Source organism: Paraburkholderia sp. FW306-02-B (assembly GCF_058782725.1).
The window spans coordinates 2584452-2642122 of the sequence record NZ_JBYSXZ010000001.1 but is presented as its reverse complement, the minus strand read 5'-3'; the positions used below and the strand labels follow the sequence as shown (position 1 = coordinate 2642122).

Sequence of the window (57671 nt, the reverse complement as noted above, 5' to 3'; positions counted from 1 at the left end):
GCTGGAACAGGGCGCTGCGGTTCGCGGCGAGCACCGTGCTGTCGTCCGCGACCGCGAGCTTGCCGCCGTGCAGCGTGCCGACGAATTCCGGGCGGCTATGGAAATGGATCATGTTCGCATGCCGGTAACGCGAGTCCAGCAAGCGGTTCTCGATCATCTGCCGCGACATCCCGACAAGCACGAGCGAGTGCTGCTGCAACAGCTTCGAGCGGCTCGTGACATCCAGCACGCCGGCAATCTCGCCGCTATCGTCGAAGATCGGCGCGGCCGAGCAGGTGAGGGACGTATAGCGCGGATAGAAATGCTCATGCTGGCACACGGCAATGCAGTCGCGTTCGGCCAGACACGTGCCCATGCCGTTCGTCCCCGCCTCGCGTTCGCTCCACAAGGCGCCGACGCGAAAGCCGTCCGACGCGACCGCTTCGGCAAAGGGCACCGACGAAACCTGATGGACGATCGCGCCGCCCGCGTCGACGAGGACAACCGCGAGTTCGGGATCGGCCAGCTGCTGGTAAAGCGTGGTCATCTCCAGCCTGGAGCACGCGATCAGATCGCCCATGGCCTCGCGGCGCGCGCTGAGTTCGTAGTCCGTGAGGACGGGTGGCGTGACAAAGCGTGAAGGGTCCAGCTGAAACTCGTTCATGCAGCGCGCCCACGATTGAGCGACGGATTCGCTCGTCGGACGCGTGGCCAATTGATGATTGACGACGTTCAGAACTTCTCGGACGTGCAGATTGCTGTCAGCGAGCAACGACATGAGGTTTGTCTCCGTTGCGTCAATTCGGGGGCGCTGCGTGTGCGCTACCACGCGTGCCGCGAGTGCCGCTTTATCGATACTGTCCTCCCCTGGCGCTGCGGGTTCTGGCGTCCGCATGCGCAACGAGCAACCGACCCCGCTATCGGGCGATGGCTTAGAACTCTACGCCCGATGGCGTTCCTGTTCAATAAGAAGTCGCATTGCAGCTACTTGGCGCGCCCGATTTTTGCTTTTATCCGTGCAGGGCATTGCTGAAACCCTTTTCTGAAGCCGAACGCGAAAAGATTGTTGCAGGTTCGGCGCAGACTGCTTCGCTTCCTGTTCGAACTGTCCTGCCATCCTGTCCCGTTACACCCGCATGACATCTGCGTGACGCCTAAAACCATTTGCCGCGCTGCGGCGGAGCACACCATGGACCGTATCGATACCGTTCGCCTTGCCCGTTTCTCCGCTGCCTGCGCCGATGCCGGCGTATCAGGCGCAACCGCGCGGTTCGACGCGCCCTGCGCCGGCGCATTGTCTGAGCGGATGGACATTGTGTTCATCGAGAACTTCGTCGGCCAGACGATCATCGGCATCGACAGCAGCGAACAACATGTCGTGCAGCCGGTGCGCATGAACCTCGCAATCGGCGTGCCGTCGATTCGTGCCTGCACGACCGATCGCATCGAAGATACGATCAATTATGCGGCGGTGCGCAGCGCGCTGCATGCGCTCCTCGCGTCGCATGGCGTACGCCTGCTCGAAGCGCTTGCCGAGGCGGTCGCGCGATTGCTGATTGCCGACTTCGGCGCTTACTGGGTACGCGTATCGCTCGCCAAGCCCGCGAAGTTCGACGACGTAACAGCCGTCGGCGTGCAGCTCGAGCGGCAGCGCAGCGACATAACCCGGGCGGCCGCCGGGCCTGTCGGTTACGCGGCGCTCGGGGCAGGGCTGATTCCGAACTGAGCCCATTGCTGCACGGCGCGGGCGTAAGCGCGTCGCCGTTGCAGGCGCCGCGCGCTGCGTCACTTCGAGGACGCGGTCTTCTCAGGACCCAACCCGCAACGTCGGTATGCATCGGCCTGCAGCGTACGGAATTTCTTCGTCTGCGCTTTCGCCTGGTCGACACGAAACTCCGAACCGCCTTCGCCGCCCAGTGTCGCGTACTTCGAGAATGTCGACTGATCGACGAACTCGTCGTACGGCAGCGCCGTGGCCATCCTGTCGATCACGCACGAACATTTATAAACGTTCACGAAGTCGTGGCCGTTGTCGTCCATGCAACCCAGCACATATTCGACGCGACCCTGCGTCGGGTAGTTATAGCCTCCAGCCGGGGCCGATGCCTTTGGCGCATCGCCGTCCGCCCAGGCGAGCGGTCCCGCGAGCGCGATGCAGGCACAGGCCGCCAGCGCACGACATCGTATGGTCATCTCATGCCTCTATGAGCGCGTTCGCGGTCTTGCGAAGGCCCGCGCTGCGGGCCCTCGTCGTATGCGCGCGAATCCGCGCATTATCAGTTAGGCGCAAACGGATGCGCGACGCTGCTCTTTTTCGCCACCACCTCCGCTGCGCTCGGTTCGCCATTGACGGCGCGCTTGAGCGCCTCGCGCGTCGCCTGGTAGTTGAACTGCTGGATCTTCTTGTCGTCCTCCGCCTGCCAGTGAATGAAGACGCCGACGCACAGGAACAGATCGTCTGCCTCGTCCTTCGGGATCGTGCCGTCTTCGACGCTGTCCGCGACAGCGAGCGCAACGGCATGCTGAGCGGGGCCGAACATCTGCACGGCCTGCCTGGCGCCCTTAATCGTCACCTTGTTGAACAGGATCGTGTTCGGTTTGGTGAGCAGGTTCGGCGCGACGACGGCGAGCAGCGATGTGAAGCCATCCTTATTGTTGGTCAGCGCGTTGCAGAACGCGGTTTCTGCAGCCGAACCTCGCGGTCCGATCAGCAAGTCGATATGGGCGACCTCGTTGCCGTCGCCGATGAGCGACTCTCCTATCAGGACGCGATTGATCTTGGCCATTCTGTTCCTCCGATGAGTGGGGTAGGGGCTTGCTGACTAGCCGCCGGTGGCGATCCTGGCCCGCGATCGCACAACGGCGTATTGATGCACGGTGGCATTAACTAACAGGTTCCGTGCCAGCGCGGGGTCCTTGCGGCTGGACCACGCCGCAACGGCCGGGTTCGAGGCAGCCGGCGACGAACAGCGTGGCCACCGTCAGGTCCGCGCTGGTGCCGGGGTTGATTCCGCGCGCCTTCAGTTCGGCGTCCCATATATCGAGTGAATCGCGTGGCTGAGCCGCCGGTTCGTATCGTGGTTCGGCGAGCGTTTGCCGCCATTGCGCGTGCCGTTCGCGTGCCGCGAGCGTGACACTCTGCGCCAGTGCCAGGCCTTGCTTGCGCACAATGTGAGAGTCGGGCCCGCCGCCGAGGAAGGTGAGGAATACGTTGAGCGCGGCGATCCGCGGCTGATCGGCCGGCGCCTCCCGGAAAGCGGCAAGGCCGGTCTCGAAGATGTCCGGAAAGCCGTTCGCGTATTGGCGGGCGATACTGTCGCGCTCGCTCGCGAGCCGCATCGCGTCGCGCAAGCCGACGGTGGGCGGTGCGTGGACCGATTGCTCGGGCGTCTCGCCGAGGCCGCCGGGATTGGCGAGCGCGATGGCGCGGTAGGCGAGGCGCGCGTCGTCGACGTCGAGCCGCGCGAGCACGCGCTCGGTCGCCTCGCGCCAGTGTGCCGCCGAAAGCGGGCGCGCGGTTTCCTCCAATGCTGCGGCGAGCGGTGCGACGAGCAGCACGATGCCGAGGTTCGTGTTGCAGCCGACCGCATTGTGCGTGCGGGTGAGCGCATCGAGAACGCGCAGGCCGACCGGCGCGCCGCGCGTGAGGAGCGCGTCGGCAGCAACCTCTGCGCTGGCGATGAACTGCGCCGCGCGCATCCCGTGTCCGGCGCTTTGCACGCTGACGTTGCCTGGCTTGGGTGTTTCGACATCGAGCCGGCACGCAGCGAGGAACGCCGCGCGGACGCGCTCGGACGGGATCGCGTAAAGCGGCTCAGGCATGGCGTGCCGGCAGTGCCGCGACGGCGGGCTCGCCTGCCTGCGCCACTGTGCGCCGCTGCGCGGCCAGCTTGCGGTCGAGCAGGTCGTCGGCGAGCGCCGCCGCGAGGTCGACCGAAGCGACCGACTGCAAGCCGCGCCATGCTGCCACGCCGTTGACTTCGAGCACGAGCGGCCGGGCCCCATCGTGCGGATCGGGGATCAGGTCGACGCCCGCATAGTCGAGTCCGAGCGCGTGCGTTGCCCGCACCGCGGTCTGCGCAAGCGGCAAGTCGAGCTCGGCCGCTTCGCAGACGGCGCCCTGCGCGAAGTTATGAATCCAGCCGTTGCCGCCGACGCGCCGCATCGCCGCAACCGCACGGCCGCCGATTACCAGCACGCGCCAATCGAAGCCCGGCCGGCCGCCATCGACATAGCGCTGTAAGTAAGCCACCTGCTGATACGGCGCGAGCGAAGGCAAGGGCGCGAGGGTGCCGTTGCGTGCACGGCTCGCGCCGAGCCGTCTCAGTCCATGGCCCTGCGAGCCGAACAGCGGCTTGAGCACAACCTGGCGGCCCGCGGCCGCTTCGCGCATCAGCACCCGCTGCGCAAACGCCGGTGATTCGCCGGCCCAGCTCGCGGGTGTCGGCACGCCGTTGCGGTGCAGCAGAAAACTCGTCATCGATTTATCGACGCTGCGCTCGATCGCGCGCGCATCGTTGTAGACCGGCACGCCCGACTCGCGCAGCGCATGCAGGATGCCGAGCCGCAGCGTCACCTGCTCGAAGGTGCCGCCTGCAATGCCGCGCACGAAGACCGCATCCGGCAGCGTATGGCCGTAGCCCGGCAACCTCAGCCCATGCGGTTCCCACGTGGTGTCGATCCGGCAATCCGCGAGATCGATGCAGCGTGCGTCGGCGCCGCGCGCGCGGAAGGCCTTCTTCAGGCGCCCGGTGTGCCAGCCGGTTTCGTCGGTCATGATCGCGATGCGCGGGTTCGCGTGCGCGTCGCCGGGGGCCGTGCCGGGTGACAGGAGAGTCATGGCTTGCCGCCCCACTGGTCGTGCAGCAACTCAGCATCAAGGCGGCCACCGTGATAAGACGCGCCGCTTTCGAGGCTGCTCGCCCAGACTTCGGCAGGCGCGAAAAGCGCGGGATCGATCTGGTAGAAGTCGTAATTGAACGACGTGAAAATATCCGCGAACGGGCGTCCGTAGTCGCGCGAGCCCGACGCCGGCAGTTCGGCGGCGAGCTGCTTCGCCACCGCGTCATGCTTCACGGTGAGATGGACGCGGCCGCCATAGAGAATCGCGTCGTTAGTGCGGCCCATCGCCTGGATTCCGTCCGGCGCGGGCGGCGGCAAGGGCGCGCAACCACCGGCCTCGACGACCTCGTCCAGCGGGATGCCGAGCACATGCGTTTTGTGCAATGCAACTTCGACGACGCGCGCCACCACTTGTACCGTTCCCGCGACAGAGTGTGTCGGGGTGGTGACAAGGGTAAGCCGTTCGGCGGCGAGACCGCAGTCGCGCAGCACCTTGTCGATCACGACCGGCGGCGGCAAGCGCTCGACCTCGAGCACCAGCACACCGCGGTCGTGGCTGTCCCGGTAGCCGAGTTCGGCGAACAACGGCTCCTTGACAGCCAGCGCGCGCGCGGGACCGGAGCCGAGCGAGAAAAACTTCTTGCCGCCGGTCTGTTCTTTAGTCGCCGACAGGCTCCATCCGGCGTACTGGCTGCCGAGGCAGGCAAGCACGGGCGACGATGTGCGCACATCGATCATGCTGGGCCACAGCGGCTGCGCGTCGAAGTTCGCGCGCACCGCCACGCGGCCGAGGCCGCCCATGCAAATGCGTGCGATCAGCACGCCCGCTTCGACGCTGCCCGGCGCAGCAACGCCTGCGTCCGCGAGCACCGTGCCGTTTGCCGTACGGGTGATCGCGACACCGAGGCGCGCGGCGTCGTCGATAAGCCGTGCAACCAGCCGCTCGCTCAGCGCATTGACGCTCGGCACGGCAGCGCTTGCGCGAGGCGGATGAGCGGTCTCAGGAGTGGCATTGGATGAAGGCATAGTCGGGCTCATGGCAGGTTTCGATTCGTTGCAGGACGAGCGCGCGCTGCCGCTCGAGCGCATGCCGCACGGCGTCCACCGACGCAGCGCGCACGAGCAGCGTGCAGACCGGCTGCCCGGCCTCGATCCACGTGCCCGGCATCGGTACGTCGCGGCAATGGGGGTCTTGCAGGCAGGCATCGCTGAAGCCTTGCGAGACGGCGAACGGATGGGGTGCGAACAGCACCTGTTGAGCGGCGCGCCATGACGCATGAGCGGGTGCTTCAGGTGGCGGCAGGCGGCCGTACCGGCACGCGGCGAGGTGGCACGCGAGCAGCCCGCGCGGCCACGCTTCAGGCGACGCGGTTTCGTAGAGCGTCATCGTGGACGAGGGGCGGGTGTTGATTTCGAGCAGTTCGAACGCGTCGCCGTCGAGCAGGAAGTCGCAGCTGTTGATGCCCGCGAGCCCGGTCTGCGCGCAGAGCGCCCCGATCGCCGCGCGCACGCGCGCCGCGACCTGCGGCGGCAGATCGATCGGGCCGATCGAGCCGGCATGCACGAAGGGCAGATTGCCCATCTTGCAAGTGATCTGTTCAGCGAAGCCGAGCACGCGCGCGCTGCCGCGAGCGGCGATAAATAGCGCCGACAGCGAGCGGCCGCTGCTCAGCCGCTGGAAGTAGCATTGCGCGGGCACTTGCTGATCGCTGAACGTCGTGGCCGGCTCGATGTGCGTGCCGCCGCAGCCATCCGCGCGTTTGACCAGCCACCCCTGTGCCATGGCGGGACGCGTGAAGGAAACCGCTGGATGCGGGATATTCAGCGCATCCAGCAGCGCAAAAAAACGCTGTGGCTCGCGTACCGCGGCGCTCGCCCCGGTGCTATTGCCAATGAAGGGCGGCAGGCCACGCGCGCGGCACAGTTGCGCGACGAGCGGTTCGAGCCCGCTGCTGCCGATCCAGCCGAGCATGCGTGGCAGGCGCGCGACGCGTTCGAGCGCCGCTGCGAGCCGCGCGCCGTCGATCGACAGTGCGCCGCCGCCGATGTCGAACCAGAGTTCGGACGCCTCGCGCGTATCGCGGTCGCCGAATACGTCGAGCGCGGCGACGCGCAGGCTCGCACGCGCGGCGGACTGCGCGAGCATTCGCGCGGACAGTCCGGCCACCGCGACGAACGGCGCATGCGAAAGCGATGGACGCGAACTCATGATGGCGGACCGCGGCGGCGCGCAGACCGTGACGAGGGGCCCGCTCAACCGAGGCCGGCCGCGACGGCGCGGGCCTCGTCGAACGCCTGCGGAAAACCCAGGTAGACCGGCTTGCCGCCGGTACGCATTTGCATGAACAGCCGGTGTTCGACCTGGTACTTGACGTTGCCGATCGCGAGCGCACCGATGCCGATGCTGTCCACGTTCGGTACGCCCTCGATGGGTTTGCCGTCGTTCATCACGTTGACACCCGCGATGCCTTCCGGCGGCACGGCATTGACGTCCGCGGCGATCAGCAGATGTTTTGCATACGCAAGATCGGCGCTGCTGACGACCTGAACGCCCGCGATGGCGGTGGCGAGGACGATCTCGGCCTCGCCTAGCGCCTGCCGCAGTTCGTCCGGCTTTGCCGTGCCGACACCCTTGGTCAAGATGCCGAAGCGCTGATTGATTTCGTCGCTGACCCGCACCGCGCGCGCGTGTTCGAGATGGCTCGCAATCGCCACGTCGGCGCCGAGCGAGGCGGCCATCGCCGCCGCCACGCGCCCGACCGCGCCGGTGCCGCCGAGAATCAGCACGCGCTTGCCGCCCAGTTCCATCCCATACGCTTTGCCCAGATGCCGCTCGACCAATGCGACGAGCGCGGCCGCGGTCGTGTACGAACCGCTCGGATCGGCGAACACCGGGACTTCGAACGGCGGGACCATCGCTTTGCGCGCGGTATCGAGCATGTCGGCGGCGAGCATCACGTCGCGTCCGCCGATGAAGATGCCGGTGCGTGACACACCCTTCGGACCGCGGGAAAAGATCGCGTCCTGAGTCAGGTTCGCGACCATCCCGGCGTCGACGCCGCAATACGGGACGATGACCTGGTAGCCGGCGTCGGCGGCCATGTTCACATCGAACGGACTGATTTGCGGCGTGGCCGTGAACATGTGCAGGATATAGGGCCTTTCAGTGGTTTCGGACATGGCAAGAGGCTCGTTTCAGGGGCGATCTCGTGGACGGCGCGAGGGAAGGGCTCGTGGGTCTGCGCGGACATCGATGACTGCGGGCGCCGCGCGCTTTCGCAGGCAGCCGGGTGGGGCCGTGCGGCATCATGCGGCGTCGATGCGCTGCCGCCGTGCGTCGGCCGGGCGGATCGTCGCGCCGCGATTGCGTCCCGCAACGATCGTGGATTCGATGTGCGGCATGCCGCGCGTTGCCTCGCGTGCAGCGGCGAGCGCGCTTTCCGCCTCGCGCGCATTCGCGACGATGGCAAAGCCTGTCGGCCCCCAGGAGGTCTGGCCGATGCCCGCAGTCTGTTGCGCGGCAACGGCGCGCAACGCTCGCTCGACATCGGGGCTCGCGAACACGCCGCCTTGCACCGGGGCGAAGTATTCGCCGATGGTCTGCTGCATTTCCGTCAGGCCGTGGGCGAAAGGCACGATATTGCGTTCCGCCGCGCCGGGCAGAATCCTCATCAGGACGAGATGGCAGAGATGCGCGGCGAGCTTCTGCGGGAACGGTGCGAGCGCGGCGAGGCCGCGGCGTTCTTCGGCGCCGTGCAAGCCCTCGCGGGCGTTGTCGCTCACGAGCAGGACGCGCCAGGCCTCCGGAAACGGCTGGCGCGCGAGCAGCGGCGGCATGCCCGGGTGCAGTTCGCCCGCCGGTCCGCCGTCCACCAGCAGGCCGCCGGAATCGAAGCCGAGGATGCCAATGCCGGAGCGGGCGCCGCGTCCAAGCAGGCTCGCGAGTTCGGTGCTGGTCGCGGTGTGGCCGAGCAGACGAACGAACGCCGTGCCGACCGCCAGCGCCAATTGCGTGCCTGACCCGAGGCCGGTGTGCGCACGCGGGGCATGGACTACCTCGATGGCAACCGGAGTCGGGTCGTAGGCTGCGTGAAGCCGTTCGAGACAGGTCGCGATGCGCTCGCGTTCCGCTTCAGTCACCGCGCCGTCGATCCGGTCGCGGTCCGCAAGCCGCGCTTCGACCCGGGTGCCGGCTCCGTCGATTGCGAGCCCGAGGCTGCCGAACGCGCGTCCAAGCGACGCGTTCGGATCGAGAAAACCCAGATGCAGGCGCGCGGGAGCGTCAACCGTCACGGCGGCCTGAGGCGGAAGGCGGCGAAGGTGAAGCTGCATCGCAAGTGTCCTTGTGTGTGCTCGACAGGGTTTGCCCGAAGGGCTGTCGCGAAAGCGGCCGCGCGATGTGGTGAAGTGGCGCGCCGGGCCACTTCAAGCAGAAGCCGTACCAGGCGCGCGTAGCGGCTGTCGCCTCTGCCTGACGCCGCCGTTGCGGCCGAGGTTTTTCCCGCTCGTCTTGTCCCGCTGTGTATCAGGGATGCGGTCGACGCTTTGTGCCGCCGAAGGGGCACTGTGTCACCTGTGCGCCGCACTGAACGAAGGGGATGCGCCGCCCGGGCTTGAACAGCCTTAAGCGGTTTTCGGCGCGTCGTACTTGATGTAGCGGAAGCGCTGGTCGTCGGTTGGCGTGCCTTCGAGCGGGCCGCCTTCGAGCCCGGGTTGCCATTGAATGAACGATTCGATCTTCGTGGCGAGCGCGAAGTCCTTGTCCGTGACGCCCTTCGCGGAATGGGTCTTCAGCTTTACGGTCACGAATGCGTAGGAGACCGTCAGATCGGGGTGATGCCATGCGGCTTCCGCAAGGTGACCGACGGCGTTTACCACCATCAATGTGCCTTTCCAGCCTTCGGTTCGATATTTGCGCCGCAGCCAGCCGTCTTCCAGATACCAGTGCTGTAGCGGGCCGACGAGACGTTGCTGGATCTCCTCATCGGAATAGACCTGCTCTGCGTTTGCCATGACCGTTGCTCCGCGCGTGCTGGAACTTCATCACGCTGCAAGTGATGGGCCAGTTGTGCGGTGCAGCCTGAGCCCACGCGTTCTCATGGCCTGACTCGTGACGGACACGCTTCGTATCGCGGAATGACACAGTATGTGCCGTGTCCCGCGGCGCAGCCGGACACGGCCGTTACGCAGGCGCGCTCGATCGTGAGTGCTGCGAAGGAGCGCGGTACGCCGCGCGGCGTGTGCGGACAAGCTTGTCGCGGCGCACGGACAGAACGGCAGTTCGATTCCGGCATGGAATATGCGTTGGCCGTTCATGCGCCGCAAAGCCCGGCATCGATCGGGAAAGGGCGCTGATCGTTACCTGCATTCGAGGAGGCGCGCCCGATGCGACGAGGTAGCGTGGGTCATTCGTGAGTTGAACAGCAAGACAATTCTGGAGGAGACATGAACTTACGCACCATGGTTCTTGGGCTCGCGATCCTCGCGTCGGCAGCCTTGAGCTCTATCGTTGCACAGGCCGATTCGCAGCTGGACGGGCTCATCAAAAATCCATCTAACTGGGCGGCTCAGGCGGGCGATTATGCGAATCACCGCTACAGTCCACTCAAGCAGATCAACGAAAACAATGTCGGCAAACTGCAGGTCGCATGGACCATGTCGACCGGCGTGCTGCGCGGCCACGAAGGCGCGCCGCTCGTGATCGGCGACACCATGTATATCCACTCGCCGTTTCCCAACAAGGTCATCGCGATCAACCTGAAGGATCAGACGTTCATCTGGCAGTACCAGCCGAAGCAGGACGACCAGGTGGTATCCGTGATGTGTTGCGATACCGTCAACCGCGGGCTGGCGTACGGCGACGGCAAGATCTTCCTGCAACAGGCCGATACGAAACTCGTCGCGTTGAACGCGAAGACCGGCGACGTCGTCTGGACCGCGCAGAACGGCAATCCGAAGGCGGGTGAAACCAACACCAATGCGCCGCACGTATTCGGCGACAAGGTGCTGACCGGCATCTCGGGCGGCGAATTCGGTGTGCGCGGGCGTCTCATCGCGTACGACATCAAGACCGGCAAACCGGTCTGGACAGCGTACAGCACGGGTCCCGACAAGGACATGCTGCTGAACCCCGACAAGACGATGACCTATGCCGACGGCAAGATGGTGCCGGTCGGCGCGGACTCGTCGCTCAAGTCCTGGAAGGGGGACCAGTGGAAGCTGGGCGGTGGGACCACGTGGGGCTGGTATGCGTGGGATCCGAAACTCAACCTTGTCTATTACGGCACCGGCAATCCGGGTACGTGGAATCCGACGCAACGTCCGGGCGACAACAAATGGTCGCTGTCGATCTTCGCGCGCGATCTGAACACCGGTGAAGCCAAATGGGTCTACCAGATGACGCCGCACGACGAGTGGGACTACGACGGCGTCAATGAAATGATCCTGTCGGACCTGACGATCGACGGCAAGAAGGTCCCCGCCATCGTTCACTTCGACCGTAACGGTTTCGGCTATACGTTGAATCGCGCAACCGGACAACTGCTCGTCGCACAGAAGTTCGATCCGGCGGTGAACTGGGCCGACCGCGTCGACCTGAAGAGCGGCCTGCCGATCCGCAACGCGGCTTATTCGACCCAGGCGGCCGGCTCCGATCACAACGTGAAGGGCATCTGTCCGGCGGCGCTCGGTTCAAAAGACCAGCAACCGGCTGCGTACGACCCGGCGACGAGCCTCTTCCTCGTGCCGACCAATCACGTCTGCATGGACTACGAGCCGTTCGACGTCGACTACGTATCCGGTCAGCCGTATGTCGGCGCCACGCTGTCGATGTATCCGGGGCCCAACGACAACAACTCGATGGGTAACTTCATCGCCTGGGATGCGGCCAGGGGCAAGATCGTCTGGTCGAAGCCGGAGCGGTTCTCGGTGTGGTCCGGCGCGCTGGCCACCGCTGGCGGCGTCGTGTTCTACGGCACGCTCGAAGGCTACATCAAGGCGGTCCGTATCAAGGACGGCAAGGAACTGTGGCGCTTCAAGACGCCGTCGGGGATTATCGGCAACGTCTTTACCTACGAGTATCAGGGCAAGCAGTTCATCGGCATCTACTCAGGCATCGGCGGCTGGGCCGGCATCGGCATGGCGGCTGGCCTGCAGAAGTCGACCGAAGGGCTGGGCGCGGTCGGCGGTTATCGTGAGCTTGCGAAGTACACGGCGTTGGGCGGCACGCTCTTTGTGTTTGCCGTTCCCGGCGGCAACAGCTGAAGGGCCGGGCCACACTGAAACGCGCGGTCGGCACCCCTTGGCATAGGGGCGCCCGGCCGGCAGCGTAGTCAGCCATGCGAATCATCCGGCCCGCGCCCGTTTTGCGGATGCATCGATGACATGCATCGGGGCGCAGCCTCTATGGAAGGAGACATGTGCATGAAAGGCAGATCAATCTTGTTGCGGGCGGCGCTGCCCGTCGCATTCGTCGTGCTACCTGCTGCATACGCCCAAAACAATCCTCAGGTTGCCCAGGTCGCATACAAGGTGGTCGACGGCAGCAAGGTCGACAGTAATACGCTGCAAGGATGGCGGACATGGCGTGCGCTCGATTGCGAACGCTGCCACGGCGCGCAGCAGCAGGGGCTCGTCGGGCCGTCGCTCGTCGACGCATTCAGGTCGCTGGACAAGAACGAGTTCCATCGGACGGTTTTCGGCGGGCGCGTGGACAAGGGTATGCCCGACTTCAGTTCGAGCCAGATGATGCAAAAGAACTGGGAGAACCTCTACGCCTATCTGAAAGGACGCTCCGATGGCCAGATCAAGCCGGGCGATCTGCAGGCCATCGACGCGAAATAACGCCCGCGCCGCTATTCTTTCGGAGATTTTCGATGCGTCATGGCAAACGAATGTCCGCGCACCTCGTGCTCGTGGCCGCCGCGCTGTGCTACGCGGCGCTGGCGAGCGCCGCGGTGCGCGCCGAAGGCGAGGCACTGCCCAATAACGACGGCGCCGACGGCGTACTCAGAGTGTGTGCCGACCCGAACAACATGCCGTTGTCCAACAGCAAAGGCGAGGGCTACGAGAACCGGATCGCGAGCCAGATGGCGAGCGACTTCGGCTACAAGCTCGAGTACACCTTTTTTCCGCAGCGCATGGGCTTCGTGCGCCACACGTTGCGCGAGAAGGAGCCGGATACCGGGCGCTACAAATGCGACCTGATCATCGGCGTGCCGAAGGGCTATGACATGACCTCGACGACGCAGCCGTATTTGCGCTCCACGTATGCGATGGTGTTCGCGAAACGTCCCGAGCTGGCCGGCATCGATACGCCGGACGACCTGCTCAAGCTGCCGCCCGACCAGTTGCACAAGCTGCGCTTCGGCATCTTTTCGCAGACCCCCGCGGTCGACTGGCTGCTCAGTCACGACCTGATCGATCAGGCGGTCTCGTATCAGGTGCAAAGCGGCGACCCGCAGGAATATCCCGGCCAGATGATCGAACAGGACCTGCGCGCGGGCAAGGTCGATGTGGTGTTTCTGTGGGGGCCGATTGCGGGTTACTTCGCCAGGCGTGCCGGCGATACCGTGAAGCTCGTGCCGTTCCCGGCGACGCCTGGCATCCGTTTCGACTATACGATCTCGATGGGTGTGCGCTATGGCGAAAAAGCGTGGAAGGACAAGGTCGATCAATGGATCGGCGCGAACCACGACAAGATCGACAGCATCCTCACGAGCTACGAGGTGCCGCTTCTGAAGCCCGTCGACGCGCCGGCGGCCAGGCCAGCGGATGCATCGCCATGAGGGGAGCGCCCTGGCGGTTTTGCCGCGGCTGGCTTCGGGTGTTCGCGACACGCGTCGCGTGCTTCATGTGCTTCACGTGCATCGCCTGTGTGATACCGGCCGCCGCGCGCGCTGCGGGAACCGACGACATCACGCCTGCCGAACGGCTAATCTTCACCACGGATCATCTGCACGGCATCGAGCCGCAAACGGAACTCGACTACACGGTGCTCAGATCGGACCAGCCGGCGCACAGCGCGGACCTGGTCAGGGTGCTGGTGGTCAGCCGGGACAACGCCAAAGGGGACGCTCAGGTGTCGGATCACAGCGGCGGGGTACCGCTGCCGAATGCCGGATTGCAATGCAATCCCGTGATCATCTATTTCCTGGAGCGCGACATCACGGAGATGGAGCGCCTGACCGGCGGCCAGCGCCGCTATTTCCAGCAGCGCTTGCGGCTCGCGCTCGCCGCGGGGCCGCGCATCGAGACGGTGACGAGCCAGATCGGCGGCAAGCCCGTGACGGCGCGGCAGATCGTCGTGCAGCCGTACCTGGGCGATCCGAATGCGGAACGCTTCGCTCAATATACCGGCAAGCGCTACACGTTTTTGATTGCCGATACGTTGCCGGGCCAGGTTGCATTGATCCGCACCGACGTGCCCGGTGCGAACAACGATTTCACCCACCCGTTGCGGACCGAGACGCTGAGCTTTCAGGCGGTGGTGCACAAGCTGTCACCACCGCCCGATGCACCCGTGAAGCCGTCCAACGCGCCTCGGGCGAGCCGTTAGTTAGCGCCCGGCCCGGTCTGGCGGGCGCTGTTCGCTGTCTGTTTTCCTTTAACCGCTTCCATTCGATCTGGAGCCCAGGCATGTTGATCGACACACAAGACTACGCACCGAAACTCATGGATGCCATCGGCAAACTCGGTGCCGCCTCGCCGGCCACGCTTGCGGGTTTCGAGGCGCTCGACGGCGCCGCAGCCCGCAGCGGCAAGCTCGACGCCAAAACCCGCGAACTGATTGCGCTTGCTGTCGCCGTCACTACGCGCTGCGACGGCTGCATTGCGCTGCACAGCGCCGCTGCCGCCAAGGCGGGGGCGAGCCGGGAGGAGGTGGCGGAGGCGTTGTCGGTGGCTATCGCGCTGAACGCCGGCGCGGCGCTCGTCTATTCCGCGCGCGCACTCGATGCCTTCGGCCAGCAGACCGGCTAGTTCACGCGCCGGTGGCTGGTGCCGGCGCATTCAATAGCGAGGTCGCGCCAACGTGAATTTCATCCGCTCGCTGACCTTGCGTCAGTTGCAGATCTTCGTCGTCGCCAGCCGGTATACGAGCTTCGCGCGCGCCGCGGAGGAGCTGCATCTGACCCAGCCGGCGGTGTCGATGCAGATTCGTCAGCTCGAGGAGGCGGTCGGCCTGCGGCTGTTCGAGCGCATCGCGCGCAGACTCACGTTGACCGAGGCGGGCGAAAAGCTGACGCATCACGCGAGCCGGATTCTCGGCGAGATCAAGGATGCCGAAGACGCGATGACGTCTCTGAAGCAGGCTGACAGCGGCTCGATCGCGGTCGGCATCGTCAGTTCCGCGACGTACTTCGCCCCGAAGCTGCTGGCGCTCTATTCGCACCTGTACCCGAAGGTCGACGTGCACTTTTCGGTGGGCAACCGTGATGCGCTATTGCGCATGTTGCAGGACAACGCGATCGATCTCGCCATTATGGGACGCCCGCCGCCGGAATTGGACACGACAACCGAGCCGCTCGCCTGGCATCCGCAAGTCGTGATCGCACCGCTGACCCATCCGCTGTGCGGCGCGCGGCGCTTCGATCTGCAGGAACTGCGCGGCGACACGTTCCTGTTGCGCGAGCCCGGCTCCGGCACGCGCATGGCCGCCGAGGAGATGTTCAGGCAGCACCTCTTCACGCCGGCGAAGGTGGTGACCCTCGGCAGCAACGAAACGATCAAGCAGGCGGTGATGGCCGGTATGGGGGTGAGCCTGATTTCGCTGCACACGCTGCTGCTGGAACTGCGGACCGGGGAAATCGCCTTGCTCGACGTGAGCGGCACGCCGATCGAGCGCACGTGGCAGATCGTGCATCTGCGGTCAAAGCAGTTATCCCCGACCTGTGCCGTGTTCCGGCATTTCCTGCTTGAACATGCGGCGGCTTATCTGGAGCGCGAGTACGCGGCGTTTGCCGAGTTGCCGGCGAGGGCGGCGGCCGTGAAATCCGTCGTGGGAGACTCGGCATGACGATGGGGTTGCCGCGGCGCCGGGACAGACGCCACCGCGCCACCGCGTACGCGGACCTTGCATTCTGGCGACGATTCCGGCTAAAATTACGGATTGCTGTTGTTATTGTTGTATTAGGAGTGGTAGTTCAGTCGGTTAGAATACCGGCCTGTCACGCCGGGGGTCGCGGGTTCGAGTCCCGTCCACTCCGCCAGTATCCTCGAAAGGCGAACTCCGGTTCGCCTTTTTTATTGCCCGCTGTTGTAATATCGGGCGTTCTGTTTTTGGCACTCCTCACGCATGCTCGATTTTTTCCGCAATCACAAACGCCTGATGATGTTCATGCTCATCCTCGTCATTGTGCCGGGGTTGGGTTTTGTGGGTATCCAGGGCTTCCGCGGCTTCTTTGACGAAAGTGCAAACGTCGCCAGCGTCAACGGTCATAAGATCACCCGCGCTGAGTACGACAACACAATGCGTCAGCAGCTCGATCGCGCCCGCCAGATGCTGGGTGCGCAATTCGACATGAAGTCGTTCGACACGCCCGAGCGCCGCAGCGAAATGCTCGACGGTCTGATCGAGCAGCGCGTGCTGGCCGACGAAACGCAGCGCCTGCATCTGACCGCTTCCGACGACGCCGTGCGGCGCGTCTTGCTGAACGATCCGCTGATCTCGTCGCTGAAGAATCCCGACGGTTCGATCGACGTCGATCGTTACAAGCAATTACTCGCGATGCAGGGCATGACGCCCGACCAGTACGACGAACGTGTGCGTTACAGCATCGCCACGCAGCAATTGCCGGCCAGCATTCAAGGCAGCGCCTTCACGTCGAAGACCCTCGCACAGCATCTGACCGAGCTCGCCGAACAGCGGCGCGAAGTGCAGGGGATCGCGTTCCATCCGCGTGACTATGCCGCGAAGGCGCAGCCGACCGACGCGCAACTGCAAGCCTATTACGACGCGCATCGCGACGACTTCGCTACGCCGGCCACGGCAACGATCCAGTACCTCGTGTTGTCGCCGGCAGCGCTCGCCGCCGCCGTGCAGCTGAGCGACGCCGATCTGAAAAAGTATTACGACGACAACATCGCGAAGTACCGCACCGATGGCCAGGTGCGCGCGAGCCACATCCTGATCGCCGCGCCGAAAGACGCGAGCGCGGCTGACAAGGCCAAGGCGAAGCAGAAGGCCGCCGAGCTGCTCGCGCAGATCAATGCGCATCCGGATCAGTTTGCGCAGATCGCGCAGCAGAATTCGCAGGATCCGGGTTCCGCATCGAAAGGCGGCGATCTGGGTTACTTCGGTCGCGGCATGATCGCGGGCGGTCAGGCATTCGACGACGCCGTGTTCGCTCTCAAGAAAGACGAAGTCAGCGGCATCGTGCAGACCGACTTCGGCTATCACATCGTCAAGGTCACGGACGTGAAGCCGTCGGTCACGAAGCCGTTCGACGAAGTGAAGGATGCGATCGCGAAAGAGGTTAGGACACAGCAGGCGAGCAAAACTTTCAGCGACGAATCGGAAGGCTTCACGTCGATCGTCTACGAAAAGGCAAAGAGCCTCCAGCCGGCCGCCGACAAGTACAAACTGCCGTTGCAAACGGCCACGGTCACGCCGCAGCCGGACGCGAAGCTGCCGCCGGATAGTGCACTGAACAACGCGAAATTCCTCGCCGCCGTGTTCGCAGGCGACGCGGTGACGGCGCGCAACAACACGCAAGCGATCGACGTCGGCGGCAATACGCTGATCGCCGCACACGTGACCGACTACAAGGCCGCCGCCGTACCGGCGCTCGACACCATCAAGGACGCAGTGCGTCAGAAGGTGATCGCGGCTCAGTCGAACGAGGCGGCGCACAAGGATGGCATCGCGAAGCTGGCTGAATTCCAGAAGTCGAATGCCACTGCGGGCTTCTCGTCGCCGGTGAAGGTCTCGCGTAACGACGCGCAAGGCATGCCGCCCGCTGCGTTGAGCGCAATTTACAAAGCGGATGCGCAAAAACTGCCGGCCTACGTCGGTGTCGATCTCGGCAATAACGGCTATGCGATCTATCGCGTGAACTCGGTGGTGGCAAGTGCGCCGACCGATCCGCAGCGTCTCGCCGCGGCCCAGCAGCAGATCGCGCAAGTCGACGCGCAGTCCGAAGCACAGGCTTATGTTGAAGCGCTGCGTGCCCGCGCCAAGGTCAAGTTCTACGGATCGCTCGATAGCAGCAGTGCCCAGGCGAGCGGCGAATAAGCTTCGGCTCTAGCGCGTCAGTAAAACGCGCCAATGCAAAAAAGCCCCGCAATTGAATTGCGGGGCTTTTTCATTTGACGAAGGAAAGCGCGTCAAACAGTTTGTTTCGGAGCGCCGCATGCACATGCATGCAGATGCATGCAGTCAGTCAGTTAAAGGCAAGCGCTGATCGCACTGGTGGCGTCGCTGCCCGCAGCGCCATTCGCGCGGAAGCCGACCCACGTACCCTTGCCGGTGTACGACGGGCGTACCACTGCGGCTGCGCCATTAGGCGGCTGTTGGCCCGGGACGTAGACGTCGAGCGCCTGATCGTTGGCCAGCGTGTCCTGCGACACGACTTGCTGTTGCGAGCCATCCGCCCACTTCTGCGCAATGCAGGTAGCGACAGCCTTGGGGGGGTGCTGGCTTTGCCCAACGGACTGAACGCCCGCAGGCGGTTGAGCGGCGCTGGCAGAAAATGCTACGGTCAAAGCGATTAACGGTAAGTATTTCACGTTATCTCCTCAAAAGTCGCTCAGAATCGAGCCGGGTTACGCGGATGACGAAATAGTCCGATCGACCTTGCGGATCCATGTTCCCCAATTTTCGGAAACAAGTTGTTAGCGAACTTTTCAGTGCGGCGAACTTGTGCGTAGCAGCGGCTTCACAGCCGGCCACACATTGTTGAGCAGCACGGGCTGTGCCTGCTGCGTCGGATGAATCTGATCGGCCTGAAACATTTCCGGTTTGTCGGCGATGCCGGCGAGCAGGAAGGGCACCAGCGGCACGCGCAGTTGCTTCGACAGTTCGCCGTACAAGCCGTGGAACTTTTGCGTGTAGTCCGGGCCGTAATTAGGCGGTACGTACATGCCGACCAGCACGACCTTCGCGTGGCCCTGCTGAGCCTGCTCGATGATCGTGCGCAGGTTGTCTTCGGTGGTGGCGAGCGGTACGCCGCGTAACGCGTCGTTGGCGCCGAGTTCGACGATCACGATGCTCGGCTTGAGTCTTTGCAGGAGCGCCGGCAAGCGGGCCCGGCCGCCGCTCGTGGTGTCGCCGCTGATGCTGGCATTGGCGACGCTATAATCGATTCGCTCGTCGGTGAGGCGCTGGCGCATCAAGGCAACCCAGCCGGTGTCGCGGGGCAGGCCGTATTCGGCGGAGATGCTGTCGCCGAGCACTACGATCACCGGCTTGGCCGCTCCAGGCGCATTGGCGGCCTGAGCCGCGAAGGGCATCGAAAACATGGCTGCGGCCAGCACGGCCGAGCCGAAGGCCGTAGCCAGCGCCGCAGCGCGAGGCGCTATAGCGCGCACTTTCAACCTACGCTTCACCATGCTAAACAAAACTGATCCGGTCATTGAAGTGCGGGGTTTGAGCAAGAGGGTTAAGGATGCGACCGGCGAGTTGACGATTCTCGACGATATCGATCTTGCCATCGATGCCGGCAGCAGTGTGGCGATCGTCGGTGCATCCGGGTCGGGCAAGTCTACGCTGCTTGGCTTGCTTGCAGGATTGGACAGCGCGAGTTCGGGCTCGGTTCGGCTGCTGGGGCGCGAACTCACCGAACTGAACGAAGACGAGCGCGCTGCGTTGCGCAGCGGCTCGGTCGGTTTCGTGTTTCAGTCGTTTCAACTGATGCCGCATTTGACGGCGCTCGAAAACGTCACCTTGCCACTCGAACTGCAAGGCGGCATCGGCACGCGCGAGGCCGCGGCGCGTGCGCGCGGCTTGCTGCAGCAGGTGGGTCTCGGGCAGCGTACCGGTCATTATCCGAAGCTGCTCTCGGGCGGCGAACAGCAACGCGTCGCGTTGGCACGCGCGTTCGTCACGCATCCGGCGATCCTGTTCGCCGACGAGCCGACCGGCAGTCTCGATGCGGCGACGGGCCATGCGGTGATCGACCTGATGTTCGAGATGAATCGCGCGAACGGCGCCACGTTGATTCTTGTCACGCACGACGTCGAACTTGCGCGCCGCTGCGATACGACGGTGACGATCGAAGCGGGGCGATTGGCCTGAGCGTGCCGGCCACACGTTACTCGTTCGTATAAAGCCAGGCGGGCCGCAAGGGCCCGCTTGGCATTCCATCTCATGCAACTCGATAACGTTAATCAACGCAACGCCGCTAACCAGGCGCGCGTGAACAATCGGCGCATGCGGCACGAGCAAGCGTGCCGCTCACGCTCAGCGCTTCAATGCGGCGCGTGCCCGGGCGATCAGCGCCGACGTCGACGAGTCATGCTTCTTTTCATCGACGCTTGCCGCCGTCAGATCCGCCTCGACTACCTTGCCGAGAATCTTGCCCAACTCGACGCCCCACTGATCGAACGGATTGATGTTCCAGACCGACGCCTGCACCAGCACCTTGTGCTCGTAAAGCGCGATCAACGCGCCGAGCGAACGCGCGCTCAGTGCGTCGACCAGCAGCGTGCTGGTCGGACGGTTGCCCGGAAACACCAGATGCGGCGCGAGTTCCGGCTTGTCCGCGCCGGCGACCTTCTTCGCTTCTTCCAGCGTGCGGCCGAGCATCAGCGCTTCGCTTTGTGCGAAGCAGTTCGCCAGCAGCTTCGGATGATGGCTGACGAGCGGATGCTCCGGCGTGAGCACGGCGACGAAGTCGATCGGCACAATGGTCGGACCCTGGTGCAGCATCTGGAAAAACGCGTGCTGACCGTTGGTGCCCGGTTCGCCCCACGTCACGGCCGAGGTCGGATAGTCGACCGTCGCGCCGTCCAGACGCGCGGACTTGCCGTTGCTCTCCATCTCCAACTGTTGCAGATACGACGGCAGGAAATGCAGCGCTTCGGAATACGGCGCGACCAGGTAGCTTTGCGAGCCGAAGAAGTTGCGATACCAGATCCCGATCATGCCGAGCAGCACCGGCAGATTCTTTTCGAGCGGCGCGTCGCGGAAATGCTGGTCCATGTCGTTGGCGCCGGCCAGCAGTTCGCCGAACTGCAGCGGGCCGATCGCGATCATGATCGACAGACCGACCGCCGACCACAGCGAATAGCGGCCGCCGACCCAGTCCCACATCTCGAACACGTTCTCTTTCGCGATGCCGAACCTGACCACTTCCGAGGGATTGGCCGACACGCCGACGAAGTGTTTCGCCAGCGCGCTTTCCGGGCAACCTTTCTCGACGAACCAGTCGCGCAGCGAGCGCGCGTTGGTCATCGTTTCGAGCGTGGTGAAGGTCTTGGAGACGATGATCGCGAGCGTTTCTTCCGGATCGATCTTCTGCATCACGTTGTACAGATCGGCGCCGTCGACGTTCGAGACGAAATGCGTCGTGATCTCCGGGCTCGCCAGATGATGCAGCGCGTGCACGACCATCTTCGGCCCGAGGTCCGAGCCGCCGATGCCGATGTTCACCACATAGCGGATCCGCTTGCCGGTGTAGCCGGTCCAGGCGCCGCTGCGCACCTGATCGGCGAACGCGGCCATCTTCGCGCGCTCGGCCTGCACTTGCGCGTAGAACGGCGCTTTCGGGTCGCTTGCGCGCAGCGCGGTGTGCAGCGCGGCGCGGCCTTCGGTCGGATTGGCGACTTCGCCCGCGAACATCGCGTCGCGGCGCTTTTCGACACCGGCTTCGCGGGCCAGTTGCACCAGCAGTTGCAACGTTTCGTCGGTGATGCGGTTCTTCGAGAAATCGGCCGCGAGACCGCCGCCCGCGAACGCAAAGCGCTCAGCACGGGTAGGGGCGGGATCGTTCTCGGGGGCGAACCAGTCGCGCATGTGCGCATCGCGGATCTTCTCGTAATGCGTTTGCAGCGAGGACCAGGAGGGGAGCGAGTTCTGCGTCATAGCGTCCGTCTAACGAAGGGGCACGAAGAAAGGCGCGCGCATCAAGCGCTGCCGAGGATGATGCAACGATGCTGTTAGAGCGATGCCGCGCGGCCGGGTTCGCGGCGGGTTGCGGTGCAACTTCAGGATCAGGCTTCGTGATGAAATTTATCGCTGAAGTTTCGCCGCAACCCGCGGTGGCCGGTCGCGCGGCTTGGTCGATCAGTATAACGGTGTTGCGTGACAGGTGGCAGCGGTTTGGCCATCCGGTGCGAACGGCGAGACATGCGGCGTCATCGATCCAGTGTCGGATAGAACATCCGGTTCATCAAGGTCCGCACCATCGGCGCCAGTTCGCCCGCCGTCAAGCCGGCCGGGCCGTGGCCTTGCGCGCTCAGGGTGTCGGCGGCGAGGCCGTGCAGGTAGACGCCTGCCAACGCCGCTTCATAGCGCGGCAAGTGCTGCGCGAGCAGGGCGCCGATGATGCCGCCGAGCACGTCGCCGGTGCCGCCTGTCGCGAGCGCGGCATTGCCGGTCGGATTGATCGCGAGACGGCCGTCCGGCGCCGCGATCACTGTACCGGTGCCTTTCAGCACGACGATGCTGGCAAAGCGCGCCGCCAGTGCACGCGCCGCGGCCAGCCGGTCGCGCTGCACGGTGGACGCGTCGGTGCCGAGCAGGCGCGCGGCTTCGAGCGGATGCGGCGTCAGCACGCACGGATCGCCTTGCACGCCGCGCGCGGTGAGCTCTGCCGCGAGCGACGGGTCTTTCGCAATCAGATTCAGCGCGTCGGCGTCGAGCAGCTTGGGCATGTCAAGCGGCAAGACGTCGTGCAGGACCTGCGTCGCACGCTCGCGATGGCCCATCCCGCAGCCGACGGCGAGCGCGTCCATCGTGTCGAGCGGCAGATCGTCGATCGCGTGCAGCATCAGTTCGGGATGCGGCGGATCGTAGGGCGGTGCGCCGACGCCCAGCAGGGCGACGTGCACTTTGCCCGCACCGGTGTAGAGCGCCGCGCGCGCCGCGAGGATCGGTGCGCCGCACATACCGGTGTCGCCGCCGACCACCGCGAGGCTGCCGAAAGTGCCCTTGTTGGTCGCGAAGTCGCGTGGCGGCAGGAAGGCGGCGAATAGTTCAGGCGCGTTGAGTTGCACGGCCGTGCGGGTGGTGCTGTCGACGCCGATCGGCGCCACTGTTACCGCGCCGGCGAGGTCGCGGCCTTGCGCGGTGAAGAGGCCGGGTTTGGCGCCGATGAAAGTGACGGTGTGGGTGGCGTGGACGGCATTGCCCTCGCCAATTACCGTGCCGGTGTCGCTGTCCAGGCCACTTGGGGTGTCCAGTGCCAGTACGCCGCCTTTTGCTTTTGTTTTTGCTTTGGTGCGTTGCGAGAGTTGGCGGGCGGTGGTTGCGAAGATACCTTCCAATGGACGCGTCAGGCCTATGCCGAACATGCCGTCCACCAGCCAGGTATAGTTTTCCAGCGAGTCTGGGGGTGTCGAGGTGATTGCAATGCCTGCGGCACGGGCGTTGTTCAGGGCCCAGCGGGCGTCTTCCGGTTTTACTTCGATCGGCATGCAGAGTTCTACCGCGATGCCTGCTTTGTGGAGTTCTGTCGCCATGACCAGGGCGTCGCCGCCGTTGTTGCCCGGGCCTGCTATTAGCCACACTTTGTGCGTCGTTTTGTCGACTGACGTGTCGCGGGTTATTTGCCCGCTCAGGAAGCTGGCGGCGGCTTTGCCCGCGCGGGCCATTAGCGTATGTGCTGGCAACGCTGCCGATGCCTGGTTTTCCAGTATCCGAAGGTCCGTCAGGGTGAGGAGGGGCAGTGCACGGTTGTGCGGGTTGATCAGATCCGGGAGCGCGGTTTCGGGTTCTGTCATGGCAGTGGTTTGGGGTTCACCTTTTTGCAAGGTGAGGAAGCTATTGAAAGCACTATGGTAGTGCGGATAGGGATGAGGTGGTTTTTTTGCCTGCTCGGCGCTATGGGTTGTTTGCCTGCGGCGGTGGCCTTTCCTTGCTTTCTTATTGGTTTATTAGCGTTCCCCCTGTGCGGGGGAGCACCTACTTTTCTTTGCCTGCCGCAAAGAAAAGTAGGCAAAAGAAAGCGGCTTTACACCGCTAGCGCTTAAGCGGGTCCCCTGGCTTGGAGGAGGTAGTGGAGCATCTGGAATCGGTGCCCTCGCACATTCAGCGCTTGTGACAAGGCCGTCATGCTTCCGGCGGCGCTGCGCGCGCCGTAGCGGTACTTCTCAAAACCGATGGGGCGTACGCGCCCCCGGCATCATCCTTCCCGCCTCGCACTGCGTGCTCGCCGCAAGGGTCTGCCAGGGAAACCAGTGGCTTCGCTCTGGTTCGGTGGGGGCCATCGGCTGCGCCTCGGCGAAGCGCTGAATTATGGAGGTGCGGACCACTTCGCTGAACAAAGCGCAAGCGCGAATTACAAACCACTTCGCCGAACCAAATGCAGCCGCGAGCTACGCTAGCGCAGCAAGGGCAAGCCGTTGCGCTTGAACGACCGCAGACACTGGAAGCGCCCGAACGGCCCGACGGTTTTGTGAAGTACCGCTTCGGCGCGCGCAGCGCCGCCGGAAGCATGACGGCCTTGTCACAAGCGCTGAATGTGCGAGGGCACCGATTCCAGATGCTCCACTACCTCCTCCAAGCCAGGGGACCCGCTTAAGAGCTGGCGGTGTAAAGCCGCTTTCTTTTGCCTACTTTTCTTTGCGGCAGGCAAAGAAAAGTAGGTGCCCCCCGCACAGGGGGAACGCTAATAAACCAATAAGAAAGCAAGGAAAGGCCACCGCCGCAGGCGTACAGACCACAAGCGCCGCGTAGGCAAAAAAACCAAAAAGGACCAACCCCGTAGACACACAACCAATGCCGCCGCAAAAGGCAAAAAAACCTCTAAAACCGATCCGCCCGAAGCGCCGCCAACGTCTCCGCCGGAAGGTCAGACACCGTGCCAGTAACCATATCGGCCACAAGCTTCCCAGCACCGCATGCCAGCCCCCATCCCGCCGGACCATGCCCAACATTCACAAACAGCCGGGGATGCACTGCATTACCAATCACCGGCAAACCATCTTGCGACAGCAGTTTCACCCCCTCCCATGGCAATGCCGCGGAAATCCGCGCGGCCCCTGGGATCCAGTCGTGCGTCGCCTGCCCCAGCAGCGCAAGCGCTTCCTCGGTCAACGCCTCGCCGAGCGGTTTGTCGATCTGGCCGGCACTCTGCAATACCGCGCCACCCGCTATCCGCAACCGGTGGTTCATCCGCGTAATCGCAATCCGCTTCACCGCGTCGACAATCGCGACGTGCGGCGCGCATTCCTCATGCGCAATCGGTGCGACCAGCGTGTGCAGGCGCAGCGGATGCAGCGGCAGTCGCAGCCCGAGGCGTTCGAGCAGCGGCAAGCTGCCGTAACCCGCGGCGACAACAATCGCGTCAGCGCCGATCACATCGACTTCGCGTGAACGGGATGTCTCGCCCGGGCGCGCCGCCAGTTCCACCGCGGGGCGCTGGCCGTCGAGGCGGATCGCCGACACTTCGCAGCCAGGCATGAATTGCACGCCGCCCTGCGTATCGAGGGTCTGTTTGATCAGCTTCGCAAATAGCGGGCAGTTCGCTGTGCGCTCCTGGTCGAACAGCACGCCGCCGGCGAATTCCGGATCGGTCGGCACGGAATGCTCGAACGCGGCGCACTCGGCAGGCGTCAGCACGTGATGCGGCACTTCGTATTGACGCAGCATGTCGAGCGCGGTCTGGGTCTGCTGCCATTCCTGCGCGGAACGCACCAGATAAAGGACGCCGCTGGCCTGTTCGTATTCCAGGCCGAAGCGCGCTTCCATGTCGGCCATCGCGTCACGCGACAATTCGATCAGCGGGCGCAGCCGCCCGTATTGCCGGCTGAACGCCTCAGGCTCCTGCAAAGCGGCAAGCTGCTTGACGAACTGGCGCGCCGGCCCGTTGAAGCCGGTCTTGCTGATAACGCCGTTTTTCGCGCCCTGACGGTTCGCCATGAAAGTCGGGCCGAACCAGACGTCGAGCGGGGTCGGGAGGACGGTGCCGCCGTGTCCATAGGTCGCGCCCTGCGCGACGGTCGCGTGGCGCTCGACGACGCAGACCCTGTGGCCGGCCGCGCGCAGTTGATAAGCGGTGGCGACGCCAACTATCCCGCCGCCAATGACGATGACATCCATGTTCTGATTCGATTTGCCGGCGGGATGCTAAAACCCTGCGTTCCGCTTAAGCGTGGCATGCGGCGCGAAACCCGGCATGGCTCAGGCCGTTCGCGCCGATCTGGTGAAAGGCCGAATGATAGCAGCCAAACGGACGGCCCTGCCACGCGAGCGCCACCGCGGACGCCGCAGGCCGGCGCCCGGCGTGGCGGCTACGGGCGGACGATTATCCTTCGGCTAGAGGAAGTCCCACCACGGAATGACGATCGGCTTCCCCAGCGCGGCCGTACCCGACCTGCGGGGCGACCGCCTCACTAGCCCGGAGACACTGCCGGCACCCCACCAAAGCGGCGCCGCCGAGCCCGCTGGAAGCCCGTTCCCGGGGTATAATCCCGGACTTCCTTTCCGCCTCACGTCGCCTGCATGCGCGACTCATCGGCATCATTGAGCGACGCAACGTCAAGTCCATGGCCCACTTCTCGTGTTTCCCCGGCGCTTCGGCCCTTTCCGATTTCCGTCAAACCCGCCTGCTCGAAACGCTCACGCGCATCGACGCCAACATCACCGGCGTGCGCGGACAGTATCTGCATTTCGTCAATGCCCAGACGCCGCTCTCCGCGGAAGACAACGCGAAGATCGAAGCGCTGATGCACTACGGCGATCCACTCGAAGAAACCAGAGAGCGCGCCACGGCCGAAACCTTCCTCGTGGTGCCGCGCTTCGGCACGGTGTCGCCGTGGGCCAGCAAGGCAACGGATATCGCCCATCTGTGCGGCCTCACGCAGGTGCGCCGCATCGAGCGTGGCGTCGAGTACACGGTCACGCTGAAAAGCGGGCTGCTCGGCGGCAAGAAGGCGCTCTCCGACGAAGCCCGCGCGGCCGTCGCCGCGGCGCTGCACGACCGCATGACCGAAAGCGTCGCGCCGTCGCGTGACCACGCAATGCATCTGTTCGACGAACTGCCGGCCAAGCCGCTGCAAACCGTCGACGTTTTGAGCCACGGCCGCGGCGCGCTGGAAGCGGCGAATACGGAACTGGGCCTCGCGCTTGCCGACGACGAAATCGAATACCTCGTCGACGCATTCACGAAACTCGGCCGCAACCCGACCGACGTCGAACTGATGATGTTCGCGCAGGCCAACAGCGAGCACTGCCGCCATAAGATTTTCAACGCGCAATGGACCATCGACGGCGAGCCGCAAGAGATCTCGCTGTTCAACATGATCCGCAACACCGAGAAGCTGAACCCGCAAGGCACGATCGTCGCGTATTCGGACAACTCGGCGATCATGGCTGGCGGCATCGCCGAGCGCTGGTTCCCGCGCACGCCGGCTGAACTCGGCGAAAACGAGTTGCCCGAGCACTATCGCCGCAATGTCGAACTGACGCACACCTTGATGAAGGTGGAAACGCACAATCACCCGACCGCGATCTCGCCGTTCCCGGGCGCCTCGACCGGCGCGGGCGGCGAAATCCGCGACGAAGGCGCGACCGGCCGCGGCGCGCGTCCGAAGGCGGGTCTGGCGGGCTTCACGGTGTCGAATCTGGAACTGCCGGACGGCGTCGAAGCATGGGAAAACGCCCGCGACGCCGCGCAGCCGCTCGCGCACCGCAACCCGAACGACAAGCACGAAGCATATGGCCGTCCTGATCGCATCGCTTCGCCGCTGCAGATCATGATCGATGGCCCGCTGGGCGGCGCCGCGTTCAACAACGAATTCGGCCGGCCGAATCTGGGCGGCTATTTCCGTACTTATGAGCAGAACGTCGCCGGTCTGGTGCGCGGCTATCACAAGCCGATCATGATCGCCGGCGGCATCGGCAATATTTCGGACCAACACACCCACAAGCACGATCTGCCGGAAGGCTCGCTGCTGATCCAGATCGGCGGCCCGGGCATGCGCATCGGCATGGGCGGCGGCGCGGCCAGCTCGATGGCGACCGGCACCAACACCGCCGAGCTCGACTTCGACTCGGTGCAGCGCGGCAACCCGGAAATCGAGCGGCGCGCACAGGAAGTCATCAACGCGTGCTGGCAACTCGGCGAGAAGAATCCGATCCTGAGCATCCACGACGTCGGCGCGGGCGGTCTGTCGAACGCGTTCCCGGAAGTGGTGGACGGCGCGAGCAAGGGCGCGATTTTCGAACTGCGCAAGATCCAGCTGGAAGAAAGCGGTCTGTCGCCGCGTGAAATCTGGTCGAACGAAGCGCAAGAGCGCTACGTGCTGGCGATTGCGCCAGCCGATCTGCCGGCCTTCGAAGCGATGTGCCAGCGCGAGCGCTGCCCGTTCGCGGTGATCGGCACGGCCACCGCCGAGCGTCAGTTGAAACTGATCGACACCGAACTGAAAGACGACGCCGCGCACCAGCCGGTCGATATGCCGATGGAAGTGCTGCTCGGCAAGGCGCCGCGCATGCATCGCGACGTCAAGCGCGTCGAAACGAAGCTCGAGCCGGTGGATGTCACCGGCATCGCGCTGTCGGAAGTGGCGCTCAGCGTGCTGCGTCATCCCACGGTGGCCAGCAAGTCGTTCCTGATCACGATCGGCGACCGCTCGGTGGGCGGCACGACCGCGCGCGACCAGATGGTCGGCCCCTGGCAAGTGCCGGTCGCCGACGTCGCGATCACCACAATGGACTACGCGGGCTTCCGCGGCGAAGCGATGACGATGGCCGAGCGCACGCCGCTCGCCGTGATCAACGCGCCGGCTTCGGGCCGCATGGCCGTCGGCGAGGCGGTCACCAACATCGCGGCGGCGCCGATCGCGTCGCTCGATAAGCTCAAGCTGTCGGCGAACTGGATGGCCGCCTGCGGCGCACCGGGCGAAGACGCCGCGCTGTTCGACACGGTCAAGGCGATCGGCATGGAATTGTGCCCGGCGCTCGGCATCAGCATTCCGGTCGGCAAGGATTCGCTGTCGATGCGCACCAAATGGGAAGACCGTGGTGTCGCGAAGGAAGTGGTCGCACCGGTCTCGCTGATCATTTCGGCGTTCGCGCCGGTCGAAGACGTGCGCAAGCACCTCACACCGCAACTGCGCCGCGTAAGCGACGCGGGCGACTCCGTGCTGATCGCGATCGACCTCGGCCGCGGCAAGCATCGTCTGGGTGGCAGCATCCTCGCGCAGGTCACGCAGCAGGTCGGCGACACGGTGCCGGACGTCGACGATGCGGAAGATCTGAAACGCTTCTTCACCTCGATCCAGGCGCTCAACAGCGACGGCAAACTGCTCGCTTACCACGACCGCTCTGACGGCGGCCTGTGGGCGACGGTCTGTGAAATGGCGTTTGCGGGTCACGTCGGCGTGTCGCTGAACGTCGACATGCTGGTGCTCGATCTGCATCACGAATCCGATTACGGCGACGCGAAAGACTGGGCCAAGCAGACCAGCGGCCGCCGCGAAGACCGCACGATCCGCGCGCTTTTCACCGAGGAGCTCGGCGCTGTGATCCAGGTGCGCGCGCAGGAGCGCGACGCGGTGCTGGCTGCATTGCGTGAGCATGGTCTGTCGGCATGCTCGCACGTGATCGGCAAGATCAACGAGCGCGACACGATCGAAATCTATCGCGACGCGAAGAAGATCTACGAAGCGCCGCGCACCGAATTGCATCGCGCGTGGAGCGAAGTGAGCTGGCGCATTTCGCGTCTGCGCGACAACCCGGCATGCGCCGACGCCGAATACGACGCGCTGCTCGACGCCGCCGATCCGGGCATCACGCCGGTTCTCAGCTTCGATCCGGCTGAAGACGTCGCCGCACCGTTCGTTCACAATGGCGCGCGTCCGCGTGTCGCGATTCTGCGCGAGCAGGGCGTGAACTCGCACCTCGAAACGGCCTATGCATTCGACCGCGCCGGCTTCGACGCGCACGACGTGCACATGAGCGACCTGTTGTCGGGCCGCGCAACGTTGGCCGATTTCGCCGGTGCGGTGGCGTGCGGCGGCTTCTCATACGGCGATACGCTGGGTGCCGGCGAAGGCTGGGCCAAGGCGATCCGCTTCAACTCGCAACTGGCCGACATGTTCGCCGCCTTCTTCGGCCGCGAAGACACGTTCGCGCTGGGCATCTGCAACGGCTGCCAGATGATGAGCAGCCTCGCGTCGATGATTCCGGGCGCCGAAGCCTGGCCGAAGTTCACGCGCAACAAGTCGGAGAAATTCGAAGCGCGCTTCTCGCAGGTCGAAGTGCAAGCGTCGCCGTCGATCTTCTTCGCCGGCATGGAAGGCTCGCGCATTCCGGTGGCGATCGCGCACGGTGAAGGCTTTGCGGACTTCTCGCAGCAAGGCGATGCGTCGAAGGTCGCGGTGGCGATGCGTTATGTCGATCACCGTGGTCAGGCGACCGAGCAATATCCGTTCAACCCGAACGGCTCGCCGAACGGCATCACGTCGGTGACCACGCCCGATGGCCGCTTCACCGTGCTGATGCCGCACACCGAGCGGGTGCACCGCGCGGTGCAGATGAGCTGGCATCCGGAGGGCTGGGGCGAGGGTAGCAGCGACGGCAGCCCGTGGATGCGCGTGTTCCAGAACGCACGCCGCTGGCTGGGTTGATGCAGGGAAGGCCGCTGCGCTGCATTGCGTGGGGCGGCCTTCGAAGCGAAAGCCGAACCGCAGAAACGAAAAAGCCGCCCTCGGGCGGCTTTTTCGTGCTCAAGCGGCAGGTAAAAGCACCGCTTACTGAATCTTCGCGTTCTTACGCAAACCTTCTTCGAACGCTTGCAGTTTTTCCTGCTGGATCTGCTGCACGATCTGCGGGCGCACTTGCTCGAGTGGCGGCGGTGTGACGTTGCGCACGTCGTCGACGCGGATGATGTGCCAGCCGAATTGCGTATGCACCGGCGTGTCGGTCAGCTGGCCTTTCTGCAGATGCGTGGCCGCGTCCGCGAATTCAGGCACGTAAGCCTTCGGGTCCGACCAGTCCAGGTCGCCGCCGTTCTTGCCCGATCCCGGGTCCTTCGAGAACTGCTTGGCGAGATCCTCGAAGCTTGCGCCGCCCTTGATCTTGGCAATCAGATCCTTGGCTCGCTGTTCGTTGTCGACGAGGATGTGGTGCAGGTGATATTCCTTGCCGCCCGCATCCTTGACCAGTGCGTTGTAACGCGCGGTCACTTCGGCGTCGGTCGGCTGGTTGTTCTTGACGAAGTCTTCGATCAGCGCGCGCAGCACGACGGTTTGTTGTGCGACGGCGATTTGCGCCTTGATGTCCGGACGATTCGGCAGACCGCGGCGCAGTGCTTCCTGCATCAGGATTTCGCGGTTCACCAGTTCTTCGCGCACGGCCATCTGCAGTTGCGGCGTGTTTTGCTGGCCTTGATGAACCAGTTGATCGATTAGCGCATCGGCGCGCGCTTTCGGAATCGGCGTACCGTTCACGACAGCGATGTTCTGTGCGAATGCAGGTGCGGCCGCAAACGCAGCCAGCAATACCCAAAGGCGGGTTTTCTTCAGGGTCATCGAAAATTTTCCTAGCGGGGCAACAAAGCGAATTCTTCGGGCGTATACGCCGTGATTGCAAGGGCGTGAATGCCGCGCTGCATGGCATCGGCCAGCGCATCATACACCATGCGATGCCGCGCCACGCGGGCCTTGCCGGCGAATGCGGCGGCCACGATCGTGACACTGAAATGACCGCCGGCGGACGCGCCGGCGTGGCCCGCATGCTGCGCGCTGTCGTCGGTGATCTGGATCGACGTGACCGGCGCAAGCGCAGCGGTCAGACGCGCTTCGATCAGCGCGGCGCGCTCGGCGGTGGTGGCGTGCATAAACACATCGCTCGTCATGTCATTCTTCCTTCATATACCTGGACAGCCACAAACTCTGTCCGACGATGAACACCACGAGGCACCCCGTCGCGCCGAACAGCTTGAAATTGACCCATTGGTCGGTCGTGTAGTTGTACGCGACGAACAGATTGACGAGCCCGAGCAGCATGAAGAATATCGCCCAGACGATATTCAGCTTGCCCCAGATCGCGTGCGGCAGCGTGATCTGCTTGCCCATCATCGCTTCGATCAGGTTCTTGTTGAACGCCAGCTGAGAGACGATCAGCGCGACCGAGAACGCCCAGTACAACACGGTCGGCTTCCATTTGATGAAGGTGTCGTTGTGCAGCACGAGCGTCGCGCCGCCGAACACGGTGACGACGCCGAGGCTGACCCACAGCATCGGATCGACTTTGCGGTGGCGGAACGCCACCCAGGCGATCTGCACCAGCGTGGCGACGATCGCCACTGCCGTCGCCGTGAAAATGCCCCATACCTTGAAGGTGACGAAGAACAGGATGATCGGGAACAGATCGAACAGGAATTTCATTATCTGGTCGGGGATTCGGAGAGTGAGTCGGACAATGAGAGGCGCTTTGCGAGGCGCCCGTGGTGTGTGTGCCGTATGAACCCGCCGCGGCGGCCCGTGAGCGGCGCTTGCCGTTCGTAGCATGATTGCCGCGCCGGGTCGACCGGTTCGCAAGCCGGATGAAGGGTGTCGCGGCCGGCGGGCGCTTGATGACATACGGGCATACGCCGGCCGGCAACGCACCGAACTCCGCGCTGCGTTACTTGGGCTCGAATTGTAACGCAGCCGAATTGATGCAGTAGCGCAGGCCGGTCGGCGCCGGTCCGTCTTCGAACACGTGGCCCAGATGCGCGCCGCAATTCTTGCACTGCACCTCGATGCGCAGCATGCCGTGCGAGCGGTCGGTTTTCTCGGCGATCACTTCGCCGTTGATCGGCTTGAAGTAGCTCGGCCAGCCGCAACCAGCGTCGAATTTGGTGTCCGATTCGAACAGCGGCGTGCCGCAACACACGCAGTCGTAAATACCGCGGTCCCAGTGGTCGTGGTAGCGGCCGGTGAACGGCCGCTCGGTGGCCGCGTGGCGCGTCACCTGATATTCGATGTCCGACAGTTGCTTGCGCCATTCGGCGTCGTCCTTTTGTACGGCAGGGGCGTCGGTCTTGAGGTCGTCGGGGTTGTTCATGGTCGGGGTTCCTGTCTCGGGCTTGTTTTTGGGGCGTGCTGACGGCTTACGACGGCGCTTCACGAAGAGCAACTGACTTCCAGCGAACTGGCCCAGTCCGGCGGCAGTCCCGCATACGCTTCGTGTTCCGGCTGCTCGTCGAATGGACGGCGCAGCACCGCCGCTAAACGCTCCACTTCGGAGAAATCTTTCTCTTTCGCGCGGCGGATCGCCGTTTCCGCCAGGTGATTGCGAAGTACGAATTTGGGGTTCACACGGTTCATTGCAATGGCGCGCGCGGCGTCGTCGCGTGTTTCTTCGGACAGGCGCGCGCGGTAGTCGTTCACCCACGTGTCAAACGCGGCGCGGTCGAGGAACAGGTCGCGCACCGGCGCGTCGCCGCTCGCGTCGTGCTTCGAAATACGCGCCAGATTGCGGAACGTCAGCGTGAAATCGGCACGGTTTGCGTGCATTACTTCGAACAGGCGATTAACCAGCGCATCGTCGCCTTCGCGCTCGACCTCGAGGCCGAGCTTCGCGCGCATGCGACGCTCCAGCGCCGGTGCGAAGCGCTCCTTGAAGCCGCCGAGCACACGTTGCGCGTCTTCGATCGCCTTCTCGCCGCGTACGCTTTCCTCGTGCTTTTCGCCGAGCAGCGGCAGCAGGCCTTGCGCCAGGCAAAAGAGATTCCAGTACGCGATCTGCGGTTGCATCCGGTACGCGTAACGGCCTTGCGAGTCCGAGTGGTTGCAGATGTAGCCGGCGTCGAAACCGTCCATGAAACCGAACGGGCCGTAGTCGATCGTGAGGCCAAGGATCGACATGTTGTCGGTATTCATCACGCCATGGCAGAAGCCGACTGCCTGCCACTCGACCATCAGATCGGCGCTCGACAACACCGCTTCGTTCAGCAGCGCGAGATACGGATCGTCGGCTTCGCGGCAATGCGGATAGAAACGCTCGATCACGTGATCGGCAAGTGCACGGAGTGCATCGACGCGATCGTTCGAATAGAAGTGTTCGAAGTGCCCGAAGCGCACGAAGCTCGGCGCCACGCGCGTGACGACCGCGGCGGTTTCGATTTCCTCGCGCCGCACCGGCTGGTCGGAGCCGATCACGCACAAAGCGCGGGTGGTCGGAATGCCGAGGTGATGCATCGCTTCGGAGCACAGATATTCGCGAATCGACGAGCGCAGCACCGCGCGGCCGTCGCCCATGCGCGAATAGGGCGTGCGGCCGGCGCCTTTGAGTTGCAGCTCGAAGCGTTGGCCGTCGTGCTCGACTTCGCCGAGACTGAGCGCGCGGCCGTCGCCGAGCTGGCCGGCCCACACGCCGAACTGATGACCCGAATACACCGATGCGTACGGCAGCGCGTGCGCCGGCCACTCGCGCGTGGCGTTGCCGGAGAAGAGTTCGGCGAAACCGGGATCATGCTGGAGCCCGGGCGCTAAACCAAGCAACGCGGCCGCTTCTTCAGAGAAGCCGACCAGGTACGGCGCATTGAGCGGCGCCGCGGGCAGGCGTGTCAGAAACGCGCTGCCGAGCCGCGCAAACGCGCCTTCGGCAGAGGTGGTAAGAGCGTCGGAAAGCGCTGATAAAGGCACGGATAACCCTGCAATGCTTGGGGAAAACGACATATTGAGCGCCTCTGGATTAACCGATATTGTAAGTCCGCGCCCGCGGAGCTGCTGGCAGGTCTTTTGCCCGACGCCTCCCGCGTTCCGGGCGCCTCCCGCCAAAGCCCGCGTGGCTCGTAGTAAAACGCAACCCCGCAACCCCATCGCAACTCCCATTGACGGAAACAAGGCGAGGAGACCTCTCTTTATGACGACGCCGCTGCTTGGCCAGATGATGGACGTGCCGCTCACCGTGTCCTCATTGCTCGCGCATGCCGCGCGGCATTTCGGCGACACTGAGATCGTGTCGCGGCGTATCGAAGGCGACGTGCATCGCTACACCTACCGCGACTGCGAAAAGCGCGCGAAGCAGCTGGCGCAGGCGCTGATCGCACTGGGCGTCGAGCCCGGCGAGCGGGTCGCCACGCTGGCCTGGAACGGCTACCGGCACCTTGAAGCGTATTACGGTGTCACCGGCTTCGGCGCCGTGTGCCATACGATCAATCCGCGCCTCTTTCCCGATCAGATCGCCTACATCGTCAATCATGCGGACGACGCCTACGTACTGTTCGACACCACGTTCGCGCCGCTCGTCGATGCACTGGCTCCGCAATGCCCGAAGGTGCGCGGCTGGATCGCGCTGGCCGACGAAGCGCATCTGCCGAAGATGCAAACGCCGGTGCTCAGCTACGAGACGCTCGTCACCGCGCAGGACGGCAACTACGCATGGCCGCCGCTCGACGAACGCCAGGCGTCGTACCTTTGCTATACGTCCGGCACCACCGGCAATCCAAAGGGCGCGCTGTATTCGCATCGCTCGACCGTGCTGCATGCGCTCGGCGCGTCACTGCCCGACGCGATGAGTCTGTCCGCGCGCGATTCGGTGTTGCCCGTCGTGCCGATGTTCCATGTGAACGCATGGGGCGTTCCGCATGCCGCGCCGCTGACCGGCGCGAAGCTGGTGTTTCCCGGCAAGGATCTCGACGGCAAATCGCTGTACGAACTGATGGAAAACGAACGCGTCACGTATTCGGCCGGCGTGCCGACGGTGTGGCTCGGCTTGCTCAACTACCTGCGCGAAGCAGGTGTGCGTTTCTCGTCGCTGAACCGCACGGTGATCGGCGGCTCCGCGTGTCCGCCGGCGATGCTGCGCGCGTTCCAGGACGAATACGGCGTCGAAGTCATTCATGCATGGGGCATGACCGAAATGTCGCCGCTCGGTACCTTGTCGAAACTGACGTGGGAGCAGAGCCAGCGCTCGCCGGACGAGCAGCGCAAATTGCGCGAAAAGCAGGGCCATGCGATCTACGGCGTCGATATGAAAATCGTCGGCGACGATGGCCGCGACTTGCCGTGGGACGGCGTTGCGTTCGGCGATCTGCACGTGCGCGGCCCGTGGGTGATTGACCGGTATTTCCGCAAGGACGATTCGCCGCTGGTGGACGGCTGGTTCCCGACAGGCGACGTCGCCACCATCGACCGCGACAGTTTCCTGCACATCACGGATCGCTCGAAAGACGTGATCAAGTCGGGCGGCGAGTGGATCAGCTCGATCGATATCGAGAACGTCGCGATCGCGCATCCGGCGGTGGCCGAAGCGGCGTGCATCGCCTGCGCGCATCCGAAATGGACCGAGCGGCCGCTGCTGGTGGTCGTCAAGCGGCCGGGCTTCGACGTGACGCGCGAAGAACTGCTCGCGTTCTACGACGGCAAGGTCGCCAAATGGTGGATTCCCGATGACGTCGCGTTCGTCGACGAACTGCCGCACACGGCCACCGGCAAGCTGCAAAAACTCAAGCTGCGCGACACCTTCCGCGATCACGTGCTGCCGTCCGCACTCGAAGACGAAAAAAACTGTCCCGTTGCCAGGGGAAACCCCGTCTAACGATAAATTGAACGAGCGTGCTTTTTTGTGTATTCTGCCTGCTGACCCCGGGAAAGTCGGAGAATGAGTCGGCGTACGAGTCGGCTCGCGAATCGATTCACTCTCCGGCTCGGTGAATTGGGACGGGCGGCGCGTCATGTGCCGCCTCATCGCATGGAGACAGGCAGATGGCAGTGGACTACACAACCCATGACGGCGTGGCCGTCATCACGCTGAACAATCCCCCCGTGAACGGGCTCGGTCTGTCGACGCGAGCCGGTATCGTCGAAGGCATCGAGCGCGCGCAGAACGATCCGGCCATCAGGGCGATCGTGCTGACGGGTGCGGGCAAGGCCTTCTCGGGCGGCGCCGACATCACCGAATTCAATACGCCTAAAGCCACTCAGGAGCCGACGCTCGCCACGGTCATCAAGGCCGTCGAAGGCAGCGCGAAGCCGGTGGTCGCGGCGATTCACAGCGTCGCGATGGGCGGCGGCCTGGAACTGGCGCTCGGCGCGCATTACCGGATCGCCGCACCCGGCGCGCAGATCGCGCTGCCGGAAGTGAAGCTCGGCATCCTGCCGGGTGCGGGCGGCACGCAGCGTCTGCCGCGCGCAATCGGCCTCGAAGCCGCGCTCAACATGATCGTCTCCGGTGCGCCGGCGATGTCGGAGAAGCTGGCCGACTTGGGCCTGTTCGACGAAGTCGTCGAAGGCGATCTGGCCGAAGCCGCGCTCGCGTTTGCCCGCAAGGTCGGCGCGAAGGAGGGCCCGCATCCCAAGGTGCGCGACCGCAAGATCGAGCACCCGAATGCCGCAGGTTTTATCCAGTTCGCGCGCAATAGTGTCGCGGCGATTGCGAAGAATTTCCCGGCGCCGCACAAGTGCATCGACGCGGTCGAAGCGGGCGTCCAGAACGGTTTCGACAAGGGCCTCGCGTTCGAACGCGAATGCTTTATCGCGCTCGTGCAGACCCCGGAAAGTCACGCGTTGCGTCACGCGTTTTTCGGCGAACGCGCGGCGAGCAAGATTCCCGATGTGCCATCCGATACGCCGGTGCGCGACATCAAACAGGTGGCTGTGATCGGCGCCGGCACGATGGGTGGCGGCATCGCGATGAACTTCATCAACGCGGGCATTCCGGTCACGCTGCTCGAAACGAAACAGGAAGCGCTCGATCGCGGCCTCGCGACGATCCGCAAGAACTACGAAGCCACCGTCAAGAAGGGCAAGCTCAAGCCCGAAGCGCTCGAACAGCGCATGGTATTGATCACGCCGACGCTTTCTTACGACGACCTCAAGAACGCCGATCTGATCGTCGAAGCCGTGTTCGAAGAACTCGGCGTGAAAGAGCAGGTGTTCAAGCGCCTCGACGAAGCGGCGAAGTCCGGCGCGATCCTCGCATCGAACACGTCGACTTTGGACGTCGACAAGATCGCCGCGTATACGTTGCGTCCGCAAGACGTGGTCGGCATGCATTTCTTCAGCCCGGCCAACGTGATGAAGCTGCTCGAAGTCGTGCGCGGCAAGGAAACGGCGAAGGACGTGCTCGCCACCGTCATGCAACTGGCGAAGAAGATCAGGAAGACCGCGGTGGTGTCGGGCGTGTGCGACGGCTTTATCGGCAACCGGATGATCGAGCAGTACATCCGTCAGGCGCTCTTCATGCTCGAAGAAGGCGCGCTGCCCGCGCAAGTGGATAAAGCGATCGAGAAGTTCGGCTTCGCGATGGGTCCGTTCCGCATGAGCGATCTGGCCGGTAACGACATCGGCTGGGCGATCCGCAAGCGCCGCTATCAGGAACATCCGGACATGCATTACTCGAAGATCGCCGACCGTCTGTGCGAGACGGGGCGCTTCGGGCAGAAGACCGGCGGCGGCTGGTACGACTACAACGCGGGCGACCGCACAGCGTATCCGTCGAAAGTGGTCGACGAGATGATCACGGCGTTTTCGAAGGAAAGCAACGCCGGGCGCCGCAAGATCAGCGACGAGGAAATCGTCGAACGGCTGGTGTTCGCGCTGGTGAACGAAGGCGCGAAGATTCTCGAAGAAGGCATCGCGTCGAAGGCGTCGGACATCGACATGGTCTATCTGACCGGCTACGGCTTCCCGCTCTATCGCGGCGGCCCGATGCTGTACGCGGATACGGTCGGCCTCTACAACGTCGAGCGCGCGATTCGCCGCTACGCGTCGCAGCCGAACGGCGATGCGTGGCAGCTCGCGCCGAGCATCGCGGCGTTGGCGGCGAAGGGCCGTGGGTTTAACGGCTGAACCGCCGCTCGACTGAAAATGAGTGAAATGAGTGAAGTGGCGCGGCTGAGCAATCCGCCGGCGCGCCACCATCGACATCTGGAAGTACCCGCCAACTTGTATGGGACCCGAGTAAGCGCTAAAGCGCCAACTCTGGTCGACAGCTTTGCATGGGACCAGAGTAAGCGCTAAAGCGCCAACTCTGGTCGACAGCTTTGCATGGGACCCGAGTAAGCGCTAAAGCGCCAACTCTGGTCGACAGCTTTGCATGGGACCAGAGTAAGCGCTAAAGCGCCGACTCTGGTCGACAGCTTTGCATGGGACCAGAGTAAGCGCTAAAGCGCCAACTCTGGTCGACACAGGAGACTTGCATGACTGACGCCGTAATCGTATCGACCGCCCGCACGGGTCTCGCCAAATCATGGCGCGGCGGTTTCAACATGACGCACGGCGCAACGCTCGGCGGACATGTGACGCAAGCCGCCGTCGAGCGCGCGAAGCTCGACCCGGCCCGCGTCGAGGACGTGATCATGGGCTGCGCGAATCCGGAAGGCGCGACGGGCATGAACATCGCGCGCCAGATCGCACTGCGCGCCGGTTTGCCGGTCAGCGTGCCGGGCATGACGGTGAATCGTTTCTGCTCGTCCGGTTTGCAAACAATCGCGCTGGCCGCACAACGCGTGATCGCCGGTGAAGGCGACGTATTCGTCGCGGGCGGCGTGGAGTCGATCTCGTGCGTGCAGAACGAGATGAACCGCCACATGATGACCGAAGGCTGGCTCAGCAAGAACAAGCCGGAAATCTACTGGTCGATGTTGCAGACGGCCGAGAACGTCGCGAAGCGCTACTCGATCTCGAAGGAGCGTCAGGACGAATACGGCGTGCGCTCGCAGCAGCGCGCCGCGGCCGCGCTCGAAGCCGGCAGGTTCAAGGACGAGATCGTGCCGCTGACGGTGCTCGCCGGGGTCGCCGACAAAGCCAGCGGGCGCCTCTTCACGAAGGAAGTGACGGTCAGCGCCGACGAAGGCATCCGCGCCGACACGACGCTCGAAGGCGTGGCGAAGATTCGCACCGCGATGCCGGGCGGCGTGATTACCGCGGGCAATGCGAGCCAGTTCTCGGACGGCGCGTCGGCTTGCGTCGTGATGAACGCGCAGGTTGCCGAACGCGAAGGCTTGCGGCCGCTCGGCATTTTCCGTGGCTTCGCGGTGGCCGGTTGCGAACCGGACGAGATGGGTATCGGCCCGGTGTTCGCGGTGCCGAAGCTGCTCAGGCAAGCCGGCCTGAAGGTCGAGGACATCGACCTGTGGGAGCTGAACGAAGCGTTCGCGGTGCAGGTGCTGTATTGCGCGGACAAGCTCGGTATTCCGCACGACCGTCTGAACGTGAACGGCGGCGCGATTGCGGTGGGCCATCCGTATGGCGTGTCGGGCGCGCGCTTGACCGGCCATGCGCTGATCGAAGGCAAGCGGCGCGGCGCGAAGCTGGTCGTCGTGACGATGTGTATCGGCGGCGGGCAGGGCGCGGCAGGCTTGTTCGAAGTGGTTTGATCCGGCTTGTGATGCGGTGAAAAGCGGGTGTCGTGTGGTTCGGTGCGAGTCGAGGTACAGGCATTGAATTCGCGCCACCCGTTTTTTATCTGCGAGCGTGGATCGTCTGAATCAAGGCAAAGCCGTACCGGGCGCCGGCAGGCTCAGCGTACCCTGGTCGACAAAACGCGTGCCGCCTGTAAAGCCACCTGCAAGCCGGCCGCGCAGGATGTACGGAATCTGCCCGGATTGCGCGGCGCCGGCGAACGCGAAGGCCTGGCGAACGGCCGCGAAGGCGGGCACCGTCAGCGGCACGTCGACCACGGTTTCGCCGAAGCGCGGCACGGTGCCGCTCTGATCGCTGACGCCGCTCGCGAACTGCTTGCCGTTCAGTTCGAGGTCGAGCGAGACGCCGTCATAGGTGACGGCGGATTCGTTGGGATTCTGGACGCGCAGCTTGACGTTAAAGCGCATCTCGAGGCCCTGGCTGTCGATCGGCTCGATGCCTGCCACGTTCACGCGCAGCGGATCGCCGCTGAACAGACCCGCGCAGCCGTTGAGCGTCAGCGTGACGAAGGCGATGATCGGGGCCAGCCGGGTGGTCCGGCCGGACGGCAGCGCGCGAAAGAAGGACATGACCGGCACCTCGAAGGAAGCGGGTTGGATCATGCATTGTACCGGCCGGTTTTGCGGCCGAAGAGCAGGGTTAAGCCGGGCTGCGCAGCAGGATTCTGACAAGGCTGGACAGATGGCGGCTTGACGGATGAAGCCGTTGTTTTCGAACGCGGGGCGCTTCGATCATTTCATCCGCTTGAGTTGTCCGGGCGCGGACCTCGATCCGGCTGACGAAGCAGTGCGGCTGCCAGGGCGTTTGCCGGCACGGATGGTGGCGCATGCAAGGTGATCTGATCGACTAGCGAGCGCGGCGCCCGCGCATAGGCAAACGCCATACCGGTTATCATTTCCTACTGCGCGCGCGCAGCATTCGGCGCACGTTTGAGCAGTGCAAAAACCTGCGGACTTTCGCGCGACACGTAAAAAACGTCGAGCGCTGACGCAAAGTCCCAGCCCAACGAATTGAATCGAAGAAGGTGACCCCGTGATCCGTCATATCGTAATGTGGAAGCTCAAAGAAACCGCAGAGGGCGCAACCCGCGCGGAAAACGCACTGAAGCTGAAAGAAAAGCTCGAAGGCTGCCGCGACATCGTGCCGGGCATTCTGAAGCTCGAAGTCGGCATCGCCCAGCCGGGCCTCGAATCGACCTACGACATCGTGCTGGTCTCCGACTTCACCGACAAAGCCGCGCTCGACGCGTATCAGGTTCATCCGACGCACGAAGCGCTCAAAGGCTTCGTCGGCGCCGTGCGTGAAGCGCGTCAGTGTGTCGATTACGAAATCTGACGCAGCGCAATGAACGATTCGCCCTCATCTAAAGCGAGCAGCGCGGCGCTGCCCGAGAGCCCGTTCGTCGACCGGCTCGGCGCGCAGCTCGTGTCGGCTGCCGACGGCGTCAGCGAAGTCGTGCTGCCACTCGAGCCGGATCACATGAACACGTGGAACGTCGCGCACGGCGGCGTCACGATGACGCTGGCCGACGTCGCGCTCGCCATGGCCGCGCGCAGTCTGGCCGGCGACGGCGTCGGCGTGGTCACCGTCGAGATGAAGGTCAACTTCATGCAGCCGGGCCGCGGCGAGTTGCGCGCCACCGGCCGCGTGTTGCACCGCTCCACCACGATGGCCTATTGCGAAGGCGAGATCCGCGATAGCGAAGGCCATTTCGTCGCCAAAGCGCTCGGCACCTTCAAATACATGCGGCGCCTCGCCGTGGGCCGCGACGTGACGCAACAGCGTCTGCGCAGCGACCCGTCCGCCAAACCCGGCCCAAGCGACGGCTGATTTCCCGTAGACGGCGCACGTGTCGAGAGCCGCGCGAGCCGTCCTTGCCTTCGCAGACACTGTTCGCATCATCCGCAGTTCGCATCATCCGCTGTTCACAACATCGACACATGGAGACGATCGTCATGCCCCAGATCAACCGTCAACTCGTGCTGGCTTCGCGTCCGCAAGGCGCTGTTATGCCCGACAACTTCAAGCTGGTCGAAACGCCGCTCGCACCGCTCGCCGATGGCGAATTCCGCGTGCGCAATCATTACCTCTCGCTCGATCCGTACATGCGTGGCCGGATGAACGACAGCAAGTCGTACGCGGCGCCGCAGCCGCTGAACGAAGTGATGATCGGCGGGACGGTGGGCGAAGTGGTCGAGTCAAAAAATCCGACGTTCGCGGTGGGCGACAAGGTCGTCGCGATGTTCGGCTGGCAGGAGTACGGCACCTCGAATGGGGCGGGCGTGCAGAAAGTCGACGACACGCACGTGCCGCTGTCGGCGTATCTCGGTCCGGTCGGCATGCCTGGCGTCACCGCCTGGTATGGCCTGAACCGGATCATCGCGCCGAAGGCAGGCGAGACGGTGGTGGTCAGCGCGGCGAGCGGCGCCGTGGGCAGCGTGGTCGGGCAACTGGCGAAGCTGGCCGGCGCGCGCGCGGTCGGCATTGCGGGCGGCGCGGACAAGTGCCGCTATGTGGTCGAGACGCTCGGCTTCGATGCCTGCGTCGATTACAAGGCCGGCAATCTGTATCAGGACCTGAAAGCGGTCACGCCGAATGGCGTCGACGGCTACTTCGAGAACGTCGGCGGCGAAGTGCTCGACGTGACGCTTGCGCGCATGAACGCGTTCGGTCGCATCGCGCTGTGCGGGTTCATCGCGGGTTACGACGGCCAGCCGATGCCGCTCAAGCATCCGTCGCTGATGCTCACGCAGCGTTTGCTGGTGCGAGGGTTCATCGTCAGCGAGCATATGGAAGTGTGGCCCGAAGCGCTCACGCAACTCGGCACGCTGGTCGCGCAGAAGAAGCTGCACTACCGCGAGACCATCGCGCAAGGGCTCGACCAGGCGCCTGAGGCGTTCATCGGTCTGCTGAAGGGTAAGAACTTCGGCAAGCAGCTCGTCAAGCTGATCTGAGTGATCTGCGTCCGGCTGAAATAAACGGCCGAAATAAACGGCCGAAATAAACGGCCGAAATAAACGGCCGAAATAAACGGCCGAAAAAAAACGGCTGAAAAAACCGCTCAACCCAGGAGATACACGATGTTCGAATTCGAAGGCAAGGTGGCGGTGATCACCGGCGCGGCCAGCGGCTTCGGCCGTGCGTTCGCGGAGAAGGGCGCGTCGCTCGGCATGAAGCTCGTGCTGGCCGACGTCGATCCCGGCGCGCTCGCGCAAACCGTCGACGCGTTGCGCGCCGGCGGCGCGCAAGTGCTCGGCGTGCCCACCGACGTGTCCAACGCCGCCCAGGTCGAAGCGCTCGCGCAAGCGGCGCTCGACGCCTTCGGCAAGGTTCATCTGCTCTTCAACAATGCAGGCGTGGGCTCGGGCGGCTTCCTGTGGGAAAGCTCGGCGAACGACTGGGCCTGGGTGTTCGGCGTCAACGTGATGGGCGTCGCGCACGGCGTGCGCGTCTTCACGCCGATCATGCTGCGGCAGAACGAGCCGGCGCATATCGTCAATACGGCGTCGGTGGCCGGCTTGTTGTCGCCGCCCGCGATGGGCATTTACAACGCGTCGAAACATGCCGTGGTGTCGCTGACGGAGACGCTCTATCACGACCTGCAACTGGCACAAGCGGCAAAATCGGCACAAGCGGCGGCGGGCGGCGAGGTCGGCTGTTCGCTGCTGTGTCCGGCCTTCGTGCCGACCGGCATCGCGCATGCGGAACGCGCGCGGCCCGAGGCGCTGCGCAACGGCACCGCGCCGACGCGCTCGCAAATCGCCGCCGGCAAGCAACTGCAACGTGCGGTGCAATCGGGCAAGCTGACGGCGGCCGACGTCGCCGCGCTCACGTTCGAGGCGATCAAGACGCGGCGTTTCTACATCGTCACGCATCCGGGCATCATGGAGACGGTGAAGCTGCGTCACGAGGACATCGAACAGCAGCGCAATCCCATCGATCCGCTGTCGCTGAAGCCCGAGGTGAAATGCGCAAGCTAGGCGCTCATGGCATCATACGGCGCTCTTCCCGCTAAACCTCGGCGCACCCGCGCCGCCTGACGCACAATGCCGCTGAATCCGAAGCTCGAGCAGGTGCTCGACATGATCGCGCGCGCCAAGCGCCCGCAGTATCACGAACTGACCGCACAACAGGCACGCGCCGCCTACGAAAAAAGCGCGCCGATCCTGGAGATCGCGAGCACGCCGATGTTCGCGCTCGAAGACCTGCAAGTGCCGATGCGCGACGGCGCGACGATTCGCGCGCGCCTTTATCACCCTGTCGAGCCGAGTTGGGCCGAGCCTGCGCCGGCGCTGGTCTATTTTCACGGTGGCGGCTTCACGGTCGGCAGCGTCGATACGCACGATGCGCTGTGCCGGATGTTCGCGCGCGACGGTCGCTGCGCGGTGCTGTCGGTCGATTACCGGCTCGCGCCGGAATACAAATTCCCCACTGCGGTTGACGACGCCTTCGATGCACTGACCTGGCTGCACGCGCACGCCGCGGCATACGGTGTGGATGCCGGGCGGCTGGCAGTCGGCGGCGATAGCGCGGGTGGCACGCTGGCAACAGTCTGCGCGGTGCTCGCGCGCGACGCCGGCATCGAGCTTGCGCTGCAATTGCTGATCTATCCAGGTACGACCGCTTATCAGCAAACCGATTCGCACTCGCGCCTCGCCGACGGCTTCCTGCTGTCGGGCAACACGATCCAATGGTTCTTCGAGCAATACGTGCGCAACACCAATGATCGCGACGACTGGCGTTTCGCGCCGCTCGACGGCAAGCGCGGCGCGCCCGATTTCGGCGGCCTCGCCCCGGCATGGATCGCGACCGCCGAATACGATCCTTTAAGCGACGAAGGCGATGCATACGCGGAGAAACTGCGCGCGGCGGGCAACGAGGTGACGCTCAAACGCTATCCGGGCATGATCCACGAGTTCTTCAAGATGGGCGGCTTCGTGCCCGACGTCGCGCAGGCGCATGCGGATGCCGCGGCGGCATTGCGCGCGGCATTCGGCGTCGACTAATTTCCCTTAAGCGTCAGGCTTCAGGCGATCGCGCGTTCGACATTAAAGGCGAAGCTGCGCTCGAAGTCGCCGGGCCGCGCGATCCGGTGCGAGCCGTTGTCGTCGCTGCGTTCGGCGACCGCTACGCTGACCACGTCGCCATGCGCGACCACCCGCAACGCGGTGGTGCCGCGCGTGCCGTACTCCGGCGTTTCGATAAACGCCGCCGACAGCGCCCGTTCGCGTTCGAGCGGAATGCCGGTGGCCGGCAACTCGTCGTCGCGGGCGAGGCGCGGGTCGCGCATCAGATCGATCAGGCGTTCGAGCGGCGGCATCGGATCGCGCGCGAGCAGGGCGCCCAATTCCGCGCGTTTGTTGACCAGCTTCGGCCACGCGGTATCGAGCACCGCGTTCGAGATGCCGTGCGTGCCGGGCGCAAGCAGCATTGGCGCGATATCCGAGCGGTTGCAATACCAGCCGAGTTCGCGGCGGGTCCAGTCGCCGATCAGCAGGTTGAAGCCGTTGTAGATGTCGCCGGTTTGCGCGACGTGTTGCAGATACTCGAGCGGGGTGGCGTGCGTTCCGCTGATTCCGTTGGTCGGGCCGCTGAGCCAGGCGCTGACGAGTGTGCCGCGAGTCGGCGCATCGGCGCGCATTTCGTGTGGCGCGCGGTAGTTGGTCAGCGCGGCGAAACGGCCGTCGCGCGACATCCCCAGCCAGGTGCCGCCGCCCACCAGATCGCGGCCGGCCAGCACGGTCGGCGCGTCATGCCACCAGTTGATCGGCTCGGCCGTGCGGCGAAAGAATTCGTCGCGGTTCGCGGCGAGCGTGAAGAGCGGGCCGTCGGCCGCGTCAGGTCGCCAGTCGAAGACGATCAGGCACATCGGGTGGGGTCTCCCGGTGGGGATGGAATGGCGTGCAAACGTGGACTGAAGCGGCGCGAAGTCGCGCCGCTTCAGTCCAGCGGATCAAACCTCAGTCGGCAAGCCATACGGCAACGCGAGGAACCGCAACCCCGGGCCGTCGGCCGCGCCCAGATGCACTGAGCCATTTTCCAGCGCCGCGAGCTTGATCTCCACCAGCACATCGACGCCGCCTTCCGGCGCCGACGCCGCGTTCACCACCATGCCGCACGGCTGGCCCGGATCGTCCGAGTGGAACAGTTCCGCGCCTGCCTTGACCGTGTCCAGTTCGCCCGCCACATTCGCGAGCGATGTGCGCCGCTTGATCGTGCCGCGATACTGGCTGCGCGCGACCACTTCTTGGCCCGGATAGCAGCCTTTGCGGAAATTCACCGCGCCGAGTACGTCGAAATTGACCATTTGCGGCACGAACTGCTCGACCACCGGCTGCGTGATGCGCGGTTCGCCCGCGCGAATGTCGAGCCAATCCCACACCGCCGGCGATACACGCTTGAGCTTGCCATCGAGCAAGGGCAGGCGCGCCTCGATCTCGGCCTTCGGCCCGATCCACAGATAACGCAGCCGGTCGAGCGCATCGGGCACGCGAATCAGCGAACCCGCCGCGCCGTCCACCTGCACATGCACGCCGTCCGGCAGCGCGTCGAATACGGTGGAGAGCGCGCGGCGCACGTCGCCCGCGAGGCCGACCACCGCCAGTTCGCCGCTCGCATCCACGAGTTTGGCCTTGGCGCGCAGCACGAACATCGACAGCCGTTTCTGCACTGCGGCCTGCACGTCTTTAGACACCAGCAGGCGGATCGTCTCGCCGCTGCGCCACGTCAGGAACGACGCCAGCAGACGGCCCTTGGCCGAGCAGTAGCCGGCGAGGCGCGCATTGGCGGCATCGAGATGCTGGGTGTCGTTGGTGAGCTGGCTGTGCAGAAAGCTCGCCGCATCGTCGCCGGTGGCGTCGATCACGCCGAACTGCGTGAGCGGCATGTAGGCGCCTTGTTGCGTCACGGCGTCGAATTCATCGGATGCCGGGCGCGGCAGCACAGGGAGCCCGGCAGGTGAAGAAGGTGCCGTGGCAACAGTGCCCGAGGTGGTGCCTGAAGCGGTAGCGAGCGGTGTGTTCATGGATTCGGAGAACAGTCAATTCTGACTTTAGCTAAGGCAAGCAAGTATTATATGGGCTTCACCCCAGCCACGTTTCGCATGTCCCTCCTGAAGAAATGTCTCGTCGCCGGCTCAATCGTCGTTGTGCTGGCCGCCGTCGCCATTGCCGGCGGATATCACTGGGCCAACAGCCCGCTCGATTTGACCCCCGCGCAACTCGACGTCACCGTCAAACCGCATAGCAGCCTGCGCAGCGTCACGGCGCAACTCAACCGCGGCGGCGTGCCGGTCGAGCCGGAACTGTTCGTCATGATGACGCGTCTGCTCGGGCTGCAGAGCGAGCTGAAATCCGGCAATTACGAGTTCAAGACGGGCGTGACGCCCTATGAAGTGCTGCAAAAAATCGCCCGCGGCGACGTCAACGAATACGTCGCGACGATTATCGAAGGCTGGACCTTCAAGCGCATGCGCGCCGAACTGGACGCCAATCCCGCGCTCACGCACGACACGGCCGGCATGAGCGACGCCGATCTGATGAACGCGATCGGCGCGCCGGAAGCGTCGATCGGCAACGGCGAGGGGCTGTTTTTTCCGGACACGTATCTGTTCGACAAGAACACCAGCGATCTCGACGTGTACCGCCGCGCTTATCGCCTGATGCGCCTGCGTCTGGACGAAGCATGGACCGCGCGCGCGGCCAATCTGCCGTACAGGACGCCGTACGATGCGTTGACGATGGCGTCGATCATCGAAAAAGAAACCGGCAACAAGTTGGACCGGCCGATGGTCGCGGCGGTGTTCGCGAACCGTCTGCGGGTGGGCATGCCGCTGCAAACCGATCCGACCGTGATCTACGGGATGGGCGAGAGCTACACCGGTCGCATCAGGAAGAAAGACCTGCAGACCGACACTCCTTACAATACCTACACCCGGATGGGTCTGCCGCCGACGCCCATCTCGCTGCCCGGTGTCGCGTCGCTGCAAGCGGCGCTGAACCCGGCGCAAACCACCGCGCTGTACTTCGTATCGCGCGGCGACGGCAGCAGTATCTTTTCCGACACCCTCGGCGATCACAACAAGGCCGTGGACAAATACATTCGAGGGCAATGATGGCGCGGGGCAAATTCATCACGTTTGAGGGCATCGACGGTGCCGGCAAGACTACCCATCTTGCCTGGTTTCGCGAGCGCCTCGAGCAGAAAGTCGCGGCCGGCGGCCGCTCGGTCGTCATGACGCGCGAACCGGGCGGCACGCCGCTCGGCGAGCAGATCCGCGAAATCGTGCTGCATCAGAAGATGGACCTCGAAACCGAGGCCTTGCTGATGTTCGCGCTGCGCCGCCAGCATCTGGCAGATGTGATCGAGCCGGCCTTGGCGCGCGGCGACTGGGTGCTGTCCGACCGTTTCACCGACGCGACCTTCGCCTATCAGGGCGGCGGCCGTGGCCTGCCGCGCGACAAGCTCGAAACGCTGGAGCGGTGGGTGCAGGGCGGCTTTCAGCCGGATCTGACCGTGTTGTTCGACTTGCCGCCCGAGATCGCCAGCGAGCGGCGCAGCGCGGCGCGCGACCCGGATCGCTTCGAGAGCGAATCGGAGGCGTTTTTCAATCGCACCCGCACTGAATATCTGCGCCGCGCGGAAGAGGCGCCGTACCGGTTCGCTATCATTGATTCTTCTCTGAGCATCGCGCGAATTCAGAAACAGCTTGAAGAATTGATTATAAGTCTTTGATTTTAAATTAATATAATTTCACATTATAACGGCGCAAGTCATTCATGTAATGTCTCGTCAAGCACCGTCAACCGATTGAATTAAAAAGAGAAACGATGATGTATCCGTGGCAAGCCGATGACTGGAATCGCCTGCAACAGTTGCGCGGTCACTGGCCGCACGCCTTGTTGCTGCATGGGCAGGCTGGCATCGGCAAGCTGCGCTTTGCCCAGCATCTGGCGCAGGGTCTCCTGTGCGAGGCACAGCAGGCCAATGGCGAGCCGTGCGGCGCCTGTGTGGCATGCAACTGGTTCACGCAGGGCAATCATCCGGACTATCGGATCGTCGTGCCCGAAGCGCTGGCTGCCGAAGCGGGCCTCGCCAGCAATGCCGACGAAAAAGCCGACAAGGCCGACGCCGACGAAGGCAAGAAAACCCGCGCGCCCAGCAAGGAAATCAAGATCGAGCAGATCCGTGGCTTGCTCGATTTCGTCGGCGTTGGGTCGCATCGCGGCGGCGCGCGCGTGGTCGTGCTGTATCCGGCCGAAGGGCTGAACATCGCGGCGGCCAACGCGCTTCTGAAAACGCTGGAAGAACCGCCGGCGGGCGTCGTGTTCCTGATGGTGTCGGCGCGCATCGACCGCTTGCTGCCGACCATCATCAGCCGCTGCCGCCAATGGCCGATGACCACGCCCGCCCCGGACGTCGCGACCCAGTGGCTGGCCGCGCAAGGCGCGGCCGAAGCCCCAGCGTTGCTGGCCGAAGCCGGCGGCGCGCCACTCACCGCGCTCGCGCTCGCCAGCGACGAGAACCGCGCGCTGCGCGACTGGACCCTGAAGCAACTGGCCGCCGGTCCGGATTGCGACGCCTTCGCCTGCGGCGAGACGCTGCAGAAGCTGCCGGTGCCGCTGGTGCTCGGCTGGCTGCAACGCTGGATGTACGACTTGCTGGCGCAGCGCACGGCCGGCGCGCCGCGCTATTTTCCGCAGGCATCGGCGGCGTTGACGCGCTGCGCGTCGCAGGCCGACGCCAGCGCGTTCGCGCGTTTCATGCGGACCGTGACGCGCCAGCGCGCCGTGGAGAACCATCCGCTGAACGCTCGGCTGGTGTTCGAGGATCTGTTTATCGGCTATCGCGAGCTGTTCGCGTAAGCCTGTTGATGTTGCCGCCCGGCCCTGGTGGCGCGCCGCGCCGCCTGGCTGGACCGCCGTTTGCCTTCCATCTCAAGTTCACCTAGCCAAGTTCACCTAGCGCCATGAGCCTTTCTTATCGCGATGCCACACTCGACGATCTGCCCGCGATCGTCGCCATCTACAACTCGACCGTGCCGTCGCGGCAAGTCACCGCCGACCTGGAACCGGTCAGCGTCGAAAGCCGGCTGGCTTGGTTTCACGCGCACGGTCCGCAAAAGCGCCCGCTGTGGGTGGTGGAAGACCCGCAAAACGGCAGCGTGATCGCGTGGCTGAGCTTTTCGGACTTCTACGGCCGCCCGGCCTATCAGCGCAGCGCCGAAGTCAGCATCTATCTGGACGAACGCGCGCGCGGCAAGGGCTTGGGCAAGCAGTTGCTGGCCGCCTCGCTCGCGGCGGCGCCGGCGCTCGGCATCGATACGGTGCTCGGCTTTATCTTCGGCCACAATGAAGCGAGCCTGCGCCTGTTCCGCGGCTTCGGTTTCGACACGTGGGGGTCGCTCCCGCGCGTCGCGGTGCTGGACGGCGTGGAGCGCGATCTGGTGATTCTCGGCAAGCGGCTCGACACGGCAGTTGCCTGATTCACCTCAAGCTATTTATCAGCAGGACACCACCATGTTTGTCGACTCGCACTGCCATATCAACTTCGAAGGACTCGCCGACCGCCTGCCGCAGGTGCTGGAGAACATGCGCAGTCATTCGGTCACGCATGCGCTGTGCGTGTCGGTGGATCTCGAGACGCTGCCGTCCGTGCTGGAGATCGCCAGTCAGTATGCGAACGTGTATGCGTCGGTCGGCGTGCATCCGGATCACGAGGATATGCGCGAGCCGAGCCTGGCCGAACTGATCGAACTCGCCAGGCACCCGAAGGTGGTTGCGATCGGCGAGACGGGGCTTGACTACTATCGTCTGGAGGGCCGCACGATCGCCGATATGGAATGGCAGCGCGAACGCTTTCGCACCCATATCCGCGCGGCGCACGCCACGCAAAAGCCGCTGATCATCCACACGCGTTCGTCGGCGGAAGACACGCTGCGCATCATGGCCGAGGAGCGCGCGAGCGAGCCGGGCGGCGTGATGCATTGCTTCACGGAGCCATGGGCGGTCGCCGAACAGGCGCTGGCGCAGAATTTTTACATTTCGCTGTCGGGCATCGTCACGTTCAAGAGCGCAACCGACGTGCAGGACGTCGCGCGCCGCGTGCCGCTCGAGCGGCTCCTGATCGAAACCGACTCGCCGTACCTCGCGCCGGTGCCGTATCGCGGCAAGCCTAATGAACCTGCGTACGTCAGTTATGTCGGACGGTTCATCGCGCAACAACGCGAGATGCCGGATACGGCGCTGGCCGCCGCGACCACGCAAAACTTCTTCCGGCTCTTCAAGATCCCCGCGCCGGCCGGCGTCTGATTCATAAAATTTAAAGATATCAAAAGGATAGGGAAGTTTCCTAAAGCAAAATATGAAAGATAATTCGACTTCGATCGCAGCGTTTGAACAGACTTCGGCGGCGCAAAACGCTTTCGGTTCGGCGCGCCGCGGCGCGTCCAGCGTAGCGCTCGCCGCCACGCTGGTTTGCGCCGCGCTGAGTTCGGTGATCGCCTCGCCGGCTCAGGCGGCGCCGATCGACTCGCTGATCAAGTCGGTCAAGTTCGACGACGTCGACGGCGTCAACAAGCTGCTTGCCAAGGGCATGGACCCGAACAGCGTGGACAACCAGGGCATCCCGCTGCTGGTGCTGGCCGCGCGTGAGAAATCGGACAAGGTCGGCGCCGCACTGGTCGCCAACCCGAAGACTGACATCGAGATCCTCGACAAGGCCGGCGAAAACGCGATGATGATGGCGGCGCTCAACGGCGACATCGACTTCGTCAAGCTGCTGATCGCGAAGGACGCGGAGGTCAACAAGAAGGGCTGGGCGCCGCTGCACTATGCGGCGGCGAACGGCCACGACGACATCGTCAAGCTGCTGCTCGACCATTCGGCCTATGTCGACGCCGGTTCGCCGAACGGCACCACGCCGCTGATGATGGCCGCGCGCGGCGGCCATGTGTCGACCGTCAAACTGCTGCTCGACAACGGCGCTGACCTGACTGTGAAGAACCAGATCGGCCTGACCGCGCTCGATTTCGCGAAGACCTATAAGGAACCGGACGTGGTCGAAGGACTGACTGCGCGCCTGCAGCAAATGCAGCAGAAATAAAGCGCGCGGAAAAACCGGATCGCCGGATCGCCGGAGCGCCGGACCGCGCAAATTTGCCAGAAGATAGCGGCCGCCGGCACGCCTGCCGCTTCGCAAAACAGTGCAGAATAACGACTTTGGCGCGCGCCCCATGGCGCGCCGTTTCGATGCGGCACGAGACCGCCTGATAAACACCCTGGAAGGAACACCATGCTGCGGGCTTTGATTTTCGCCAGCGCGCTTGCCGTACCGCTATCGGCAGCTGCGTTTACGGGAGGCGACCTCAACAAGCTGTGCACCAAGACCGATGTGGCGTCGCGTAGCGCGTGTGCCGCGTATATCGAAGGCGCCGCGGACGGCATCTTCAACACGATCGACGCGATCGGCGGTACCACCGGGCCGCGCGTCGGCCAGTACTTCTGCTTGCCGCAAGACGCGCGCTCGGCGCAGCTCACCGACGCGGTGCGCAAGTACATCGCGGAAAATCCGATCGTCGCGGGCTATAACGCCAGTACGGCGATCTCGTTGGGGCTCGGCAAGGCGTTTCCTTGCAAGAGCGGCAATTGATCGATTTGAATCGCGATTGACGCTTGCGTGCTCGCAGTGGGCACGTCCGGCGGTTCGGCCGGCTTGACCTGTACTGTTTCAACCCGGCTCGATGCCGGTTAAAACCCCCGGCCGCGCGCTTTCAGAAGCAGCCCGGCCCGGACACCTTTCCCAGTCCGGACGGACCAACGCCTAAAACTTGCACAGGCCCTCCGTTCAGGCGCGGCAGATGCATCCATGCATAGCCGGCGCGCCGCTGTTGCGGGCGCGTCAGTGTCATCCGCCGGGCGGAGCCTCGACGCTAGCGCCCGCGAAAGGGGCTGCTTGCCGCCTGTTCGCGGCCTACCCGGTGGCCTGTCCCGCGCGGCGCGCATCATGTAATAACCCTGACACCGGTTCCGTTTCCACTCACCAGGAGGAAAACGCTCTTCATGCCCACTTTCGACGAATTGAGCCGTATCGCGGAAGCGCCGCTACATACGTGGCTCGGCGCCTTGTTCGTCTCGGTGATCGCGGTGCTGCTGGCTATCGGCATCCATCGAATCGGCGCGCGCATCGTCATGCGGATCGCGCGGCCGTATCCGCTCACCAGCGTCGTGCTGCGCTATATCGACAAACCGTCGCTGTTCGTCCTCGTGATCCTCGTGCTGGAAGCCGTCTGGTGGGAGGCGCCCGACACGCTCATCTTCATCACACCGCTGCGCGACGCCGCCGCGATGGTGCTAATCGGCGCGCTCACGTGGCTGTCGGTGCGCTTGGCGGCGGCGATCGGCGAGGCGATCATCCAGGCCCATCCGCTCGATACCGCCGATAACCTGCAGGCGCGCCGCATCCATACGCAGGCGCGGGTACTGGCGCGCTCGGTGATGCTGGTGATCGTGATCGTCGGCGTGGGCGGCGCGCTGATGACGTTTCCGAATGTGCGGCAGATCGGCGCCAGTTTGCTGGCGTCCGCGGGCGTCGCCGGGCTGGTCGCCGGTATTGCGGCGCGGCCGGTGCTCGGCAACCTGATCGCGGGTTTGCAGATCGCGCTCTCGCAACCGATCCGGCTCGACGACGTCGTGGTGATCCAGGGCGAGTGGGGGCGTATCGAGGAAATCACCGGCACGTATGTGTCGGTGCGTTTGTGGGATCAGCGGCGGCTGATCGTGCCGCTGCAATGGTTCATCGAGAACCCGTTTTCGAACTGGACGCGCAGCAGTTCGCAGATCATCGGCACGGTGTTTCTGTACGTCGATTACCGGATGCCGCTCGCGCCGCTGCGCGAAGAGCTCGCACGCATCGTCGAGGGCGCGCCCGAGTGGGATCGTCGCGTGCAGGTGCTGCAAGTCACCGACGGCACGGAGCGCTCGATGCAACTGCGCGCGCTGGTCAGTTCGCTCGATTCCGGCCTGAACTGGGACTTGCGCTGCCGGGTCCGCGAGGGGCTGCTCGACTTCATTCAGAAGCACTATCCGCAGTACTTGCCGAGGGCGCGCGCCGACGTATCGGCCGAGCTGGAAACCGGCAAAGGCGAGCCGCTCAGCTGGATGCCGCGCGGCACGCAGACGCCCGCTGGCAGTACCGTGGCGCACACGGAAGCCGATCCGGTAGCGAGTCGCGTCGGCCATTCGCAGACGGCCAGTCCGCCTTACCGGCCCAAGGAAAAGGCATAGCTGGAGACGCTCGCGTGCAGCTGCGGGCCGGGGTGCCACTGCGGTGTCGGCGCATGTGCCAGCGCGTGTCTCAGCTCATGTGCCAGCGCGTGTGCCAAATGAGTGCAACCGATCGGGCACCCAGGCGGTCGAACAGTCCATCTGATCCACGAATCTGGCGCGGCTTCGTGTGGCTGGTCGGCTTTACGTCACCAAAGTGTTGCGGTGACTGAAGCGCCTGAAACGAAGCGCCTGAAACGAAGCGCCCGAAGCGCACATGCCGCGCCGCGCGAACCAGGGAGGACAACCGGAATGGGCCGATTGATCGTCGTGTCGAATCGCGTTGCAACGCCGACGGAAACCAGAGGATCGGCGGGCGGCCTCGCGGTCGGCGTGTTCGGCGCGTTGAAGGACGCAGGGGGCGTGTGGTTCGGCTGGAGCGGCGACGTGGTGAGCGAAACCGTCGCCAATGCCGGTCCGAATCTGGAGCAGGACGGCGCGGTGACGTTCGCGACCGTCGGCCTCACGCGCAAGGACTACGACCAGTACTATCGCGGCTTTTCGAACGCGACGCTGTGGCCGGTGTCCCACTACCGCAACGATCTCGCGCGCTACGAGCGCGACGAATATGCGGGCTACCGGCGCGTGAACGCGTGGCTCGCGCACAAGCTGATCAAGCTGCTCGAACCCGACGATGTGATCTGGGTTCACGACTACCATCTGATCCCGTTCGCCGAAGCGCTGCGCGCTGAAGGCATCACGAACCGGATCGGTTTCTTCCTGCACATTCCGTTTCCCTCGCCGCAGATTCTGCTCAACATTCCGCCGCACGAAGAGCTGGTGAAGTCGCTGTCGTGCTACGACCTGCTGGGCTTTCAGACGTCGACCGATCAACTCGCTTTTCATGACTACGTGACGCGCCATGCGCGCGGCACCGTGAGCGCGGACGGTCACGTCGAGGCATTCGGCCGCAAGCTGCGCACCGGCGTCTATCGGATCGGCGTGTTCCCGGACGAAATCGCCGAGCAGGCGAAACGCTATGAAAGCCGTCAGCACGTGCTCGACCTGAAGCAGAGTCTGGAGGGGCGCAAGCTGATCATGAGCGTCGACCGGCTCGATTATTCGAAGGGACTGGTCGAACGATTTCGCGCGTTCGAGCATCTGCTGGAGCGCTCGCCCGAATGGCGCGGCAACGTCACGCTGGTGCAGATCGCGCCGCCGACCCGCTCGGACGTCGCCACCTATCAGAAGATCCGTCAGGATCTGGAATACGAAGCGGGGCGCATCAACGGCCGTTACTCAGGCCTCGACTACACGCCGATCCGCTATCTGAATCAGCAGTACGACCGCTGGAAGCTGATGTCGCTGTTTCGCGAGTCGCAGATCGGCTTTGTCACGCCGTTGCACGACGGGATGAATCTGGTCGCCAAGGAGTATGTCGCCGCGCAGAATCCGGACGATCCGGGCGTGTTAGTTTTGTCGATTTTCGCCGGCGCGGCGGCGGAGCTGACCGGCGCGTTGCTGGTCAATCCGCATGACGCGATCGGCATGTGCGAGGCCCTGCAGCGTGCCTTGCAGATGCCGCTCGATGCGCGCCAGCGGCGTCACGAGATCAATATGGCGGCGCTGCGCAAGAACGATCTCGGCGTATGGCGCGATACGTTCCTGAACGATTTGCGCAGCGTGCCGGTGCAACAACCGGGTAACGGAGGCGGGCATAACTGATGGTGCGTATGAGCGAGGTTGCGTTACCGGGCGTGCCGCGGCGCGCGTTTGACCGATGGGGGGCGGCATGTTGACCACTTTAGCCATCGCGGGGTACCGGTCGCTGCGCGAGTTGATCGTGCCGCTCGGCCGCCTGAATGTGATCACCGGCGCGAATGGCAGCGGCAAATCGAGCGTGTATCGCGCGCTGCGGCTGCTGGCTGAGACTGCACGCGGCGGCGTGATTACGTCGCTGGCGCGCGAGGGCGGCTTGCAATCGACTTTATGGGCCGGGCCTGAACGCTTCTCGCGCGCGATGCTGGCGGGTGAGTCTGCTGTCGAGGGCACGCGCCGCAAGGAACCGGTGAGTCTGCGGCTCGGTTTTTCCGGCGATGAATTCGGTTATGCGATCGATCTGGGGTTGCCGCAGCTCGATCAGGCCACACGGTTCCCGCTCGATCCCACGATCAAGCGCGAATGCATCTGGAGCGGCCCCGTGTTGCGGCCGTCGGCGCTGCTGGTCGACCGGCGCGGTCCGGCGATTCATACGCGCGATGACGAACGCGACTGGCAGACTATTGCGCAACCCGTCGCGAGCTTCGACAGCATGATGACGGAGTTCTCCGACCCGCGCACCGCGCCGGAGATGATCACGGTGCGCGAGCAGATCCGCTCGTGGCGTTTCTACGACCATTTCCGCACGGATGCCGAAGCGGCGGTGCGCCTTCCTCAGATCGGCACGCACACCCCGGTGCTGTCCAACGACGGCGCGGACCTCGCGGCCGCCTTGCAAACCATTCGCGAGATCGGCGATCCGGCCGCGCTGGATGCCTCCATCGACGATGCTTTCCCTGGTTCGCGCCTCGACGTCGCCACCCAGGACGGCCGCTTCGAAGTGACGATGCAGCAGCACGGCCTGCTGCGACCGCTGAAAGGCGCGGAGTTGTCGGACGGCACCTTGCGCTATTTGCTGCTGGTCGCGGCGCTGTTGACGCCGCGTCCGCCCGCGCTGCTGGTGCTCAATGAACCGGAGACGAGTCTGCATCCGGATCTGCTGCCGGCGCTTGCGCGTCTGATCGCGCGGGCTTCCGTGCATTCCCAGGTGCTGGTGGTGTCGCATGCGGCGCGGTTGATCGCGGCGCTCGAGCGGGAGGACGACAGTCAGTCGATCGTGCTCGAAAAACACTTCGGCGCCACGCGTATTGCGGATGTGGACGATCACGGCCTGCCGGCGTGGAAGTGGCCGGCACGATAAAGAGCATAACGAGCATAAAGGGCGCGGCGCCGGATGTAAGTTGAATGTAACAGCGCCGAGGAATTGAAAGGCCAAGGACTTTTTCGTTCCGTCCTGGTGAATAATGCTTTGATGCGGATGGTGCAGGCGGACGCGCGGCGTCCGTTGCATTGATCGGAGGTACCGGCGCG

At 64.3% G+C, this 57671-nt stretch carries 51 protein-coding genes and 1 tRNA gene (1 of these 52 only partly in view); 29 read left to right on the top strand and 23 right to left on the bottom strand.

Going from position 1 to position 57671, the window contains the following annotated elements:
* Positions 1-757, bottom strand: partial view of a sigma-54-dependent Fis family transcriptional regulator gene (locus AC3WOG_RS11655; protein WP_492578146.1) — the 5' portion only. It extends 1304 nt beyond the left edge of the window; the window shows 757 of its 2061 coding nt (coding positions 1-757); its start codon is at positions 755-757; its stop codon lies beyond the left edge, outside the window.
* 411 nt (positions 758-1168) lie between these two features.
* Between AC3WOG_RS11655 and AC3WOG_RS11650 the strand changes: the two genes are divergently transcribed.
* A complete protein-coding gene (locus AC3WOG_RS11650) occupies positions 1169-1705 on the top strand; it encodes a dihydroneopterin aldolase (RefSeq protein ID WP_492578145.1) in 537 nt (178 codons plus the stop codon).
* Between the two features lie 59 nt (positions 1706-1764).
* On the opposite strand, the gene AC3WOG_RS11645 is transcribed toward AC3WOG_RS11650, so the two are convergent.
* From AC3WOG_RS11645 to AC3WOG_RS11605, 9 genes are all read right to left on the bottom strand, one after another.
* Positions 1765-2172, bottom strand: a complete 408-nt coding sequence (locus AC3WOG_RS11645) for a hypothetical protein (protein WP_492578144.1) — start codon at positions 2170-2172, stop codon at positions 1765-1767.
* An 83-nt stretch (positions 2173-2255) separates the two neighbouring features.
* Complete coding sequence (fae, locus tag AC3WOG_RS11640; RefSeq protein ID WP_492578143.1) at positions 2256-2765, bottom strand: formaldehyde-activating enzyme; 510 nt, start codon at positions 2763-2765, stop codon at positions 2256-2258.
* A gap of 97 nt (positions 2766-2862) precedes the next feature.
* Positions 2863-3801 (bottom strand): triphosphoribosyl-dephospho-CoA synthase, encoded by a 939-nt coding sequence (locus AC3WOG_RS11635; RefSeq protein WP_492578142.1) that lies wholly within the window; start codon positions 3799-3801, stop codon positions 2863-2865.
* Positions 3794-4819 (bottom strand): ATP-grasp domain-containing protein, encoded by a 1026-nt coding sequence (locus tag AC3WOG_RS11630; RefSeq protein WP_492578141.1) that lies wholly within the window; start codon positions 4817-4819, stop codon positions 3794-3796. Before AC3WOG_RS11630 ends, AC3WOG_RS11635 begins: the two co-directional genes overlap by 8 nt.
* Positions 4816-5847, bottom strand: a complete 1032-nt coding sequence (gene mch / locus AC3WOG_RS11625) for a methenyltetrahydromethanopterin cyclohydrolase (protein ID WP_492578140.1) — start codon at positions 5845-5847, stop codon at positions 4816-4818. The genes AC3WOG_RS11630 and mch overlap by 4 nt, the downstream gene beginning before the upstream one ends.
* On the bottom strand, positions 5822-7030 hold the full coding sequence (locus AC3WOG_RS11620) for an ATP-grasp domain-containing protein (RefSeq protein ID WP_492578139.1): 1209 nt from the start codon (positions 7028-7030) through the stop codon (positions 5822-5824). The genes mch and AC3WOG_RS11620 overlap by 26 nt, the downstream gene beginning before the upstream one ends.
* A 44-nt stretch (positions 7031-7074) precedes the next feature.
* A complete protein-coding gene (locus AC3WOG_RS11615; RefSeq protein ID WP_492578138.1) occupies positions 7075-8001 on the bottom strand; it encodes an NAD(P)-dependent methylenetetrahydromethanopterin dehydrogenase in 927 nt (308 codons plus the stop codon).
* Between the two features lie 126 nt (positions 8002-8127).
* Positions 8128-9153 carry a beta-ribofuranosylaminobenzene 5'-phosphate synthase family protein gene (locus AC3WOG_RS11610; RefSeq protein WP_492578137.1) on the bottom strand — a complete coding sequence of 342 codons (1026 nt, stop codon included), beginning with the start codon at positions 9151-9153 and terminating at the stop codon, positions 8128-8130.
* Between the two features lie 291 nt (positions 9154-9444).
* A complete protein-coding gene (locus AC3WOG_RS11605; protein ID WP_492578136.1) occupies positions 9445-9834 on the bottom strand; it encodes a 4a-hydroxytetrahydrobiopterin dehydratase in 390 nt (129 codons plus the stop codon).
* Positions 9835-10266: 432 nt separating this feature from the next.
* Here AC3WOG_RS11605 and AC3WOG_RS11600 point away from each other — a divergent pair, with 432 nt between their 5' ends.
* From AC3WOG_RS11600 to AC3WOG_RS11565, 8 genes are all read left to right on the top strand, one after another.
* Positions 10267-12084: a methanol/ethanol family PQQ-dependent dehydrogenase gene (locus AC3WOG_RS11600; protein WP_492578135.1), complete on the top strand. Its 1818-nt coding sequence runs from the start codon at positions 10267-10269 to the stop codon at positions 12082-12084.
* 159 nt (positions 12085-12243) lie between these two features.
* On the top strand, positions 12244-12663 hold the full coding sequence (locus AC3WOG_RS11595) for a c-type cytochrome (protein WP_492578134.1): 420 nt from the start codon (positions 12244-12246) through the stop codon (positions 12661-12663).
* A 32-nt stretch (positions 12664-12695) separates the two neighbouring features.
* Entirely contained in the window at positions 12696-13607 is a 912-nt protein-coding gene (locus tag AC3WOG_RS11590) for a substrate-binding domain-containing protein (RefSeq protein WP_492578133.1), read from the top strand.
* The gene (locus AC3WOG_RS11585; protein WP_492578132.1) at positions 13604-14377 is read left to right on the top strand and encodes a hypothetical protein; all 774 of its coding nucleotides are present in this window, start codon (positions 13604-13606) and stop codon (positions 14375-14377) included. Before AC3WOG_RS11590 ends, AC3WOG_RS11585 begins: the two co-directional genes overlap by 4 nt.
* A gap of 116 nt (positions 14378-14493) precedes the next feature.
* Entirely contained in the window at positions 14494-14799 is a 306-nt protein-coding gene (locus AC3WOG_RS11580) for a carboxymuconolactone decarboxylase family protein (protein ID WP_492579783.1), read from the top strand.
* Positions 14800-14851: 52 nt separating this feature from the next.
* Positions 14852-15835: a LysR family transcriptional regulator gene (locus AC3WOG_RS11575; RefSeq protein ID WP_492578131.1), complete on the top strand. Its 984-nt coding sequence runs from the start codon at positions 14852-14854 to the stop codon at positions 15833-15835.
* 116 nt (positions 15836-15951) lie between these two features.
* Positions 15952-16028, top strand: a tRNA-Asp gene (locus tag AC3WOG_RS11570).
* A gap of 86 nt (positions 16029-16114) precedes the next feature.
* A complete protein-coding gene (locus AC3WOG_RS11565) occupies positions 16115-18052 on the top strand; it encodes a SurA N-terminal domain-containing protein (RefSeq protein ID WP_492578130.1) in 1938 nt (645 codons plus the stop codon).
* Positions 18053-18204: 152 nt separating this feature from the next.
* On the opposite strand, the gene AC3WOG_RS11560 is transcribed toward AC3WOG_RS11565, so the two are convergent.
* Complete coding sequence (locus AC3WOG_RS11560) at positions 18205-18546, bottom strand: hypothetical protein (protein ID WP_492578129.1); 342 nt, start codon at positions 18544-18546, stop codon at positions 18205-18207.
* Positions 18547-18663: 117 nt separating this feature from the next.
* Positions 18664-19368: an arylesterase gene (locus AC3WOG_RS11555; protein WP_492578128.1), complete on the bottom strand. Its 705-nt coding sequence runs from the start codon at positions 19366-19368 to the stop codon at positions 18664-18666.
* On the opposite strand from AC3WOG_RS11555, the gene AC3WOG_RS11550 reads away from it, so the two are divergent.
* Positions 19367-20053, top strand: coding sequence for an ABC transporter ATP-binding protein (locus AC3WOG_RS11550; protein WP_492578127.1), 687 nt, complete (start codon positions 19367-19369; stop codon positions 20051-20053). The genes AC3WOG_RS11555 and AC3WOG_RS11550 overlap by 2 nt on opposite strands.
* A gap of 165 nt (positions 20054-20218) precedes the next feature.
* On the opposite strand, the gene pgi is transcribed toward AC3WOG_RS11550, so the two are convergent.
* The 3 genes from pgi to AC3WOG_RS11535 all read right to left on the bottom strand — a co-directional run bounded on the left by pgi (position 20219) and on the right by AC3WOG_RS11535 (position 26020).
* Positions 20219-21841 (bottom strand): glucose-6-phosphate isomerase, encoded by a 1623-nt coding sequence (gene pgi / locus AC3WOG_RS11545; RefSeq protein WP_492578126.1) that lies wholly within the window; start codon positions 21839-21841, stop codon positions 20219-20221.
* Positions 21842-22113: 272 nt separating this feature from the next.
* Positions 22114-23700 (bottom strand): NAD(P)H-hydrate dehydratase, encoded by a 1587-nt coding sequence (locus AC3WOG_RS11540; protein WP_492578125.1) that lies wholly within the window; start codon positions 23698-23700, stop codon positions 22114-22116.
* Between the two features lie 1024 nt (positions 23701-24724).
* A complete protein-coding gene (locus tag AC3WOG_RS11535; RefSeq protein ID WP_492578124.1) occupies positions 24725-26020 on the bottom strand; it encodes an FAD-dependent oxidoreductase in 1296 nt (431 codons plus the stop codon).
* Between the two features lie 446 nt (positions 26021-26466).
* On the opposite strand from AC3WOG_RS11535, the gene purL reads away from it, so the two are divergent.
* On the top strand, positions 26467-30552 hold the full coding sequence (gene purL, locus AC3WOG_RS11530; RefSeq protein WP_492578123.1) for a phosphoribosylformylglycinamidine synthase: 4086 nt from the start codon (positions 26467-26469) through the stop codon (positions 30550-30552).
* 123 nt (positions 30553-30675) lie between these two features.
* On the opposite strand, the gene AC3WOG_RS11525 is transcribed toward purL, so the two are convergent.
* The 5 genes from AC3WOG_RS11525 to AC3WOG_RS11505 form a co-directional block, all read right to left on the bottom strand.
* Positions 30676-31455, bottom strand: a complete 780-nt coding sequence (locus AC3WOG_RS11525) for a peptidylprolyl isomerase (protein WP_492578122.1) — start codon at positions 31453-31455, stop codon at positions 30676-30678.
* Positions 31456-31466: 11 nt separating this feature from the next.
* Positions 31467-31781 carry a BolA family protein gene (locus AC3WOG_RS11520; protein WP_341312209.1) on the bottom strand — a complete coding sequence of 105 codons (315 nt, stop codon included), beginning with the start codon at positions 31779-31781 and terminating at the stop codon, positions 31467-31469.
* Between the two features lies 1 nt (position 31782).
* Positions 31783-32313, bottom strand: coding sequence for a septation protein A (locus AC3WOG_RS11515; RefSeq protein WP_492578121.1), 531 nt, complete (start codon positions 32311-32313; stop codon positions 31783-31785).
* Positions 32314-32551: 238 nt separating this feature from the next.
* A complete protein-coding gene (msrB, locus tag AC3WOG_RS11510) occupies positions 32552-32974 on the bottom strand; it encodes a peptide-methionine (R)-S-oxide reductase MsrB (protein WP_341312207.1) in 423 nt (140 codons plus the stop codon).
* A 59-nt stretch (positions 32975-33033) separates the two neighbouring features.
* A complete protein-coding gene (locus AC3WOG_RS11505) occupies positions 33034-34590 on the bottom strand; it encodes a protein adenylyltransferase SelO (RefSeq protein WP_492578120.1) in 1557 nt (518 codons plus the stop codon).
* A gap of 187 nt (positions 34591-34777) precedes the next feature.
* Here AC3WOG_RS11505 and AC3WOG_RS11500 point away from each other — a divergent pair, with 187 nt between their 5' ends.
* From AC3WOG_RS11500 to AC3WOG_RS11490, 3 genes are all read left to right on the top strand, one after another.
* The gene (locus AC3WOG_RS11500) at positions 34778-36454 is read left to right on the top strand and encodes a 3-(methylthio)propionyl-CoA ligase (protein ID WP_492578119.1); all 1677 of its coding nucleotides are present in this window, start codon (positions 34778-34780) and stop codon (positions 36452-36454) included.
* Positions 36455-36621: 167 nt separating this feature from the next.
* Complete coding sequence (locus AC3WOG_RS11495; RefSeq protein WP_492578118.1) at positions 36622-38706, top strand: 3-hydroxyacyl-CoA dehydrogenase NAD-binding domain-containing protein; 2085 nt, start codon at positions 36622-36624, stop codon at positions 38704-38706.
* A gap of 350 nt (positions 38707-39056) precedes the next feature.
* Complete coding sequence (locus AC3WOG_RS11490; RefSeq protein WP_492578117.1) at positions 39057-40235, top strand: acetyl-CoA C-acyltransferase; 1179 nt, start codon at positions 39057-39059, stop codon at positions 40233-40235.
* Between the two features lie 111 nt (positions 40236-40346).
* Here AC3WOG_RS11490 and AC3WOG_RS11485 read toward each other — a convergent pair whose 3' ends face one another.
* Entirely contained in the window at positions 40347-40850 is a 504-nt protein-coding gene (locus AC3WOG_RS11485; RefSeq protein WP_492578116.1) for an LEA/WHy family protein, read from the bottom strand.
* 463 nt (positions 40851-41313) lie between these two features.
* Between AC3WOG_RS11485 and AC3WOG_RS11480 the strand changes: the two genes are divergently transcribed.
* The 5 genes from AC3WOG_RS11480 (at position 41314) to AC3WOG_RS11460 (ending at position 45287) form a co-directional block, all read left to right on the top strand.
* A complete protein-coding gene (locus tag AC3WOG_RS11480; RefSeq protein ID WP_410833287.1) occupies positions 41314-41616 on the top strand; it encodes a Dabb family protein in 303 nt (100 codons plus the stop codon).
* Between the two features lie 9 nt (positions 41617-41625).
* The gene (locus AC3WOG_RS11475; RefSeq protein ID WP_492578115.1) at positions 41626-42111 is read left to right on the top strand and encodes a PaaI family thioesterase; all 486 of its coding nucleotides are present in this window, start codon (positions 41626-41628) and stop codon (positions 42109-42111) included.
* A gap of 125 nt (positions 42112-42236) precedes the next feature.
* Entirely contained in the window at positions 42237-43235 is a 999-nt protein-coding gene (locus AC3WOG_RS11470) for an NADP-dependent oxidoreductase (protein ID WP_492578114.1), read from the top strand.
* A 126-nt stretch (positions 43236-43361) separates the two neighbouring features.
* Positions 43362-44261 (top strand): SDR family oxidoreductase, encoded by a 900-nt coding sequence (locus AC3WOG_RS11465; protein WP_492578113.1) that lies wholly within the window; start codon positions 43362-43364, stop codon positions 44259-44261.
* Positions 44262-44327: 66 nt separating this feature from the next.
* The gene (locus AC3WOG_RS11460; RefSeq protein WP_492578112.1) at positions 44328-45287 is read left to right on the top strand and encodes an alpha/beta hydrolase; all 960 of its coding nucleotides are present in this window, start codon (positions 44328-44330) and stop codon (positions 45285-45287) included.
* Positions 45288-45307: 20 nt separating this feature from the next.
* On the opposite strand, the gene AC3WOG_RS11455 is transcribed toward AC3WOG_RS11460, so the two are convergent.
* Together AC3WOG_RS11455 and ygfZ are read right to left on the bottom strand one after the other, a co-directional pair.
* Positions 45308-46150 carry an NRDE family protein gene (locus AC3WOG_RS11455; RefSeq protein WP_492578111.1) on the bottom strand — a complete coding sequence of 281 codons (843 nt, stop codon included), beginning with the start codon at positions 46148-46150 and terminating at the stop codon, positions 45308-45310.
* 84 nt (positions 46151-46234) lie between these two features.
* Positions 46235-47305, bottom strand: coding sequence for a CAF17-like 4Fe-4S cluster assembly/insertion protein YgfZ (ygfZ, locus tag AC3WOG_RS11450; protein WP_492578110.1), 1071 nt, complete (start codon positions 47303-47305; stop codon positions 46235-46237).
* Between the two features lie 78 nt (positions 47306-47383).
* Here ygfZ and mltG point away from each other — a divergent pair, with 78 nt between their 5' ends.
* From mltG to AC3WOG_RS11400, 10 genes are all read left to right on the top strand, one after another.
* On the top strand, positions 47384-48394 hold the full coding sequence (gene mltG, locus AC3WOG_RS11445; protein WP_492579782.1) for an endolytic transglycosylase MltG: 1011 nt from the start codon (positions 47384-47386) through the stop codon (positions 48392-48394).
* A complete protein-coding gene (gene tmk / locus AC3WOG_RS11440) occupies positions 48394-49014 on the top strand; it encodes a dTMP kinase (RefSeq protein WP_492579781.1) in 621 nt (206 codons plus the stop codon). Before mltG ends, tmk begins: the two co-directional genes overlap by 1 nt.
* Positions 49015-49109: 95 nt before the next feature.
* A complete protein-coding gene (locus tag AC3WOG_RS11435) occupies positions 49110-50144 on the top strand; it encodes a DNA polymerase III subunit delta' (RefSeq protein WP_492578109.1) in 1035 nt (344 codons plus the stop codon).
* A gap of 104 nt (positions 50145-50248) precedes the next feature.
* Complete coding sequence (locus AC3WOG_RS11430; RefSeq protein WP_492578108.1) at positions 50249-50764, top strand: GNAT family N-acetyltransferase; 516 nt, start codon at positions 50249-50251, stop codon at positions 50762-50764.
* Between the two features lie 34 nt (positions 50765-50798).
* A complete protein-coding gene (locus tag AC3WOG_RS11425) occupies positions 50799-51590 on the top strand; it encodes a TatD family hydrolase (RefSeq protein WP_492578107.1) in 792 nt (263 codons plus the stop codon).
* Positions 51591-51642: 52 nt separating this feature from the next.
* Entirely contained in the window at positions 51643-52383 is a 741-nt protein-coding gene (locus AC3WOG_RS11420) for an ankyrin repeat domain-containing protein (RefSeq protein WP_492578106.1), read from the top strand.
* A gap of 189 nt (positions 52384-52572) precedes the next feature.
* The gene (locus AC3WOG_RS11415; RefSeq protein ID WP_035550226.1) at positions 52573-52929 is read left to right on the top strand and encodes a Rap1a/Tai family immunity protein; all 357 of its coding nucleotides are present in this window, start codon (positions 52573-52575) and stop codon (positions 52927-52929) included.
* Between the two features lie 410 nt (positions 52930-53339).
* A complete protein-coding gene (locus AC3WOG_RS11410) occupies positions 53340-54563 on the top strand; it encodes a mechanosensitive ion channel family protein (RefSeq protein WP_492578105.1) in 1224 nt (407 codons plus the stop codon).
* A gap of 291 nt (positions 54564-54854) precedes the next feature.
* Entirely contained in the window at positions 54855-56267 is a 1413-nt protein-coding gene (gene otsA, locus AC3WOG_RS11405) for an alpha,alpha-trehalose-phosphate synthase (UDP-forming) (RefSeq protein WP_492578104.1), read from the top strand.
* Positions 56268-56334: 67 nt separating this feature from the next.
* Positions 56335-57501: an AAA family ATPase gene (locus AC3WOG_RS11400; RefSeq protein WP_492578103.1), complete on the top strand. Its 1167-nt coding sequence runs from the start codon at positions 56335-56337 to the stop codon at positions 57499-57501.
* Positions 57502-57671: the final 170 nt, after the last annotated feature.

Bases quoted from the DNA above. Each gene is read 5' to 3' on its own strand.
- AC3WOG_RS11425 (WP_492578107.1), top strand. From the start codon at position 50,799: ATGTTTGTCGACTCGCACTGCCATATCAACTTCGAAGGACTCGCCGAC.
- AC3WOG_RS11590 (WP_492578133.1), top strand. From the start codon at position 12,696: ATGCGTCATGGCAAACGAATGTCCGCGCACCTCGTGCTCGTGGCCGCC.
- AC3WOG_RS11415 (WP_035550226.1), top strand. From the start codon at position 52,573: ATGCTGCGGGCTTTGATTTTCGCCAGCGCGCTTGCCGTACCGCTATCG.
- AC3WOG_RS11420 (WP_492578106.1), top strand. From the start codon at position 51,643: ATGAAAGATAATTCGACTTCGATCGCAGCGTTTGAACAGACTTCGGCG.
- AC3WOG_RS11645 (WP_492578144.1), bottom strand. From the start codon at position 2,172: ATGACCATACGATGTCGTGCGCTGGCGGCCTGTGCCTGCATCGCGCTC.
- AC3WOG_RS11460 (WP_492578112.1), top strand. From the start codon at position 44,328: ATGCCGCTGAATCCGAAGCTCGAGCAGGTGCTCGACATGATCGCGCGC.
- AC3WOG_RS11610 (WP_492578137.1), bottom strand. From the start codon at position 9,153: ATGCAGCTTCACCTTCGCCGCCTTCCGCCTCAGGCCGCCGTGACGGTT.
- AC3WOG_RS11630 (WP_492578141.1), bottom strand. From the start codon at position 4,819: ATGACTCTCCTGTCACCCGGCACGGCCCCCGGCGACGCGCACGCGAAC.
- AC3WOG_RS11605 (WP_492578136.1), bottom strand. From the start codon at position 9,834: ATGGCAAACGCAGAGCAGGTCTATTCCGATGAGGAGATCCAGCAACGT.
- msrB (WP_341312207.1), bottom strand. From the start codon at position 32,974: ATGAACAACCCCGACGACCTCAAGACCGACGCCCCTGCCGTACAAAAG.
- pgi (WP_492578126.1), bottom strand. From the start codon at position 21,841: ATGACGCAGAACTCGCTCCCCTCCTGGTCCTCGCTGCAAACGCATTAC.
- purL (WP_492578123.1), top strand. From the start codon at position 26,467: ATGGCCCACTTCTCGTGTTTCCCCGGCGCTTCGGCCCTTTCCGATTTC.
- fae (WP_492578143.1), bottom strand. From the start codon at position 2,765: ATGGCCAAGATCAATCGCGTCCTGATAGGAGAGTCGCTCATCGGCGAC.
- AC3WOG_RS11565 (WP_492578130.1), top strand. From the start codon at position 16,115: ATGCTCGATTTTTTCCGCAATCACAAACGCCTGATGATGTTCATGCTC.
- tmk (WP_492579781.1), top strand. From the start codon at position 48,394: ATGGCGCGGGGCAAATTCATCACGTTTGAGGGCATCGACGGTGCCGGC.
- AC3WOG_RS11400 (WP_492578103.1), top strand. From the start codon at position 56,335: ATGTTGACCACTTTAGCCATCGCGGGGTACCGGTCGCTGCGCGAGTTG.
- AC3WOG_RS11505 (WP_492578120.1), bottom strand. From the start codon at position 34,590: ATGTCGTTTTCCCCAAGCATTGCAGGGTTATCCGTGCCTTTATCAGCG.
- ygfZ (WP_492578110.1), bottom strand. From the start codon at position 47,305: ATGAACACACCGCTCGCTACCGCTTCAGGCACCACCTCGGGCACTGTT.
- AC3WOG_RS11525 (WP_492578122.1), bottom strand. From the start codon at position 31,455: ATGACCCTGAAGAAAACCCGCCTTTGGGTATTGCTGGCTGCGTTTGCG.
- AC3WOG_RS11535 (WP_492578124.1), bottom strand. From the start codon at position 26,020: ATGGATGTCATCGTCATTGGCGGCGGGATAGTTGGCGTCGCCACCGCT.
- AC3WOG_RS11495 (WP_492578118.1), top strand. From the start codon at position 36,622: ATGGCAGTGGACTACACAACCCATGACGGCGTGGCCGTCATCACGCTG.
- AC3WOG_RS11410 (WP_492578105.1), top strand. From the start codon at position 53,340: ATGCCCACTTTCGACGAATTGAGCCGTATCGCGGAAGCGCCGCTACAT.
- AC3WOG_RS11615 (WP_492578138.1), bottom strand. From the start codon at position 8,001: ATGTCCGAAACCACTGAAAGGCCCTATATCCTGCACATGTTCACGGCC.
- mltG (WP_492579782.1), top strand. From the start codon at position 47,384: ATGTCCCTCCTGAAGAAATGTCTCGTCGCCGGCTCAATCGTCGTTGTG.
- otsA (WP_492578104.1), top strand. From the start codon at position 54,855: ATGGGCCGATTGATCGTCGTGTCGAATCGCGTTGCAACGCCGACGGAA.
- AC3WOG_RS11430 (WP_492578108.1), top strand. From the start codon at position 50,249: ATGAGCCTTTCTTATCGCGATGCCACACTCGACGATCTGCCCGCGATC.
- AC3WOG_RS11555 (WP_492578128.1), bottom strand. From the start codon at position 19,368: ATGGTGAAGCGTAGGTTGAAAGTGCGCGCTATAGCGCCTCGCGCTGCG.
- AC3WOG_RS11585 (WP_492578132.1), top strand. From the start codon at position 13,604: ATGAGGGGAGCGCCCTGGCGGTTTTGCCGCGGCTGGCTTCGGGTGTTC.
- AC3WOG_RS11595 (WP_492578134.1), top strand. From the start codon at position 12,244: ATGAAAGGCAGATCAATCTTGTTGCGGGCGGCGCTGCCCGTCGCATTC.
- AC3WOG_RS11435 (WP_492578109.1), top strand. From the start codon at position 49,110: ATGATGTATCCGTGGCAAGCCGATGACTGGAATCGCCTGCAACAGTTG.
- AC3WOG_RS11650 (WP_492578145.1), top strand. From the start codon at position 1,169: ATGGACCGTATCGATACCGTTCGCCTTGCCCGTTTCTCCGCTGCCTGC.
- AC3WOG_RS11600 (WP_492578135.1), top strand. From the start codon at position 10,267: ATGAACTTACGCACCATGGTTCTTGGGCTCGCGATCCTCGCGTCGGCA.
- AC3WOG_RS11520 (WP_341312209.1), bottom strand. From the start codon at position 31,781: ATGACGAGCGATGTGTTTATGCACGCCACCACCGCCGAGCGCGCCGCG.
- AC3WOG_RS11515 (WP_492578121.1), bottom strand. From the start codon at position 32,313: ATGAAATTCCTGTTCGATCTGTTCCCGATCATCCTGTTCTTCGTCACC.
- AC3WOG_RS11540 (WP_492578125.1), bottom strand. From the start codon at position 23,700: ATGACAGAACCCGAAACCGCGCTCCCGGATCTGATCAACCCGCACAAC.
- AC3WOG_RS11490 (WP_492578117.1), top strand. From the start codon at position 39,057: ATGACTGACGCCGTAATCGTATCGACCGCCCGCACGGGTCTCGCCAAA.
- AC3WOG_RS11580 (WP_492579783.1), top strand. From the start codon at position 14,494: ATGGATGCCATCGGCAAACTCGGTGCCGCCTCGCCGGCCACGCTTGCG.
- AC3WOG_RS11475 (WP_492578115.1), top strand. From the start codon at position 41,626: ATGAACGATTCGCCCTCATCTAAAGCGAGCAGCGCGGCGCTGCCCGAG.
- AC3WOG_RS11455 (WP_492578111.1), bottom strand. From the start codon at position 46,150: ATGTGCCTGATCGTCTTCGACTGGCGACCTGACGCGGCCGACGGCCCG.
- mch (WP_492578140.1), bottom strand. From the start codon at position 5,847: ATGCCTTCATCCAATGCCACTCCTGAGACCGCTCATCCGCCTCGCGCA.
- AC3WOG_RS11620 (WP_492578139.1), bottom strand. From the start codon at position 7,030: ATGAGTTCGCGTCCATCGCTTTCGCATGCGCCGTTCGTCGCGGTGGCC.
- AC3WOG_RS11485 (WP_492578116.1), bottom strand. From the start codon at position 40,850: ATGTCCTTCTTTCGCGCGCTGCCGTCCGGCCGGACCACCCGGCTGGCC.
- AC3WOG_RS11470 (WP_492578114.1), top strand. From the start codon at position 42,237: ATGCCCCAGATCAACCGTCAACTCGTGCTGGCTTCGCGTCCGCAAGGC.
- AC3WOG_RS11635 (WP_492578142.1), bottom strand. From the start codon at position 3,801: ATGCCTGAGCCGCTTTACGCGATCCCGTCCGAGCGCGTCCGCGCGGCG.
- AC3WOG_RS11465 (WP_492578113.1), top strand. From the start codon at position 43,362: ATGTTCGAATTCGAAGGCAAGGTGGCGGTGATCACCGGCGCGGCCAGC.
- AC3WOG_RS11550 (WP_492578127.1), top strand. From the start codon at position 19,367: ATGCTAAACAAAACTGATCCGGTCATTGAAGTGCGGGGTTTGAGCAAG.
- AC3WOG_RS11500 (WP_492578119.1), top strand. From the start codon at position 34,778: ATGACGACGCCGCTGCTTGGCCAGATGATGGACGTGCCGCTCACCGTG.